The sequence below is a fragment of the Levilactobacillus paucivorans genome (assembly GCF_001437125.1).
GTDB classification, from domain to species: Bacteria; Bacillota; Bacilli; order Lactobacillales; family Lactobacillaceae; genus Levilactobacillus; species Levilactobacillus paucivorans.
The window spans coordinates 1-56,313 of record NZ_JQCA01000098.1 but is presented as its reverse complement, the minus strand read 5'-3'; the positions used below and the strand labels follow the sequence as shown (position 1 = coordinate 56,313).

Annotated in this window: 44 protein-coding genes; 37 read left to right on the top strand and 7 right to left on the bottom strand. The window is 49.5% G+C overall.

Annotated elements, in window-relative coordinates; translation table 11 throughout:
* Positions 1–563: 563 nt before the first annotated feature.
* Positions 564–1,001, bottom strand: coding sequence for a MarR family winged helix-turn-helix transcriptional regulator (locus IV54_RS08060; protein ID WP_057878858.1), 438 nt, complete (start codon positions 999–1,001; stop codon positions 564–566).
* A gap of 123 nt (positions 1,002–1,124) precedes the next feature.
* Here IV54_RS08060 and alsS point away from each other — a divergent pair, with 123 nt between their 5' ends.
* Positions 1,125–2,807 carry an acetolactate synthase AlsS gene (alsS, locus tag IV54_RS08055; RefSeq protein WP_083488558.1) on the top strand — a complete coding sequence of 561 codons (1,683 nt, stop codon included), beginning with the start codon at positions 1,125–1,127 and terminating at the stop codon, positions 2,805–2,807.
* Between the two features lie 15 nt (positions 2,808–2,822).
* Positions 2,823–3,533 carry an acetolactate decarboxylase gene (gene budA / locus IV54_RS08050; RefSeq protein WP_420806176.1) on the top strand — a complete coding sequence of 237 codons (711 nt, stop codon included), beginning with the start codon at positions 2,823–2,825 and terminating at the stop codon, positions 3,531–3,533.
* Positions 3,534–4,256: 723 nt separating this feature from the next.
* Here budA and IV54_RS08045 read toward each other — a convergent pair.
* Positions 4,257–6,587 (bottom strand): ABC transporter ATP-binding protein/permease, encoded by a 2,331-nt coding sequence (locus tag IV54_RS08045; protein ID WP_057878855.1) that lies wholly within the window; start codon positions 6,585–6,587, stop codon positions 4,257–4,259.
* A 715-nt stretch (positions 6,588–7,302) separates the two neighbouring features.
* On the opposite strand from IV54_RS08045, the gene IV54_RS08035 reads away from it, so the two are divergent.
* The 11 genes from IV54_RS08035 (at position 7,303) to IV54_RS07985 (ending at position 21,477) form a co-directional block, all read left to right on the top strand.
* On the top strand, positions 7,303–7,839 hold the full coding sequence (locus IV54_RS08035) for a TetR/AcrR family transcriptional regulator (protein ID WP_057878853.1): 537 nt from the start codon (positions 7,303–7,305) through the stop codon (positions 7,837–7,839).
* Between the two features lie 128 nt (positions 7,840–7,967).
* Positions 7,968–9,257 (top strand): UDP-N-acetylglucosamine 1-carboxyvinyltransferase, encoded by a 1,290-nt coding sequence (locus IV54_RS08030; protein ID WP_057878852.1) that lies wholly within the window; start codon positions 7,968–7,970, stop codon positions 9,255–9,257.
* A 100-nt stretch (positions 9,258–9,357) separates the two neighbouring features.
* Positions 9,358–9,609 carry a type B 50S ribosomal protein L31 gene (locus tag IV54_RS08025; RefSeq protein WP_057878851.1) on the top strand — a complete coding sequence of 84 codons (252 nt, stop codon included), beginning with the start codon at positions 9,358–9,360 and terminating at the stop codon, positions 9,607–9,609.
* A 440-nt stretch (positions 9,610–10,049) separates the two neighbouring features.
* Positions 10,050–13,184: a mucin-binding protein gene (locus IV54_RS11970; RefSeq protein WP_057878850.1), complete on the top strand. Its 3,135-nt coding sequence runs from the start codon at positions 10,050–10,052 to the stop codon at positions 13,182–13,184.
* Between the two features lie 363 nt (positions 13,185–13,547).
* The gene (locus IV54_RS08015) at positions 13,548–14,177 is read left to right on the top strand and encodes a zinc-ribbon domain-containing protein (RefSeq protein ID WP_057878849.1); all 630 of its coding nucleotides are present in this window, start codon (positions 13,548–13,550) and stop codon (positions 14,175–14,177) included.
* Between the two features lie 125 nt (positions 14,178–14,302).
* Positions 14,303–15,019 carry a class A sortase gene (locus IV54_RS08010; RefSeq protein WP_057878848.1) on the top strand — a complete coding sequence of 239 codons (717 nt, stop codon included), beginning with the start codon at positions 14,303–14,305 and terminating at the stop codon, positions 15,017–15,019.
* Between the two features lie 674 nt (positions 15,020–15,693).
* A complete protein-coding gene (locus IV54_RS11870; RefSeq protein WP_162259323.1) occupies positions 15,694–15,924 on the top strand; it encodes an LPXTG cell wall anchor domain-containing protein in 231 nt (76 codons plus the stop codon).
* 20 nt (positions 15,925–15,944) lie between these two features.
* Positions 15,945–16,592, top strand: coding sequence for a WxL domain-containing protein (locus IV54_RS08000; RefSeq protein ID WP_057878846.1), 648 nt, complete (start codon positions 15,945–15,947; stop codon positions 16,590–16,592).
* A 43-nt stretch (positions 16,593–16,635) separates the two neighbouring features.
* On the top strand, positions 16,636–17,343 hold the full coding sequence (locus IV54_RS07995; protein WP_057878845.1) for a WxL domain-containing protein: 708 nt from the start codon (positions 16,636–16,638) through the stop codon (positions 17,341–17,343).
* 90 nt (positions 17,344–17,433) lie between these two features.
* A complete protein-coding gene (locus IV54_RS07990) occupies positions 17,434–18,468 on the top strand; it encodes a WxLIP family cell surface protein (RefSeq protein WP_237756695.1) in 1,035 nt (344 codons plus the stop codon).
* Between the two features lie 654 nt (positions 18,469–19,122).
* Complete coding sequence (locus tag IV54_RS07985) at positions 19,123–21,477, top strand: L-type lectin family protein (protein WP_057878844.1); 2,355 nt, start codon at positions 19,123–19,125, stop codon at positions 21,475–21,477.
* Between the two features lie 87 nt (positions 21,478–21,564).
* Here IV54_RS07985 and IV54_RS07980 read toward each other — a convergent pair whose 3' ends face one another.
* A complete protein-coding gene (locus tag IV54_RS07980) occupies positions 21,565–21,993 on the bottom strand; it encodes a helix-turn-helix domain-containing protein (protein WP_057878843.1) in 429 nt (142 codons plus the stop codon).
* Positions 21,994–22,597: 604 nt separating this feature from the next.
* Here IV54_RS07980 and IV54_RS07975 point away from each other — a divergent pair.
* Together IV54_RS07975 and IV54_RS07970 are read left to right on the top strand one after the other, a co-directional pair.
* On the top strand, positions 22,598–23,161 hold the full coding sequence (locus tag IV54_RS07975; protein ID WP_157054387.1) for a hypothetical protein: 564 nt from the start codon (positions 22,598–22,600) through the stop codon (positions 23,159–23,161).
* Between the two features lie 306 nt (positions 23,162–23,467).
* Positions 23,468–25,654, top strand: coding sequence for a WxL domain-containing protein (locus IV54_RS07970; RefSeq protein ID WP_057878841.1), 2,187 nt, complete (start codon positions 23,468–23,470; stop codon positions 25,652–25,654).
* Positions 25,655–25,700: 46 nt separating this feature from the next.
* On the opposite strand, the gene IV54_RS07965 is transcribed toward IV54_RS07970, so the two are convergent.
* Complete coding sequence (locus IV54_RS07965; RefSeq protein ID WP_057878840.1) at positions 25,701–26,159, bottom strand: low molecular weight protein-tyrosine-phosphatase; 459 nt, start codon at positions 26,157–26,159, stop codon at positions 25,701–25,703.
* Between the two features lie 103 nt (positions 26,160–26,262).
* Here IV54_RS07965 and IV54_RS07960 point away from each other — a divergent pair, with 103 nt between their 5' ends.
* The 11 genes from IV54_RS07960 (at position 26,263) to IV54_RS07910 (ending at position 38,242) form a co-directional block, all read left to right on the top strand.
* Entirely contained in the window at positions 26,263–26,829 is a 567-nt protein-coding gene (locus IV54_RS07960) for a LemA family protein (protein WP_057878839.1), read from the top strand.
* Positions 26,830–26,848: 19 nt separating this feature from the next.
* Positions 26,849–27,742, top strand: coding sequence for a zinc metalloprotease HtpX (htpX, locus tag IV54_RS07955; protein ID WP_057878838.1), 894 nt, complete (start codon positions 26,849–26,851; stop codon positions 27,740–27,742).
* A 115-nt stretch (positions 27,743–27,857) separates the two neighbouring features.
* Entirely contained in the window at positions 27,858–28,598 is a 741-nt protein-coding gene (locus tag IV54_RS07950; RefSeq protein WP_237756694.1) for a hypothetical protein, read from the top strand.
* A 188-nt stretch (positions 28,599–28,786) separates the two neighbouring features.
* Complete coding sequence (locus IV54_RS07945) at positions 28,787–30,172, top strand: UDP-N-acetylmuramoyl-tripeptide--D-alanyl-D-alanine ligase (protein WP_057878836.1); 1,386 nt, start codon at positions 28,787–28,789, stop codon at positions 30,170–30,172.
* Positions 30,173–30,366: 194 nt separating this feature from the next.
* The gene (gene cshA, locus IV54_RS07940; RefSeq protein ID WP_057878835.1) at positions 30,367–31,932 is read left to right on the top strand and encodes a degradosome RNA helicase CshA; all 1,566 of its coding nucleotides are present in this window, start codon (positions 30,367–30,369) and stop codon (positions 31,930–31,932) included.
* Between the two features lie 285 nt (positions 31,933–32,217).
* Positions 32,218–33,360 (top strand): baeRF6 domain-containing protein, encoded by a 1,143-nt coding sequence (locus IV54_RS07935; RefSeq protein ID WP_057878834.1) that lies wholly within the window; start codon positions 32,218–32,220, stop codon positions 33,358–33,360.
* Positions 33,361–33,634: 274 nt separating this feature from the next.
* The gene (locus IV54_RS07930) at positions 33,635–35,776 is read left to right on the top strand and encodes a BspA family leucine-rich repeat surface protein (RefSeq protein ID WP_057878833.1); all 2,142 of its coding nucleotides are present in this window, start codon (positions 33,635–33,637) and stop codon (positions 35,774–35,776) included.
* A gap of 229 nt (positions 35,777–36,005) precedes the next feature.
* Positions 36,006–36,362 (top strand): holo-ACP synthase, encoded by a 357-nt coding sequence (gene acpS, locus IV54_RS07925; protein WP_057878832.1) that lies wholly within the window; start codon positions 36,006–36,008, stop codon positions 36,360–36,362.
* Between the two features lie 5 nt (positions 36,363–36,367).
* Entirely contained in the window at positions 36,368–37,492 is a 1,125-nt protein-coding gene (gene alr / locus IV54_RS07920; protein WP_057878831.1) for an alanine racemase, read from the top strand.
* Between the two features lie 84 nt (positions 37,493–37,576).
* A complete protein-coding gene (locus IV54_RS07915; protein ID WP_057878830.1) occupies positions 37,577–37,813 on the top strand; it encodes a hypothetical protein in 237 nt (78 codons plus the stop codon).
* A gap of 30 nt (positions 37,814–37,843) precedes the next feature.
* Positions 37,844–38,242 carry a type II toxin-antitoxin system PemK/MazF family toxin gene (locus tag IV54_RS07910; RefSeq protein WP_057878829.1) on the top strand — a complete coding sequence of 133 codons (399 nt, stop codon included), beginning with the start codon at positions 37,844–37,846 and terminating at the stop codon, positions 38,240–38,242.
* Positions 38,243–38,505: 263 nt separating this feature from the next.
* Here the strand turns inward: IV54_RS07910 and cbpA are convergent, their stop codons facing one another.
* The 3 genes from cbpA to IV54_RS07895 all read right to left on the bottom strand — a co-directional run bounded on the left by cbpA (position 38,506) and on the right by IV54_RS07895 (position 42,108).
* Positions 38,506–39,147, bottom strand: a complete 642-nt coding sequence (cbpA, locus tag IV54_RS07905) for a cyclic di-AMP binding protein CbpA (RefSeq protein WP_057878828.1) — start codon at positions 39,145–39,147, stop codon at positions 38,506–38,508.
* Between the two features lie 209 nt (positions 39,148–39,356).
* The gene (locus IV54_RS07900) at positions 39,357–40,745 is read right to left on the bottom strand and encodes a L,D-transpeptidase family protein (RefSeq protein ID WP_057878827.1); all 1,389 of its coding nucleotides are present in this window, start codon (positions 40,743–40,745) and stop codon (positions 39,357–39,359) included.
* A gap of 400 nt (positions 40,746–41,145) precedes the next feature.
* Positions 41,146–42,108 (bottom strand): L-lactate dehydrogenase, encoded by a 963-nt coding sequence (locus tag IV54_RS07895; RefSeq protein ID WP_057878826.1) that lies wholly within the window; start codon positions 42,106–42,108, stop codon positions 41,146–41,148.
* 350 nt (positions 42,109–42,458) lie between these two features.
* Here IV54_RS07895 and pth point away from each other — a divergent pair, with 350 nt between their 5' ends.
* From pth to dusB, 11 genes are all read left to right on the top strand, one after another.
* The gene (gene pth / locus IV54_RS07890; protein ID WP_057878825.1) at positions 42,459–43,016 is read left to right on the top strand and encodes an aminoacyl-tRNA hydrolase; all 558 of its coding nucleotides are present in this window, start codon (positions 42,459–42,461) and stop codon (positions 43,014–43,016) included.
* Between the two features lie 16 nt (positions 43,017–43,032).
* On the top strand, positions 43,033–46,581 hold the full coding sequence (mfd, locus tag IV54_RS07885; protein WP_057878824.1) for a transcription-repair coupling factor: 3,549 nt from the start codon (positions 43,033–43,035) through the stop codon (positions 46,579–46,581).
* Between the two features lie 11 nt (positions 46,582–46,592).
* Positions 46,593–48,173 (top strand): putative polysaccharide biosynthesis protein, encoded by a 1,581-nt coding sequence (locus tag IV54_RS07880; RefSeq protein WP_057878823.1) that lies wholly within the window; start codon positions 46,593–46,595, stop codon positions 48,171–48,173.
* A gap of 2 nt (positions 48,174–48,175) precedes the next feature.
* A complete protein-coding gene (locus IV54_RS07875) occupies positions 48,176–48,445 on the top strand; it encodes an RNA-binding S4 domain-containing protein (protein WP_057878822.1) in 270 nt (89 codons plus the stop codon).
* A gap of 112 nt (positions 48,446–48,557) precedes the next feature.
* Positions 48,558–48,968 carry an FtsB family cell division protein gene (locus IV54_RS07870; protein WP_057878821.1) on the top strand — a complete coding sequence of 137 codons (411 nt, stop codon included), beginning with the start codon at positions 48,558–48,560 and terminating at the stop codon, positions 48,966–48,968.
* A 208-nt stretch (positions 48,969–49,176) separates the two neighbouring features.
* Positions 49,177–49,719 (top strand): S1 domain-containing RNA-binding protein, encoded by a 543-nt coding sequence (locus IV54_RS07865; RefSeq protein ID WP_057878820.1) that lies wholly within the window; start codon positions 49,177–49,179, stop codon positions 49,717–49,719.
* 68 nt (positions 49,720–49,787) lie between these two features.
* The gene (gene tilS / locus IV54_RS07860; RefSeq protein ID WP_057878892.1) at positions 49,788–51,155 is read left to right on the top strand and encodes a tRNA lysidine(34) synthetase TilS; all 1,368 of its coding nucleotides are present in this window, start codon (positions 49,788–49,790) and stop codon (positions 51,153–51,155) included.
* Between the two features lie 16 nt (positions 51,156–51,171).
* Positions 51,172–51,714: a hypoxanthine phosphoribosyltransferase gene (gene hpt / locus IV54_RS07855; RefSeq protein ID WP_057878819.1), complete on the top strand. Its 543-nt coding sequence runs from the start codon at positions 51,172–51,174 to the stop codon at positions 51,712–51,714.
* Between the two features lie 108 nt (positions 51,715–51,822).
* A complete protein-coding gene (gene ftsH, locus IV54_RS07850; protein WP_057878818.1) occupies positions 51,823–53,925 on the top strand; it encodes an ATP-dependent zinc metalloprotease FtsH in 2,103 nt (700 codons plus the stop codon).
* Positions 53,926–54,075: 150 nt separating this feature from the next.
* Positions 54,076–54,963, top strand: coding sequence for an Hsp33 family molecular chaperone HslO (gene hslO / locus IV54_RS07845; RefSeq protein ID WP_057878817.1), 888 nt, complete (start codon positions 54,076–54,078; stop codon positions 54,961–54,963).
* A gap of 13 nt (positions 54,964–54,976) precedes the next feature.
* Positions 54,977–55,993 (top strand): tRNA dihydrouridine synthase DusB, encoded by a 1,017-nt coding sequence (dusB, locus tag IV54_RS07840; RefSeq protein ID WP_057878816.1) that lies wholly within the window; start codon positions 54,977–54,979, stop codon positions 55,991–55,993.
* Positions 55,994–56,313: the final 320 nt, after the last annotated feature.

Below are 56,313 nucleotides of genomic sequence, written 5' to 3'. Positions count from 1 at the left end.
ACTCGGTCTAACATCACCACCACGGCCGGCTCCATCCCTGGCCTCCTCCGGCTAGGACTGTGTTTTACCATAACTAAAGATAACTGAATTGAAATACTGAACGGGTAAGTATCACCTGGTTGAGGCCAAGTGGTGCTTACCCGTTTTATATTGCTGTGTGACCAGCCAGATCAGTTAATTAGTGTTGAGTTGTGGGTTGATGTCGTTAGCATTTGAATATGCTGAGGGGAGATTCAATCTGATTTAACTGTCTTGGTATCGACCATTGTTGCCATCATGTTACTATCAAAGCCGTGAGGCCGGCAGTTCGGGGCTCAGGCGCGTCGTTCTCCTTAGTCAGTGAGCGTTCTTCTCACTGGCTTAGGAGAAAACCAAGCTTGAAGACTCGTGTCCTTCGAGGCTTCAAGTTGTGTTCGCACCGTTCCAGCCCCGAACTGCCGGCCGGTAAGGCGAACAGTCCTACTAAAGTTGCCTAGTAGCGAATTGTTTAGCCTACTAATGTCCCGACAAATTAAAACGCCTGTCAGCACTCCCAAACAGGAATGGCGACAGGCGTTAATCTTCTATTTTGCTGGAACGTTGGGATCATCGATGATGTTGGTTACCGCGGCTTGGATCGCGGGAATCAACGGGCTATTGGCATCGATGCCCGTTTGGTCGAAGCGGGCTTGCCACCAGCTACGACGAATATCTTGAACCTGGGCCACAATGTCTTGGCCGGCCGGGGTGAGACTGAGGAGCTGCGTCTTGCCACTCCCGGCAGTCTTGGTTAGGTAGCCGAGGGCTTGAATCTTGTTGACCTCACGGGTGGTGAGGCCTTTGTCAATGACTAGGGTCTTGGCGACTTGACTTTGATTGATGGCCGGGTGCTCGTGAACTGTCAGTAGGACGCAGGCGGCCGTTGGATTCAGCCCCAAGTCCTTAAATATCGGGCTGGTGTCCTTGTAGTATTTACGGTGTAGGATAGAAATATCTTGAGCCAGATAACCTAAATCGATCATGGCGCACTCCTTTCTGTTGTGAAAAAGGTTCTATGTTGACAAAACAACTTAAGGCTATTATGATGATTCTAAGTTGACTTGTCAACACAATTAAACTAAAAAATGAAAACGGGGGACCCACCGATGACAAAAACCAAGACTGGCGCACAAGCGTTAATTCAAAGCATGATTAATCAGGGGATCAAGTACGTGTTCGGTATTCCGGGCGCGAAGGTTGACCAACTTTTCGAAGGCCTGGAGTACAGCAAGGACCCACGAGCACCAAAGGTCATTGTGACCCGGCATGAACAGAATGCCGCGTTGATTGCGTCCGGGATTGGTCGGATTACCGGAGAACCTGGCGTGGTGGCGACCACCTCGGGTCCTGGGGTTTCCAACTTGACCACCAGTTTGATTACGGCAACCGCGGAAGGCGATCCCGTCGTTGCCTTGGGGGGACAGGTTCCCCAAGATGACATTGGCCGCCTGACTCACCAGAGTATTCCTAGTAAGGAACTCCTGAGTTCGGCCACTAAGTCCAGCATCGAAGTTCAGAACGCGAATAGCCTCTCCGAAGCCTTTGCCAACGCCTATCAAACGGCACGGGCGCCTAAGGCGGGGGCAACGTTCATCTCCTTACCACAAAATGTGTTAAACGGTGAGGTTGACCGGCCGGAAATCAAGGCCGTGCCAACGATTGACCAAGGGGTGGCCGATTCCGCAACGATCAGTGCGCTGGTCGACAAGATGACGCACGCCAAGTTACCGGTGATTTTAGCCGGTATGCGGGCCTCAGCCAGTGACGTGACGACCGCGATTCGCGAGTTGTTAGGTCACGCGGAGATTCCAGTTGTTGAAACGTTCCAAGGGGCCGGTGTCGTTTCTCGTGACCTGGTTCGCAACTACTTTGGCCGTGTGGGTCTCTTCAGAAACCAAATCGGGGACAACCTCCTAAAGGAAAGTGACCTGGTGATCACGGTGGGCTATGATCCCGTGGAATATGAAGCGCGGATCTGGAATGCCGATCGGACGGGCGAAGTGGTCAGTCTCGACAGCGTGGCCCCTGAAATTACTACCGATTATCAACCAGAGTTAGTCATTCACGCCGACATTGCCAAGACCCTGCATGCGTTGGGCCAAGCTTTGCCAAGCGACTGGGCCTTATCCAGTGAGGTTCAGGCAGAATTGACGGATTTAGGGGACAAACTAGCTGCCCAGGCGGAAGCCCCAACGCCAGATGATGACCATGGAATTCATCCATTAGCCATCATCCAAGCCTTACAGGCGCAAGTGAATGACGAGACAACCGTGACGGTAGACGTCGGGAGTTTCTACATTTGGATGGCGCGTTACTTCCGGAGTTACCAACCTCGGCACCTGCTATTCAGTAACGGGATGCAAACGTTGGGCGTCGCCTTTCCATGGGCGATTGCGGCCGCGCTCGAACGACCTGGCCAACCGATCGTTTCGGTTGCCGGTGATGGTGGCTTCCTGTTCTCCAGTCAAGAACTCGAAACGGCCGTGCGGTTGAACTTACCGATCGTCCAGATCATTTGGACCGACGGCTACTATGACATGGTCCGGTTCCAGGAAATTGCGAAATACGGGCACGACGCCGCGGTTACCTTTGGCCCTGTGGATTACGTCAAGTATGCCGAAAGCTTCGGCGCCACCGGTCTGCGGGTGGATCACGCCGCCGATCTGGCAAGTACCCTGAGTGAAGCCTTTACGACGGCCGCCAACGGCCCAGTCGTGGTGGAAATCCCAGTGGACTACCGTGACAATTTACAATTAAAGTCCTTGTTACTTGAAGATGTTTTAAGCTAAAAGGAAGTCATGACGATGAATACAACAACCTTATATCAACACGGAACGCTGGCCTTATTAGTGCCAGGATTACTGACGGGAACTTTGCCCATGCGGACCTTATTGGCCCACGGCGATACCGGAATTGGGACGGGGGAGGGCCTGGACGGTGAGCTGATTATCTTAGACGGCAAGCCTTACCAGGTTAACAGCGACGGGAAAGTGACTGTCGTTGGTGACGACTTTACGTTGCCATTTGCCAACAGCCACTTCGCCGACTATCGGCCATTACTCACGGTGGAAAATGCTACCCGTGAAGAGGTTCATGACCAAGTCCTGGCCTTGACTCACGGTGCGAATACGTTCTTCTCAATCATGGTGACCGGGACCTTTACGGATGTGAAGACCCGTGCGGTAGCCAAGTCCAGTCGGCCATTCAAGTCCTTGGCGGAGACGGCTGAGAACCAGAGTATTTTTACGCGTGACACTGTGAAGGGAACCTTGTTGGGCTACTACTCTCCGCAGATTTTTGACGGTGTTGCGGTCGGAGGTTATCACGACCACTTCTTAGATGACGACCATACCTTTGGGGGCCACCTCCTGGGTTGCGGTCGCGTGACCGGAGAGGTTCAGGTTCAGATCTTCGATACGCTGGAACAACACTTACCCGTCGATGATACCGATTACCAGCAACATGATTTCTCACAAGATGACATCATGGGCGATCTGCATCAGGCCGAGGGTTAAACATTTTAGAATTCAAAACTCGCAATCCGTTTTGGACTGCGAGTTTTTATTTACAGTGGACTAAATTTGGCCGCCTGCGGCTGCCAGGGATTCCGCCTGCTGTGGGGACGCTTCAGCCTGAAACCCGGGCTTCTCGCTCGATTTGAAGCCCCGCCAGAGGCGCGGGTCTTCAAAGTCGCCCGTGGTGTAAGGCCGAGAAGGGCACTCGGTCTAACGCCACCGCCACGGCCGGCTCCATCCCTGGCCTCCTCCGGCTAGGTTAGTACTTGACCATAACGAAGTTGGCCTTTCTATATTCACCTTGTAGTGACGTTCAAAATACAGTTGTCCGGTTGATTCGAACATCTCAGCATCTGTTTTTTTGGATGCATCGTCAGTCGAAAAAGGAAAAGTGTTTTGATTGGACAAGTTAACGACACTGTTTCTTACTAATTTCAATGGTGTCGACAAGAGTTGCCTTGGCGCCTCCACCTAAGCCGTGAGGCCGACAGATAGGGGCTCAGGCGCGTCGTTCTCCTTAGTCAGTGAGTGAACTTCTCACTGGCTTAGGAGAAAACCAAGCTTGGAGACTCGTGGGTTTCGAGGCTTCAAGTTGTGTTCGCACCGTTCCAGCCCCTATCTGTCGGCCGGTAAGGCGTCCAGTACCACCACAGTTGCCGATCCCCAAAATAAAAGGCCCGCCAACTCGAAAGTTAGTGGACCAATGTGGTTATTTAAAAATGCTTATTCAGAACGTAAAGCCGTAGCGGCGTCCTTCTTCGCAGCCATCCGTGCTGGGATGTGACCACCCAACATGGTCAGAACCGTACTGATGATAATCAGGACGATCCCATGGACTGGATTGAGGTGGGCGACATTGCTCAGGTCGGTAATATTCTTCAGCACGACGTTGATTGGGAACGTCAGGAGCCAGGCAATGACGACCCCTAAGACCCCGGAACCAACCCCGAGAATGAACGTTTCGGCATCAAAGACGCGGGTGATATCTTTCTTTCGAGCCCCCAAGGCCTTGAGAATCCCGATTTCCTTGGTCCGTTCGAGAACGGACGTGTAGGTGATGATGGCAATCATAATCATACTGGTTACCAATGAGATACCGGCAAAGGCAACGAGGACGTAGGTGATCGCGTCCATCAGGCCACCGGTCAGGTCAGACACGGTACCGGCCATATCGGTGTAGATGACCTTATCTGCCTTAGACTTACCCTTGTTGTACTTGTCGAGGTAAGAGAGGACCTTGTCCTTGTTCTTGAAGGTATTCGGGTAGATTAAGATGCTAGCGGGGGTGGTGGACCCACCGAGGTAGCTGACCAGGGACTTCTTCGTGGTGCTGTCGACACTTTGGCCGGTCATCACGTTGTCACTGGCCTTCTTCTGAGCCTTCACAATCTTGGAATCCTTGTTCTTCTGGATAATGTCTTGGGTGAGCTTGTCGCTGTAAGCAATCCCTGAAGCCAGCACATTTTCAGAAGACTTGGATTTAACCTTTACGATCCCGGCAACCTTCAGCGTGGTGTTATGGCTGTTGTTGTACAGGGAGTTCGTGGCCTTGTTTGGCACGTAATTCCCAGTAGGGAGGCTCTGGTAATAATCATTGTTGTTGACGATCTTAATCGATGTGCCAACAATTTTGTTGTAGCTAAACTTTTGGTTGGCCTTCACTGAATACCCTAAGTTCTTCAGGGCATTGATGTTAGTCGAGCCATCGCGATCGACGATCAGGATGACATCGGTGGCTTTCTTAGGATAGCTCCCGGAAACGAGCTTGTAGTGCTTCTTCAGGAAGTTTAGACCGCCGTCATTAGCACTTGGGTAAACGGAACCGCCGACCCCAGTCGAGGCAGACATCGCGGCCTGCATGGCACCGGAGTTATTGCTACTGTCGGCGTTAGAGAAGGAGACCGTCTTGGTCTTGCCATCGACTTGCCGCAGGAGGTTCATCCCGGTGGAGTAGGTGTAGGTGACGTTCTTACTTAATTTGGGATCGAGTTTTTTAACATAGTTTAAGTAATCCTTGTTAAGCTTGTTCGTATGAGTGGCCTTGTCTTGGTCACTGACCTTGGCCGTGACTTGCTTAGCGTTAGATGACTTGACCTTGTCATTGCTGTTCTGAGCCCCCGTGGTACTTGTGGCCGTCTGTGAAATGGTCACGGGAAACTGAGCCAGCGTGTTAGCCTGAGTCTTGTTGATTTGCGTTTGGAAACCATTGGATAACGCTAGGACCACGGCGATACCGATGATCCCAATACTGGAGGCAAAGGCCGTTAACGCGGTCCGGCCCTTCTTGGTTCGGATGTTGTTAAAGGATAGCTTCAAGGCCGTCCAGAAGGTAATCTTGGTCTTCTTTAATTTGAATTGTTCGGCATCGGCATGATCGTCGTAAGGGTTCGAGTCGTGTTGAATCTTCCCGTCGGCAAACTTGATGATCCGGTCCGCGTACTGGTGGGCCAGGTCAGGGTTATGGGTGACCATGATGACCAGGCGTTCTGCGGAAAGTTCCTTGATCAGCTGCATGATTTCTTCACTGGTCTCGGTATCGAGCGCCCCGGTGGGTTCGTCACACAGAAGAATTTCGGGTTCGTTGGCAATGGCTCGTGCGATAGCGACCCGTTGCAGTTGGCCCCCGGAAAGTTGGTTGGGCTTCTTGTTAATGTGCGGCGTCAGGCCGACTCGGTCGAGAGCCTTGCGGGCCTTTTCCTTCTTCTCGGCGCTGGGCACACCACTCAGCGTCATCCCCATTTCCACGTTATCGAGGATACTGAGGTGACCGATGATGTTGTAGCTTTGGAAGATGAACCCGACGGAGTTGTTGCGGTAGGCGTCCCAGTCGGAAGCGGAGAAGTCCTTGGTGGATTTCCCTTCGATGGCAAGATCACCGGAGTCGTAGATGTCCAAGCCACCGATGCCGTTCAGCATGGTGGTTTTCCCGGAACCACTAGGTCCGAGAATGGCGACGAACTCTTGGGAACGGAAGGCGACGGAGACGTCATCAAGAGCCTTGGTGACGGAATCCCCCACGTAGTAATATTTTTTAATATGTTTGAGTTCCAGCATTCGAAATAATCCTTTCATTATTTGACTAGTGTTGGTGTTGCAGGGCTTTTTCTGGTAAAATTGTCATTACTGCAACACTGTGTCTTATATCATAAAAATTGTACTACCGATTGGCAACCGCCAATATCAACAGAACTGTTGTGAATGCAACACATGTCAACAGAGTGTTGCAAACATGGCGGGTGTCCGGCTAACTGTCGGCTATTACTTTACCAGACCAGCCGCCCAACGGCACGTAATCTCACCTGAAAACTTAGATCCGCAGTTTCCGCCACAGACAAACAGGGGATTCCACCCTGTGGGGCCCGTTCGAAGCCAAAGAGCGGTCTTCGAACCCGCTTTGAAGCCCGGAGACCGTGGTCTTCAGAGCGTCCCGTGCTGTAAGGTTGGAAAATTCGCCAACCTAACACCACCGACACGGGGTTCCACCCCTATTTGTCTGTGGCTGGGGTGGTTATGCATGTTTTAAAATAGACGTGTTGTCGGGGAAGACGTTCCGATAAGTTAGCCGTGGATGGTTAGGGCAGAATCCTGTGTCGGTGGTGTTAGCCCGGTGTTTTTCCGGGGTTACAGCACAGGACTCCGTCCCGAACCATCACCAACTATTGAAAATTAGCAGGTGATGAGGCGTCATGATTTAGGTATCCGAAGTTGTAAGGCTATGAAGTACTAGCCGGAGACGGCTAATTAGTTCAATAGGTTAGGAGTGTGAAGGATGGTTGGCGTTAAGAATAATCGACGTGCGCAGTATACCCAGCGCGTCATTCAGGAGACAGTCCTGTCGTTGTTGGAGAATCAGCCGATTACGGCCATTTCCGTCACGGCAGTCTGTGAACTGGCGGATGTGAATCGCACGACCTTTTATCGCTACTACACGGATGTTTACGACTGCGTGGCTAGCATCGAGAAGGCCTTTGTGGCGTCGCTACAGCCATTTCATGAGTCGACTCCTAGCGAGGCTCTAGAGCACCTATTGACGGCCTTCTACCGGGACAGGAAGCTCAGCAACCTAGTCTTTGTGGAAGGGAAGACCAAAATTTTGGATCGGATGCGAGAGCTGATGGACCAGAGTGGCCCCCGACCACCAGAAATTACGGCTTATCAGGGTGCCTATATTGGTGCCGGTATTCAGAGTGTGTTGAAGGCTTGGGTGAAGGGCGGCATGGCTGAATCTCCCCATGAAATGACGCAGATTATTATCGACACTATTTTGGCGCGTAACCTGGATAATCTGCGTACGACCCCCTTATAAGGGGGTCAAATATTACATTTTGCCCGAAATACCGTGAAACAGTTGTCTTTTACCGCTGATTTATTTATCATGGTATCTGACTGTATGGAATTATAATGGAAGTTAGAATAAGTGAGGATCGCTTCAAAATGAAAAAAATGATAATTCATGGCGGCCGACGTCTCTCCGGAGAAGTAACGATCGGCGGCGCTAAAAATAGTACCGTAGCTTTAATTCCGGCAGCAATTCTCGCTGATACACCGGTTCGTTTTGATATGGTGCCGGATATTCTGGATGTTCACAACTTAATGTTAATTTTGAAATCAATGAACGTGCACTCCACCTTCGAGGATGGCGTGCTGACTATCGACCCAACCGAAATTGTCGAAGCACCACTACCAAGCAAGGCTATCAAGAGCTTGCGCGCATCTTATTATTTTATGGGGTCCTTGTTGGGGCGGTTCCAACGGGCCACGCTGAGTTTTCCTGGTGGTGACAACATTGGCCCACGGCCGATTGACCAGCACATCAAGGCCTTCGAAGCCTTAGGTGCCAATGTGGAAGAAGAGGACGGCACTGTGCGGATTACCACCGGACCAACCGGGTTGCACGGGGCTACGATCTTCCTCGACATGGTTTCCGTTGGGGCTACGATCAACTCCATCTTGGCAGCTGTGAAGGCTGTTGGGACCACGGTGATTGAAAATGCTGCTAAGGAACCAGAAATCATCGACATTGCCACCTTCCTGAACAACATGGGGGCACATGTCCGGGGCGCTGGTACCGACGTCATCCGGATCGAAGGGGTGCCAACGTTGCGGGCCATGAATACCCACACGATTATCCCTGATCGAATTGAAGCCGGCACTTATCTGTCAATGGCTGCGGCCGTTGGGGATGGGATTACGATTAAGAACGTGATTCCAGAACACTTGGAGGCCTTTACCGCCAAGATGATCGAGATGGGTGTGCCGTTAGAGATTAATGAAGATAGCATCTACGTGCCACATACCGATAATTTAAAACCAATTAAAATTAAAACCATGCCGTTCCCAGGCTTCGCTACGGATCTGCAGCAGCCCTTAACGCCGCTGTTGTTCCGGGCTTCTGGGAGTAGCGTGGTGATCGATACGATCTATCCCAAACGCATCAAGCACATCTCCGAATTGCGGAAGATGGGCGCCAGCATTCGTTCAGAGGATGACACCATTGTGGTTGATCCTTCGACGGAACTGGTGGGTAGCGAGGTTCAGGCTGGCGAAATTCGGGCCGGCGCCGCGTTAGTCATCGCCGGTTTGATGGCCGACGGGGACACCGTGATTACCCATGCCGATAACATCTTACGGGGCTATGACCGGATTGCCGGGAAGCTCACCGCATTAAATGCGGATGTCGAAATTGTTGGCGACGCCAGTTTGGTGGAAAACGGCCAAGATTAGTCATTGATGAGTATCGAAATTCATGGTATAATTCAACGGTTGACGATTAAATCAATCTCTGGTTCAGTCAATGGACCAGGGCAAAGGAGCGAAATACATTATGAAGCAAGGAATTCATCCAGATTACCATGAAGTTGTCTTCCAAGACTCAAGTACTGGTTTCAAGTTCTTGTCTGGTTCGACTGCAACTTCTGACGAAACGGTTGAATGGGAAGATGGTAACACTTACCCATTAATCCGTGTCGAAATTTCTTCAGATTCACACCCATTCTACACTGGTAAGCAAAAGTTTACCCAGGCCGATGGTGCCGTGGACCGTTTCAACAAGAAGTATGGTTTATCAAACGACTAATTATAAAAAATATGATTTGTCGCCGGTGGCTTTACAGTCACCGGTTTTTTTGTGCCGTTTTTTAGGTGATTGGTGCACTTGCGATAATGGCACCACGTTCCGTGAGACGACGTCAAGTGGCCTAGCTCCGCATTCTTAGAGCGTTTAGGTCGTCTCAAAAGATGATAAAAGTCGTTTAGATTGTACACAATTAGGTACTTATGAAGGGCTTTCACGACGATAAATATCAAAATACAATAGTAAAATAAATGGAGTAGATTGGTGATATGACAGCCTTTGTACTCGCCTATTGAAATCTTTATTCCCCACAAAGATTTAGGTCGTTGATTGTTTCTCACAATTTGGCTATACTGGACAGTAAGAGGACATTTTTAAAGAGAATGACAGGTATCTGTCCGCTGTTAGGTTGTTATTTGGTCATTGTTTGAGGAGAGGGATCAATGATGAAAAACTTTGAGCGTAAAACACACTATAAGATGTACAAGTCACATAAAGGCTGGCTAGTTGCGGGTGTTACTGTGGCAAGTCTGGCAGTTGGGGTGATTGCTGGACCGCAGGCAATTCAGACTGCCAAGGCGGCCGATGACGTACCGGTAGCCGGAGCTGTTGACAAAAATCAGCCAGCGGATGAACAATCAGAGGTTCCTTTGAAGTCTCCCGCGGCCAAGTCAACCACGAAGCAACCGTCAGCACCGGTAGATACTTCAGTATCCGAGAATGAGGGGGCCGATCCGTTGAAGCCAGCCCCTACTGATCAAGATAAGGTTGAAAAAAGTGCTAGGGATGTTCAGCCAAAACCTGAAGATGAGAGCTTGGGTGCGACAACTGAGCAGGTCCAGGAAACCCCTAAAACTAACGTGCAGACAGGGATAGTTGTGCAAGATCCGACGACACTGACTGATCCAGTCAAGGGGCAGCCAGCTTTTAATGTCAGCAAGACTGATCACCTACAATATACATATGACCACTCCGAAGCCAATGGGCTTAACTCGGATCTCCGGGTCAAGGATGGTTACAGTGCAACCTATCAGGCACCAACTGGTTACGGTTATTGGTTGGGAGAAACCTATGCGAATAACATTGCCCAGGATGCTAAAGGGATGGACGTCAATTCACCACTTAAGTTTACTGATGGGACTCACCCTCTGTATATTGACGAGTGGATGCCAGATAATGCCTTACAAAACTTTGTGTGGCTGAGTAATTTCTCGAAGACCTACGCGACAATTGCTGATTTTCGGGCTAACTTTACCAAGGCAGAGTTAGCTACCGTCACGAACATTACGGCGAACGAAAGTTTAATGTCACAAAACTATGATCATAAAACACCGACTGTTTACTATCAGGCGATGATGGCCATGTATACGTTGGAAGGCATGCAGAATGCAACGAATCTTCAAGTGTTGGACTTATCTCCGGATGTCTTGCTGAACCAAGCCTATTTTGGAACGGCGGTTAAAAACGGAAACCTCTGGGATATTCGTGCGCTGAGTGGGCTTACAAAATTACAAAAAGTGACTTTGATGGCATTCTCAATTAATGATATCTCAGCTCTCGGGAATAAGGATACACTGACCTCTGTTGACCTGCCTTATAATCAAATCACAGATATTTCACCGTTAGCCACGGATAAGAATGTCAATATTAAGAACGTGGGACTTGCTTATCAACATGTGTTGTTAGCCCCAATTACGATTAGCTCGCAGCTAGGTACAGGTGAAACTGCCACGGCGGAGGGGCTGCCGACGTACACGACACCATCATTTATCATTAAGGACTTGACGTCGAACAACTTGCCAATTAAAGGATTCGATAATCCTGACAAGGCGGTGTATCCATCCTTGTATCCATCAAGTGCGGATACTGGCAATGTCAACGACAATACGTTGTCCTGGTATAACCTTCAGAAAGATAGCACTAACACCAATTATGGGAGCTTATCGACGATTTGGTCCGATCCTAACAGTTCCTTCGCGGGATATATTATTCAACCCTATGATCTTGCAGAGAATGTTAGTAGCTTGAATGTGAATATTCAACTTCTCCAGGCTGATGGGCAGCAGCTCACGTTGGCACCAGCCACATTGCTTTCTGGTGAGGTTGGTTCTGAACTTAATGTTGGCGCCAACCCGACTGTGATTAGCTTCTTTAATCAGCAGATTGCCAAAGGGTATACTTTCTCTAATTTGATTTTAGATGGTACTGGACTTTATTCTGACTATCTAGCTGGGAACGGCAAGGCAAACCGACAACCAAGTTTTACGACAACTTTGACGAAAGATGCAAAGAACTGGACGATTCTGTTCTACAAGGATGTTATGCCTTGGAATCTCTCAGTCATTTATGGGGTTCAGAATGCCGATGGAACCTTGACGCAGTTAACTAATGCCGATGGGACGCCAATGACTGAAAGTTATAATGGAACGTCAGATAAACAATTGACGTTGAGCAGTTACCAGAGGGACTTACCCGATTATGTTTACACTGGCGCCAAGACTAGTTTAGACGGTAAAACCTGGACAGATATTAGTCAGGACACGGATGTGCCATTCGGCGGACCTAAGCAAACCTTACTGATGGTCTATAAGAAAGCCGCACACGCCACTGTCACGGTGAAGGATGCCACGACTGGTAAGACCATTCAGGTCTTAGACGATCAGTCTAATCCAGAGTTAAAGGGTGCTTTGGGCACCACGAGTACCTTCAATTCGGCTTCAGTGATTGATCCCGCGCTTGCCAAGGGCTATACCTTGGTTAGTGACACCACGAAGAATGCTGATGGCACTAGTGCCATTACATTTACCGATGATCCTACAGCCAGTCTTAACTATACAATTACCTTAGCCCACGCCTTCAAGACGGATACTAAGGTGGTTCACGAGCAGATTAGCTATCAGAATGTGCAACAACAGTCTGTGGCGGCTCCCGTTTCTAAGACGATTTCCTTTGCAACGGTGACCGATCAAGTTACCAATACGGCGGTGGTCTACTGGAAAGCGGACACAACAGCTGATCCAGAGCTGAGCACTACGGGACAACCAACTGATGCCAGTTGGGTTAGTTATCAAGATGGTGATCCAGTTGCCTTTGACGCTGTCGCCGACCCAGTTGTTTCGGGGATGCACGTTACGGCAACGACGGATGCGGCCAATGATCTGACGCAGACGACGGCACAGTCAGTAACACCTGAAAGCACGGACTTGGCAGTTGTTGTGACCTATGCTCCTAATGCGACAACTGGCGGCAACGGTGATAATGGTGGCGGCACAGTGACACCACCAACCACCCCAGATAAGCCAACAACTGGCGGCAATGGTGCTCAGGTGAACCCTGTTAAGAAGCCTAGCAAACCGGTAACGCCAGGTACCAATAACCAAGAACCTACCAAGACACCAGACGTGGTTGCTGGTGGTCAGGGTGCTCAAGTTCAGAACTTGGCGACGGCGCCAAAGCAAGCACAGCGTACCAAATTACCGCAGACCAATGAACAGTCTGCACACGGATTCATGGTACTAGGGGTAGTGCTGTTAAGCTTGCTTGCTGGCCTGTTTGGTTGGCGGAAACGCGACTTTTAACCTTGAAAGTGTCGATTAAGAAATGAATTTTTATGGGAGTCACTGCTAGTTAGTTGGATAAATCCTACTGGCTAGTGGCGGCTCCTTTTCTATTGAAAACCTGGTGTAGCGTGACCGTCGTCTGGCAACTACTGTTCCTAGGTGCAGGTTGTCAAAGGTGAAATAATCAGCTATCATAATTAATGAGCCGTTAAAGTATTCACAAAGTCAGTGCTTAATCGTCTAAGGACGCTCTAAAACTAGTGATCAGCTCCTTTTTAGTAACGTTAGCGGTTGAGAGCTTGTGATGATAACCTCGTTAAATATGAGAAAGCCGAGATGTTCGCACGTTGCGACATCCCGTACATAAGGTGGTAAAGAAAGATGGCAGAAAAATTTTGTCCTAATTGTGGGACGCCGGCCCCAGCAAATGCTAGTTTTTGTCGAAACTGTGGGTATCATTTCGAGAAACAAGCAGATAAAGCAGTAACCCCATCTGTAGATGCTGAGACCTCTCGTCCGGCACCAACTCAAGCGCCAGCTCCTCAGGCGCCACAGTCGAACCAACATAAGTGGCTGGTGATTATTGGTGCTGTCGTGGGATTGGCAGTCGTGATTGTCATTACGATGTCAGTGGTGTTTCAGAAGCAACAGGAAGCTAAGCAGCGTGCAGAGGCGGCCTCCGTATCACGGGTCAGCAGTAGCAAGGCCGCGAAGGAATCAAGCATTCAAGAAACGGAACGGACATTGTCAAAGGATGCCGTGGATACGGTCACGGATGTCATTCAAGACCAGTTTAACTTAGATGCAAAATGTACAAGTGTCACCATTGAAAGCAAGAGCGGTAATCAGTACTTTGGTTACGCCAAAGTTTCAGATGATTACGATGACGAAACCAGTGTGGATGTCACCATTACCGATGTTAAGTATGATGATTCGCTTAGCGTGGAGATTGACGGAGACGGGCACGCCACGCTGTCAGACACCTTCTATAGTAATGATGATGACGAATAAGCAGTGATTGAGGATGGCGAAAGGCACCATCCCTTTTTGTGAAGTCTGTTTTACTTTGTTTTTGTCAGCATTTGGGGTAGAATTCGATAACGAAGACTACGATTTTGGGGAATGGAGTAATCACTATGGCAGAGAAAAAGCAACAGCAACCGAAGAAGCATCGCTGGCGCTGGTTCTGGACGACGCTCTTTATCATCTTAATTATCATTTCACTCGGCTTAATCTTTAACGAACAGATTAAAAACTGGTTGATTTCTTCCTATCAACCGCAGATTACTAAGAAGTCGGTAAAGAAGAATGAGGGTAAGAAGGCCTCTTACGATTTCAGTAAGGTGAAGTCTTTGGACTTCTCGACAGTCGCTAATGCCCGTTGGAACACCGCCAACATTCATGTGGTTGGGGAGATTCTGATGCCCCAGTCTAAGATTCACTTGCCAATCGCTAAGGGGGTCAGCAATGAGGTCTTGGCGCTGACTGCCGGGACGATGCGGGCCGATCAGAAGATGGGTGAGGGAAATTATCCGTTAGCGGGACACCACATGACCTCACAGACGATCCTCTTTAGTCCACTTTACTGGAAAACGCGGGTTGGTCAGACCATCTACCTGACAAATGCCAAGAAGGTCTTCGTCTATAAGGTTAGTGTTCGGAAGTTCATTCCAGCTACCGATGTTCAGGTGGTCGATCAGACGCAGCAGAAGTTGGTCACGTTGATCACCTGCGATGCTACGGGCGCAAACCGGTTAATGATTCGTGGTAAATACGTGAAGCAGATGGCGTACAAGGATGCACCAGTTTCGGTTCAAAAGGGCTTCCATAGTGGGTTCAATAATAAAAATTAAGTCGTTCCAAGCACTTTTTACAAAAAAATTGTAAAAAGTGCTTTTTTTTTTCGAAAAGTGAGATTGTGAAAGTTCAGTAAAACTGTTTATCTCTGTTCTGATGGGAAACGTAGGTTTCACAAGGGTTTGAGTGCCGGATCTGTTTCACCGCATGATGGGTTTGTGTAAGAAATCACGGTGTAAACGATTGTCGTGATAGCGGATTCATGAGAACTTACTCATGATTGGTTCCTAAATATAGAAAGTGTTATGTTCACAATGACAACCTACAAATGCTGACATGACGGGATTTTTATGTCTTATCCGTCTACACTATAAACAGAAGTACAGATTATGTAACGGTTTCCAAGTGAACATTCTTCACCACACATTGTTAATTGTGGACAGAACAGAAAAATCATGCTAAGATACTACCTGTAATCAGCTGATATGAACTTTTTATTTGAACAAGCTTCAGGTAGGTGTTCTGTTGTGATTGGCTTTAGGTTTGCGAGAACAGGATGTGTGGATGGACAGTGACGCAATTCCGAAAAATGAGATTGCTGGTACTGAGCCTACTCATCATCGGTTGGGTTTTCCCAACAGCTGCTCGGGCATCAACCCAGACCGGTGACGTTCAACAGTCGAATTATTCAGTAACGTTAACCCCGCCGAGTTCTGGTGGGGAGGGGGACTTGATTACAACACCAGGTCTTTCCCATAACAACTCCGGCGGTGCCGGGGCGACCGTTACTCAGACTGCAGACGGCTCAAGTCAACCAGTTTCAACCAACCATGGCCTTACCGGGCTTTTGCCTCAGACTTCTGAGACAACCCTTGGTTTAGGCGTGATGGCGGGAATTATCTTAATGTTGTTGGTTTGGATAGGCTTTATCAAAACTAGGATGAAAAAACAAAATAACTAAAGTTGAGGGAGAAATTTATTATGACTAAGAAGACTTTACAATTACTTGCTACTGCTGCTATCGTTGCTGGATTTGGTTTCACAGCTGTTACGGCTAACGCCGATACAACGCCGGCTACTGATTCACACGATACTGTCGCTCAGGTTAACTTGACTCCTGGTGACCCATCGACCGGTGCCGGTGGTATCCAATTACTTTCCGCTCCTGATGTTTCTTTCAGTGGTAAGCTCGATGGGAATACGCAAACATTTACTGATGGTATTTTTACCACGAACGCTAACTCAGTAAACAAGGACGCTGCGGCAGGTACTGTTACGGTTAATGACCCAGGGACTGCTTCTGGTTGGAACGTTCAAGTTGCTTCTAGTGCTTTCGTGGGTAGTGATGAAAAAACGCCGTTAAACGCCAGTGAAATGACTTTCGGTGCACCAGCCGTTACGCCTCTGGACAGTACTAACAAGGGTACCGTTGATGCCGGTAGCGCTTTGACTTTCGCTTCTGCAGGTCAAACGAACCAATTGGTCTTCAAGGCTGCAACTGGTCAAGGTGTCGGAACTTGGATGGCTAACTATGCTGCTAAGGACGCCTCCTTCAAGGTTGCTGCTGGTAACAAGGCTGACACGTACACTTCAAAGTTAACTTGGACGTTGACTAACACGCCAGCCTAAGTCGTCGATGACCCGTTGCTTTTAAGCAAAGGAGGGCTGTGTGGTGGCTAAGACGTTTGCTTCAGTCGTGGCTGCCTTAGTGCTTGGTCCAAGCCTCGCATTGGCGTCGCCACAGGAAGTTGCATTAGCAGCTGATCCGTCCAAGACAACGGCGTCAACCAGTCTGACACCTGGGGATACTGACACCAGTGTTAAACCTGTTGATCCGGATAACCCCGGTGGTAACTTCACCGGTGATCCAGAGGATCCTGACAATCCGGGGACTGGGTCCACTGGTCCGCTAACCTTGGATTATGTCTCGAACATCAAGTTCAGGCAGGACGCTGGTTTAAACGGACAGCTCATTACCGCAACAGCAGTTAATACCAAGGCATTCGTTCAGATTAGTGATCGACGGTACAATGGACATGGGTGGAAGCTTTACGTCACACCAAGTACTTTGACTGGTCAAAAGGACCAATCGGTCATTTCTGCGGCTTCGGTTACTCTCGGGCAATCGAAGTTCACCCCGCGCTACGCCGACACAGTGAGTGGTAAACCAAGTGTGACGGTCGGTGGTGACCAAGAGTTGCCATTAGGTATTCCGGCACTGGTTGCGCGGGCGAAGAAGGATACGGGTCTTGGCACCTGGATCATGCGACTGAACTATCACCCAAAATTATTAACGCGTTTGTTTGTTAACGCGGCCCAAGTGACGAAACAGCAACCGTACGCTGGTGAGCTCACTTGGCAGTTAACCGATACGCCATAAAACGAATCTTAAAGAAAGCGGTGGCGACAGCCACCGCTTTCTTTGTTACAATGAACCTATTAACAATTGAATATGGAGGCCGAAATAATCATGAAAAAGTGGTTACGGTTATTAGTAGCAGTTGGGACCTTGTTCCTCACAGCTGGTGGCTTATCACAAGTTGCTCATGCTGAAAGTGTGGGATATACGGTGAGTGCGATCTTGCCTAAGAATCAAGACGACAAGAAGGTCACTTACTTTGCCTTACGGGTAAAGCCCAACCAGAAGCAAAAATTAGGGGTTGTCATCAGTAACACGGGGAAGAAAACCAAAGAATACCAGATTGGTGTCAATCAGGCGATTACCAATCCTAACGGGGTTGTGGATTACAGCCAACAGAATCCTAAAAGGGATAGTACGTTAAAGGTTGGGATCAAGGATATCTTCGGGGACAAGACCCAGAAGGTTTCTGTACCTGCTAAGGGTAAGAAGACTGTTTACGTTACCTACAAGATGCCTGCTAAAAAGATTAACGGGATGATTCTAGGTGGGATCAACGTTAAGCAGTTGACCGCGAACGATAATTCTAATTCGAAGAAGGGTGTTAGCATTAAGAATGCCTTTGCTTATGTGATTGGCGTTCGTTTGCGTGAGGACAGTGTCGACGTGGCACCGGACATGTTAATGAACACGGTCAAGGTCGGGCAATTCAACAAGTACAATCAAGTGGAAGCTAACCTCCAAAACCCACGTCCAGGTCTGATGAACCAGCTTCGGGTGCGGACTAAGGTTACCAAGGAAGGGAGCACCAAGGCCGTCCTGAGTAATGAAAAGTCCAACCTGGCCATGGCGCCAAACAGTAACTTCGACTATGCGATTCCATTTGGTGACACGCAGATGAAGGCTGGGACTTATACCTTAACGCTGGATGCGTATGCCAAGGGTGGCTATCACTGGCACTTCGTGAAGAACTTTAAGCTGACGCAGAAACGAATCGGTCAACTTCAAAATAAGTACAATGCGCCCCAAAAGAAGAGTTACTTCTGGTGGTTCGTTGCTGGTGGTCTACTCATTCTGATTCTGGTTGCGATTATTATCTACTTGCTGTGGAAAAACCGTCGTAAAGATGATGAAGACAAGAAGTAAGCTAGTTTAGATAAAAGAGACGTCGATCGTGATGATCGACGTCTTTTTTATCAGCAAGCGTTATAAAACGGGGATTACCTAAAGGACACTTCAACTGATGACTTACTTACAAATGAAACTAATTGTCAGTATTTCTGTCAGTTTGGCGGGTTGTAAAACAATTGGAAATAAGTTTCAAAGTTAATAAAAATGCATAAAATATAAAATTATACATTTTGAAATTAGGTTCCAATTGGATGGGATCGATTTCATTGTGAGATTAATTGAGTTACTAGTGTTTGGACAGAATCGCCAAAGTGGATAGTCGTCAAATTATGCATTTTTGACTCAAGTAAAACGTTCAACTTTCCCGGCGGATCAAACATAAAGGTTGAGTTTTGGGGCTGAACAGCCTATAATTACATTAATTAATAGCAAAAGTAGTCAACGGGTGTTCACGTTCTATCAATTGATGCCCAATGTTGTCAGTAATGCAGTTTCAACCGGTTGCACTATCTGAATATTTTGTTTTACGGAGATTATTCAGTTAATTAACAGTACAACTTAGCTTGACTGTATGCATAAAAGTTACAAATGAAGCGAACTAACATTAAAAAACAACTCAACGATGACTAGTAGTTGACCATTTTTTTGATGGTTGAGGGAGAGATAAACGTGAAGATTAAAGCAATTTTACTAGGGATTTTGACTTTAACTGCTGGGGCAGTGATCGGTGGCCAGACATTGACGGCACAAGCCGCAATGACGACCGACCAGATTTTACAAACTGCGCCTAAGGGAATCACGATTGATAACTATTTCAGTACTGGGAACATCCCAGGCAATATTGCGAAGGTTGGAGATACCGATTTTGGTAAGAACCAAGCCGTTGTGCTGACCACTAAACAAAACCAGGTTGGGGCAATTTGGACGAGTGATGACGCTCGGATGAATTTGAATGAAGATGAAACAGCCTCAATGTGGATGTACTTCGGTGACGGCCGGGGGACTTCTGGTGGTGATGGAATGGCTTTTGTTATGCAGAATGATCCTGCCGGTGTCAATGCCATCGCTAAAAAAGCTGACGGAACGCCGAATGCTGGCCAGACGTTAGGAGTTTGGGGATCTGATTCTCGAACCAATCTCAAGAACAATACAGCTACTAATGACAATGATTTGGATACTAATGCAGTAGCCAAGCTGGCTATTCAAGATAGTTGGGCTTTGGAATTTGATACCTACCTTAACAAGAATAACAAATTGAACAATAATACCGACGCACTAGCAGTATTGAAGGCTGGAAACGTTTCGGCATTTGATCAGACAGAAACCGGGAATCATATTGCGTCAAGTTTCCCAGGAAAATCTGGAAGTTACAATAAAGTTGTTGGTGCGACTGATTCAGAACGGGTTCAGACAGGCACAACCGGTGGCTTTTTCCCAATACCGACCTATACGACGTATAATTACAATTATTCGTATCTGACCTTGAGTCATGAAGGCGTTTTGCGGGATTCAAGTTTTACGTTCTTAAACGGTGGGACTTGGCGCCACATGACACTAAAGTGGGATAGTTCAAAGGATGAGATGACCTATGTTTATAACGATCGACCACCAGTTAGCGGTGAGGAAACGGCCTCAACTGGGAGTTATAAGACGTATACGAGTGATCCAATCCATATCAATCTAGCTGACTTAAAGGTGGGCTCGGACGGAAAGGTTCGTTGGGGGTTCACGGGGTCAACTGGGAGTAACTGGGAACCGAACATGGTCGTCTTTGACCAGGTTCCTGGACTGGTTAATGCCAAGGCAGCGGCAACTCTGACCGATACCTCACAGTCGGACAAAATTATTGATGAGGCTACGGATACCGTAAATAGCGGTGACCGGATGTCGCTGAATTACAACTTGAAGTATACGAGTGGTCGTGAATCTTGGAAGGACATCGTCGCCAAGCTGAACTTGCCTTCTAATATCGCTTTCAAGAGTGCCAAGGTTAAGTACGCTAATGGAGATACTGACACCATTAGTGGCTTAGATACGAGTAATACGACCGGACAAACTTTAAGCAAGTCACTTGAAAATCTGAATACTGAGAAAGATGGTGACACGGATCCTAATGCTTCCGTGGATATCACTTTGGCAGGGGTAGCAGTAGCTGGGGACAACGATCAGACGACGGTTAAGCAAACGGATAGTTCGTTTGATGGCTCCAATGCCTTGACGAGTGCTTCTCTGAGTGGTTTCGTTATTAACAAAGTCGATGGTGCCATGACGATGGCGCTCACGGGAGATAACATTGCGGCTGATGGCCTGACTGGAAGCCAGACGTTGACCGAAGCCAAGGACGTCAAGATCACCGGTAAGATTAGTTATCTGACGGGAACGCCAGCAACCAACAATAACATCACGTTACACCCGCAAATGAATGGCATTAGCTTACCAACAACCACGCTGAGCAACGACGATCCAGCGGGTGAATTCACTTACACGATTCCTGCTAACAGTATCATCTCTGGGTTGGCTAATGGAAATCAATTTGTGATGTATGCCACTGATAATAATGGAGTTAACTCAGCGAATGATGTTGGCTATACGATTACGCTCAAGGATGGGTCTTTGGACTTGTTAGCTAACCCTAAAGCCACATTTAACGTGGACCATCCAAAGGACCTGACAGGTTCTGCGATGACCTACGCTGCCGACAGTAGTTGGGGCGTGCAGGTTAGTGATACTCGGGGTACTGGGAGCAAATGGGCATTAACCGCAACAGCTGATCCGATTATTAGTCGGCTTCGTGGAAACTTAGATGGTGATTTAATCTATGAAGGCGCCAATGGCGAACAAAGTCTGACACAAGGCTCCGCTATAATCGATACGCATACGACGGATTCTGACAATGACCAGGTCAACGTGACTGGTGATTGGAACAGTGATAATGGGATCTTGCTAAAAGCAAATGCGGGTGCCGTTCAGGGCTCCTACATGACCACGGTTCATTGGTCCTTGAATAATGCTCCAGGTAATTAAAGTGAATAGAAGTATGTTAAAGGCCAGCCTGTAAGGGCTGGCTTTTTTATACTGTTATGCATTTTTAATTGAAATCTGGCGACGTGATTATTTACGAGCGTTGTCTTTCTTGCCTTTGTCATGTCCCAAGGGTCTACCCGCACGGCTCCCGCGATTGTTTTTGGAAGGCGTCTGGAGGTCGAGTAGCTGAAGAATGGCATCAATTGCCTTGTCACGAGACTCGCGATCCATTTGTCGAAGCCGAGTTAATAGCTTACGTTCCTGAACGGTTTCGATATCCGCATTGGATGGGGTAATTGGTGGTTTCCCAATGAATTCCGCAATGGTGATGTTTAGTGAGTGAGCAATCTTAGCTAGAACGTCAAAGCTGATATTTTGGTCCTGCGTTCGTTCGATCTTTGAAATGTAGTTCACGGACAGATTACTTTGTTCGGCGAGTTCTTCTTGTGTCATGCCAAGCTGTTTCCGCCGTGATCGAATCCGCTCGCCTAATGGGCCGTATTCTGATGTGTTCATTTGTGTTCCTCTTCCTTCTTAGTGCTTCTAATGGTGACTTTATCGGATATTAAGTCTAAAAATAAGTTATTATTGAAACACTTTCAAACCTGTAATATAGTGGTGGTTAGAACTCCAGGAGGTTTACAAAATATGGAGCGATAAGTTTGTTGGTCTGCTATTATTAGCTCTTGGACATTTACAGGAATTGAGACTTCATAGATGATGACTAAGCCAGGTATGAAGACTTACCTAATCTGGAGAACGAACGCTATCCACGACAAACTTGGCAGGCTTTTGTTTAGCGAACGTTTGAAAATGATATTGAAATTTTGGAGGAGTAGTCGTCATGATTTTGAAATTTCTGTTAGCGTTTGTTGTCTTTGTATTTTCAGGCTTGGTTGGAGATGACAATAAGACCCTCATGTGGAGCCTAAAAATTATTGGTTTCCTCATTAATTGCTTCAATTTACTTCTAGAACAAGCCTGAAGTAGAGAAAATTCCAAGTGGCTTTTAAAAGACACTTGGAAATCTAGGAGGAATAAGATGAGGGATTTCATTGCAGCAGTAATTATCGCAATAGGGGCGTATGTGACTTGGCGCGGGATTGCCAGGCCTCGTCAAGTGACACTAATTGGCATTGGTGTCTTTATCATCTTGGGTGGCGTTGGAACGGCCAGTGGGACCTCTGTCTTGTCATCGGCTATCTCTAGCTCAGACACGCTTGCCGCGCCACGAAAAGTCTCACACCCATTACCCAAGGGACTGTCAGATAATTCTGATGTGCTGGTAAAGGGGATGGAACAGTCCGAGCTATCGTACGAGCCCAGTGTGGCCTCCAGATTGGGAGAAGATATGAACGATGATGACGCCATTCAAGTGATGGAGAATCCGAAAACCAAGCGGTATGTCTTTAATTATAAATTTCATGGCAAAGTACTTCCGGTCTATGTCATTGATGCCCGGATTAGCGGAGACAAATACAATACGTACTTAATTCCTGTTAAGGATAACAAGATTTATTCTCTTATGACGGCAGAGTCTGTTGCAGACAAGCAGATTCATGCCACTGAGTACTATGGCTTCTCCTATATGGACATGGTTCAGTTACATGTTGCCGATCCCTATGATGGTTCGGTACACCCAGACCAAAGGAGCATTGGCAATTATCTTGTGAGTTATCGGTAAGTTTAGACAGTGACTGTCAAGTTGAGACAGAGCCCAGTGTAAGAGAAGAATAGCCCAGTGTAAGAGAAGAATAGCACATAAATAAAGAAAATTAGTCGCAGCATAACCCCTTATAAATATTGTTATATCAGCATTTTTACTGGTAATCGGTGACGATCGTGTTATACTGTCCTAAAACAATATATGCTGTTATTATTAAATGAGTGAAACTATAATTTCAATAGTAACAACGCTTTCATGATCTTGGCTAGAAGGCCATGAAAGTAATTTCTCGAATGACTAGGGAGAGAAAGGAGTTAGGGATAGATGAAGACGATTGGGCTCGTCGTGATTAGCTTTTTATTGGGGTGTGTGCTTTGGGGGCGAAGCATACAGGCACTGGCTGGGGACCCAGAAGATTTACAACACGCTTTGGCAACAACGCCACAGGGAATTCAACTTCAGGATTACTTTGTACCGGGAACGTCTTTGAATAATCATGCGAAGATCGTGGATAGCCAAAATCCACTGGTACATAACACTCAGGCAGTCCGGCTGACGAACAGTGAGAGCCAAGTCGGTAGCATCTGGTCGACACCGAAAAATACTTTTAAATTAAATGACCCACAGACGGTCTCCATGTGGTTGTATTTCGGTGGTGCAGCGAGCTGGATGTCTGATGTAGACCCGATGAAGGCACCAACCGGGGATGGCATGGCCTTCGTGCTGCAAAACGATCTGAGGGGAATTAGTGCGACAACCCAGATGCCAGGAGAAAAGCCGTTAGGCGAGACGTTGGGGGTTTGGGGGGCAGATACGGACCCCAAGGACTCAAATACGGATCAGGTTGCCAGCTCGGCTATTCAGAAGAGTTGGGCGGTTGAGTTTGATTCGTACATCAATGGTGACAGTTCTTTTGATGGGGCTGGCAAGTGGAATTCATTTGATGTTTCCCAAGATCCGACTCATCCGATTAAGTTCCCGCATATTGCGTCGAATTATCCCGGAGATAGTAATAGTTATCGGAAAAATCGAGTGGACGACGGAGGAATAATTTGGGGACTTGGCGCACATGTCTCTTATTTTACGTCCTTAAACCATAACGGCCTAATCCAAGGAAACAACTTCCAATTCCTATCTGACCACCAGTGGCATCACTTCACGTTACGTTATGAGCCACGGATTGGCACGGATACAAGTAAGGGGCAAATTAGCTATACGTTTAACGATAAAGATCCCAAGACTGGAGTTCCCCTTCCCGGTCTGAAGCAAACGGTTGAGTTGGACAAGTCCAAGGTCGATAACGGGACTCACGAGACTCAGTGGGGATTCACTGGTGCGACAGGTTCGCTTTCAGAGAATAACTTAGTCGTTTTCGACCAAGTTCCCGATTTGGTTGAGGTGTCGGCAGATACCCATATGGCAGATCTCACTCAGGGAACCAATGTTGCGAAAACCAAGATGGTTCGTGAACGTGATCGGGTTCAATTGAATTACCAAGTGAAATACCTCAATGGGACAGAGAAGTGGAATGATGTGATCGCGGATCTGAAGGTGCCTAAAAACATTGCGCTGTCGTCGGGGTCCATGACCTTAGCGAGTGATCCCGATCATCCGACAACCTTTGATGCAACCGATCTGGAGAAAAATGAAGTGACGCGTCCTATCACGACCGGATTATCAGCAACCTCGGCTGGGGCAACTTTTTCCTTTACCGGGAAAGTTAAGGACGGAACTGGAATGGTAGCGCCTCTGACGAGTCAGTTTCGGGGGAAGGAAGCCGTTGCCGAGACGTCAACACCTGAGTTTACGGTTGATCCGACGCTGGACTTGAAGTTAACTTTGCCGAGCAGTTTGTACGTCGATCCGGGCAAAGGGGCGCATGTTACTGGTAACGTCCAAATCGGAGATCCAGCCTGGCATAACTCGGATGTCCATCTTCAGATGAGCATCAACGGCCAGTCCTTTGAGGAGCCACTCAAAGACAGCGATCCACGTGGTGTGGTTAACGTGGATCTCCCCGCTTCCTTGATTACTAAGAAAACCAACACCCTGACGGTGACTGCCGTGGGACCTGATCCCAGTCACAACTCACAGACGGAAACGATGACTATTTACATTGGGGAGTTAGCCTTCACTTCGGCGACGCCTCAAGTCACCTTCAAAGGCAAGTTAACGGGAACCATGCAGCGACTGGCCTGTGCCCAGCCATTGGACCTGACGATCACCGACACGCGCGAGAAAGGCAACGGCTGGCACTTGGAGGCGGTGGCTAGTCAACTCAAACGGGCTGATGGCAAGACACTGGATGGTGACTTGCAATACTTTAAGAACGGTCAACTCCTGGCCTTAGATGCTGCACAAACGGTGGCCAGTCACACGAATGATGGGGTGAACACCCTGACGCACCTTTCCTCTGAAACCAATCAGGGCCTGGTGTTAGAGGTCGGCGGTGGCGCCATTTCCGGTGATTATTCCGGTCAGGTGTCGTGGCTATTGATGAATACACCCTAGAACGAACCAAGCGGACCGCAGCCTGGGTGGCTGGGTCCGCTTCACTCTAGGCCAGGGCATCCAGCCATGCTGGAAGGGCCGTGGCTAATTCCTGGTAGGTTAATTCAAATTTGTGGGTGTACCAAGGATCGTCGATGGCTTCGCCTTGCCGGTCAGGGAAGATGTCCAGACAGAGCTTAACCTTAGCTTGGTCGGCCGTAGTTGGGGCCATGCGCTGCAGGTTGGCGACGTTGGCGTGGTCCATGGTAATGATGGTATCGGCCCACGCAAAGTCCTCGGCTGTAATGGGCCGGGAACGATGCTCACTGGCATCCAGGCCGTGAGCACGCATGACGGCTAATGCTCCTGGATGAGGGGGATTACCTTCTTCTTCGGTGCTCGTTGCCACGGAAGCGACACTGAATTCTTGGGTCAGGTGACGCTGTTTCAGCAAGTCATTGAAGATGGCTTCAGCCATAGGGGAACGGCAAATATTACCAAGGCAAACAAATAGAATGTGTTGCATGGGAAACCTCCTAATTATTGGTTAAGGCAGGCGGACATACTGGCCTCGACCAAAACCATTTGTTATGATGAGTTTACCAGAAACTAGACAAGGAGTGACTAGAATGGGTTGGATAATTTTAATTGTGGTTATCGCAATTTTAGCAATTTGGTATGTGAGTTCTTACAACGGACTGGTTAAGACGCGGACTTATGTACAAGAGTCATGGAGTCAGATTGATGTGCAATTGAAACGGCGGAATGACTTGATTCCGAACCTGGTCTCAACGACCAAGGGCTACGCCAACTATGAACAAGGGACGTTGAAGAAGGTTGTCGAATTACGGAACCAGTTAACAGCGGTTCCAGCCGACGATCACCAGAAGACGATGGAAGTTTCTAACGAGTTGTCGACCACGTTGCGGTCGTTGTTCGCGCTCTCCGAAAATTATCCGGACCTGAAGGCCAACACGCAATTCACCAACTTAATGGAAGAATTGACGAACACTGAAAACAAGATTGCCTACTCCCGGCAACTGTACAACAGTTCCGTCGCTAGCATGACGGTTAAGATTCAATCATTTCCAAGTAATATCGTTGCCAAGATTCACAATTTCCAAGGCAGCGAGTACCTTCAGGTCCCTGAAGAAGAAAAGACAACACCTAAGGTTAACTTTGACGATTTCAAATAACAGGTAAGTAGGCGATAACATGCTGTATGAACAAATTGCCAGTAACAAACGACGAACGTGGGTCGTCATGTTTGGTTTCGGCCTGCTCGTCTTGGCACTGGGAGCGGCATTAGGCGACGTGTTCTGGGCAAACTGGGTTTCTGGCACGGTCATTGCCGCTGTGGTCGCTGTGGTTTACATGGCGATCATGATTAGCCAGTCGACCAATGTGGTCATGAGCATGAACCATGCCAAGGAGATTACCAGTGTCGATCAGGCGCCACAACTGTGGCACATGATTGAAGACATGGCAATGGTGGGCAAGGTGCCCATGCCACGAGTCTTCATTATTAATGATCCCAGTCCCAATGCTTTTGCGACGGGGAATGATCCAGAGCATGCCGCGGTGGCTGTAACCACGGGTATCATGGATCGACTCGACCGTGAGGAACTTGAAGGGGTCATCGGGCATGAGATCTCTCACGTGCGGAACTACGACATCCGGTTACAAACGATTGCCCTGGCCCTTTCTGCGGCGATCGGCCTGCTGGTCAGCTTTGCCAACAATTGGTTCTGGTGGGGCGGTAGTCGGCGGCGGAGTGACGATCGTGATTCCGGTGGCAACGTCATTGGGATTGTCATCTCGATCCTCTTGATTATCTTGGCGCCATTGGCCGCTAGTATCGCGCAGATGGCGTTGTCGCGTAATCGGGAGTATCTGGCTGATGCGTCGAGTGTCGAGCTCACACGGAACCCTCAGGGCCTAATTAATGCCCTGAGGAAGATTGACGATAGCCAACCAATGCAAGCCGCTGATCCGAATAGTTCGGCCCTGTACATCGGTGACCCGTTTAAAAATAAAAAGAAAATGGGCGATTTATTTGCCACCCATCCCCCGATTGCCGATCGGATTGCCCGCCTCGAAAAAATGTAAAAAATAGTCGCGGCTAATTGGCCGTTTCGTAGTACAATTAGCATGAGACCAGGGGAAAGAGTGTAAGCGTATGCGCGGAAATTTTGTTTACTTAAGTTTAGAACCCGTAACGAATATGATTTATTCGTTAGGGATATCACCAGCTGACTTTTTGAATGGCGTTCCAGCCATTCCCAATCAGCTCCTTTTGCTTAATGCAGAATCCGCTAGTGATGCTGAGATTAATCCGCATACGCGGCTCCAGACACTGACTGGGCAAACGCAGATTCGGCGGTATTTACTGGGCAAACATGAGCACCCCGTCAAGTGGCTCGACTATACGCATGGCGATGACTTGGATTTTCTGTTGCCTAATGAGATTGCCGAGTTGCTCTACCTGGCGCACATGGATACGCACATCCGAACACCGTTCTACGCGAAGTTGCAGAACGACTATGCGTATCTGACGCTACGTGATGGGTTCTACAAGACCTACTACCGACACCTCAACAGTTTTGACCACGTGTTGGAGGTCAGCATCAAACGTCACCTGCGCGCGATGCACAATAATCGGTGGGTCTTTGCCCGTCCGTTAGCCATCAGTGATGTACCGCAGGAAATTCTGTTGCAGCTGATTCAGGGTTTGGCGGATGGCATGATCATTGCTTTTGACCAATTGGTGGAACGCCATCGGATCTACGTGATTCCGGTGCGTGCCATCACCCATCCCGAACGGCAAGCAACCTGGTATTCTCAGGAAGAGGTTTACGCTGACTCCCGAGAAGTGGCCAGCCTGCGTTATGATCTGACTACCCGTGAATGGGCGCTCAGTATCCATGATAACCAAGTCTTTAGCGACGTGATGGATTTAATTTAACCGTAAGTAAACCACTGGGACGTTAGGCTTCCGGTGGTTTTTATTTGGCGGTTTAAGCGAGGACTTAGCGATCCATGGTATAATGAATCTCAGAATTTCAAAAACAGGATTAACGAGGCGGCTGACGACCCCTCGAAACTAAAGCGGGGATGGCGCAATTGTCCCCGGAATATAGGAGCCTTAATAACATGAAGATGCAACTTGCTGAAATTGCTCATGCAGTGGGAGCAATCAATGATTATAAAGAATGGGAAAATGTGAGCGTCACGAGTGTGGCGTTCGATAGTCGCCACCTCCAACCAGGAGGACTCTTTATTCCCTTGACAGGTGAAAACGATGGTCACCAGTTTATTCAATCGGCGATTGACCATGGTGCGGTTGCGACCCTTTGGGCGCGCGACTTGGCGACAGCCCCCGCTGATTTTCCAATCATTCAGGTTGCAGATTCGTTGAAGGCCTTACAGGCATTGGCACAATACTATCTGATGAAGATTAATCCGCGGGTCGTGGCCATCACTGGGAGTAATGGGAAGACGACGACCAAGGACATGGTTGCCAGCATTTTAGCAACGCAGTTCAATGTCACCAAGACGCATGCCAATTTCAACAACGAGATTGGGGTTCCGATGACGGTGCTTTCCATGGAACCTAACACGGAGATGTTAGTCGTTGAGATGGGGATGGATCGTCCCGGCCAACTCGACTTTCTCAGTAAGCTGGTTTCTCCGGACCTGGCCGTCATCACCATGATTGGTGAGGCCCATATCGAATTCTTCGGGACCCGTGATAAGATTGCGGACGCTAAGATGGAGATTACCCATGGGCTGAGCGAGGATGGCTCCCTAGTTTACAACGGGGATGAACCCCTGTTACGTGAACGGGTTACTGACTTGAGCCAGAGTCAGGTCACCTTTGGTCAGGGCGAAGACAACGATCTCTTTGCCACCAACGTTGCCGGAACGTCAACCGCAACGACCTTTACCACTAATGAGTGGCCAGACACAACCTTTACGATTCCCATGATTGGGACTTACAACGTCAACAACGCCTTGGCTGCGTTGGCAGTGGCCACGGTCTACCGGATTCGCCCCGAGAACGCGCAGAAGGCCTTGGCTAACGTCACGTTGACGGAGAACCGGGCAGAATGGCTCAAGGGGAGCAATGGTGAGGATATCCTGAGCGATGTCTACAACTCCAATCCGACGGCGGTTAAACAGGTGCTGGCGGCCTTCTCGAAGACGCCGGTTACCGGTCAACGGGTTGTTGTCTTGGGTGATATGCTCGAGCTGGGTGACCAATCCGATGCCATGCACGCCGGATTGGCAGATGCTGTTGATCCGCAGGCAATCAGCCACGTCTACCTAGTCGGCCCCCACATGGTGGCCCTACAGGAGAGCTTGGCACAACGTTATCCAGACCTTGCCGTAACTCATTTTGCTGCGGATGACCTGGCATCGCTTTCAGCAACCTTACAGGGTTCATTGACTGCCGCCGATCAGATTTTATTAAAGGGATCTCACGGGATTCATTTGGAGCAAGTGTTAGCGGCCTTACAGGATCCAGTACAAGAATAAACGAACAACAAGGCAACTTCCACGAGTCGTGGGAGTTGCTTATTTTGTAGGCACGATGTATGATGGTTTAGTTGCTTATTTGAAGAAACGAACTTACTCCGCTCTAGCCAATCGTTAATCGCACCACGGAAAACGGATTTTTTCCAAGATTTGCGAGGCACTAGGGCGATGTACCCATTAGGAGGAAATTATTTTTGAAGTTTAAAGAACTGGGTCTTTCTGAAGACCTACTGAAGGCTGTTACGACAGCAGGTTATGAAGAAGCGACCCCAATTCAAGCCGAGACAATCCCCATGGTTTTGGCTGGTCAAGACGTTATTGGACAAGCCCAAACCGGGACAGGGAAGACTGCGGCATTTGCCTTACCAATCTTAGAGAAGATCGATAAGAGCAATCCAAATGTTCAAGCATTGGTTGTATCCCCAACACGGGAATTAGCCATTCAAACCCAAGAAGAAATTTATAAATTAGGCCGTAACGAACGGGCAAACGTCCAAGTCGTATATGGTGGGGCGGACATTCGTCGCCAAATTAAATCCCTGAAGAACCACCCACAAGTTATTGTGGGGACGCCAGGTCGTTTACTCGACCACATCCGGCGTCGGACCTTGAAGTTGGACCATGTCCAAATGTTAGTCCTCGATGAAGCCGATGAAATGTTAAACATGGGTTTCTTGGACGATATTGAAGACATCATCAAACAATTGCCAGAAGCGCGTCAAACGATGCTCTTCTCCGCAACGATGCCACCCGAAATCAAACGGGTTGGGGTTCAATTCATGAAAGACCCTAAGCACGTGAAGATTAAGGCCAAGGAATTAACGACCGACTTGATCGATCAATTCTACGTTCGCGCTCGTGACTTTGAAAAATTCGATGTTATGACGCGTTTCTTCGATGTTCAGTCACCTGACTTGACCATCGTGTTCACGCGGACTAAGCGTCGGGTGGATGAAATCTCTAGCGGGTTACAAGCCCGGGGTTACAATGCCGCCGGAATTCATGGTGATTTGACGCAAAAACGTCGGACACAAATCATGAATCAATTCCGTCACGGTAAGTTAGACATCTTGGTAGCGACTGACGTGGCTGCTCGTGGTATCGATATTAACGATGTGACCCACGTGTACAACTACGATATTCCACAAGATCCAGATAGTTACGTTCACCGTGTCGGCCGTACCGGTCGTGCCGGGAAGCATGGGGTTTCCATGACTTTCGTAACGCCTAACGAAATGGACTACTTACGTGAAATCGAAAAGCTGACGAAGGTGCGTATGCTTCCATTGAAGCCACCTTCGGATGAAGAAGCATTGGTTAGCCAATTAGGTGCCGCTAAGGACAAGGTTACTGACCTTGTTAACAAGACGGATACTGAAAAGTTTGCCAAGACGGCTGAAGGCCTCTTAAATGAATTTGATGCTGAAGACTTGGTTGCAGCGTTGTTAAACGATTTGACCAAGGATGACAGTAGCCAGGTTCCAGTTAAGATTACGCCAGAACGCCCATTACCTAAGCGCGGCGGCAAACGTCACGACGGTGGGGGTTACCACCGTGGTGGCGGTAACCATCGTCGTAACGGTAATGGTGGTGGCGGCTACCGTCAACGTCAAGACCGTCGTGGTGGCGATCATGACCGTCACGGTTCTCGTAGCCATGATTCACGTAACCATGGTGGCGGCGACCGTAACCGACACAGCAACAATGGTGGTCGGCGTTCCGAGGGTGGCCGTGGGTTTACCATTCGGAAAAAAGACTAAATTAAAAAGTTAATTGATTAGAAGGAAGCGTTAGTCGACTAGGCAGGTCGGCTAACGCTTTTTTTGCGTGATTTGAGATTTAGATTTTCTTAATAGATTGAGATAAACGCCGATAGAATGGGGTTTAACCGCATAGTATATTTATATAACCCCATTATTTAGTTATTAATTTTACAATTAATGTTGCGTTAGTTTATTCTGTGTGCTATTATTACCTTATCGAAACAATATGAAATAACTTATTGCAAGGAACTCAACTCACAAAACCACGGAGGTTTTCATACTATGGCAAATCACTTCGACTTACACGCTGCACTGACGCTCGCCGCTAAGCCAGGTCCTTTTGTCACCATGACCTTACCCATCACAGGGGTCCCCGCGATTGACCGGACGCAGTTCAATAGCTTACTCTCAGCTGGAAAAAAACAGTTGTTGGCAGTCGCACCTAACCGTGCGTGGTCGACCTATGAGGACGCCTTTGAACCTTACGAACACGGCCCGCTGACTAATGGGGGTGCCCAAGGACTCGTGATTATGGCGGGCGCCACGGATAGTTATCACTACTGGTTACACACGGCGGTTGGCCCAACCGTCACTGTGACCACCCGGCCCAACGTCTTGCCAATCCTGGAATCACGGGACCTGACTGGGGATTATGACCTTCTGTTGCTTAATGGGGAAGGGTTCGAGTTTGCCCAAGTTCGGGGCGGCCACGCAGAGTTAGTGAACTTACCGGTGGACGCACCGGTAACCTTGAAACAAGCGTTGGGTAGCGAGTTGCGTGACAGTGGTCGTTGGCAACGGTCCGCTGGGGTGGGGACACATTATAGTGGTACCGGGTCTGTCGATGCGGGGAAGGCCGCGGATCAGCGGAACTATTTCATGACCGTTGATAACTATGTGAGTCAGCATTTCTCAAATGTGAACCAAGTGCCATTGATTCTGGTGGCGGGGGCTGCCGACCAAGGGAACTTCCGGAAGCTCTCCCAGAATGCCTACCTGGACCCGATGATTCGTCTAGTTCAGGGAACCAATCTGGCGGCAGCCAATCAATCCCTGGCAGAGCTGGCGGTGAAAGTGAATGCCCTGCGTCATGAGCAGGCTACTCAGATCCGCCAGGATGCCTACGCCAAGGCCCGGTCACGTGACCGGGTGGTTCAGGACATTGGGGCATTGGCGACGGCTGCGGTTCAGGGCCAACTAGGGACCTTGTGGCTACAGGCGGGTGCTAATCATCCCGGTCACCTGCTAGAGACGGGTGAGGTGACGACTGCCACGGCGTTGAGTCGGGAGAACAACTTGTACAATGACTTGGCACTATTAGTGGCTAAGCAAGGTGGCAAGATTCAAGTCCTACCGGCGGCTGAAATGCCAACCCGGAGCATCATCGCCGCCCAGTTACGGTTCCGTGAGGCCGTTGTGAGCTAATTGATGTTTGGAGGAATTAGTTCACAGAGTACGAAGAAAGGGGCTGGGGTGACCAGTCCTCTTTGCGTAGCGGCCTTGACTATTGCGCGGTGATTGGCGGGTGCAAAAATAAAGAAAAAAGCCAGTTGACCGGTGTAAATAGGCTAGAAGCCGACACATAATGGCCGGAATAATTGCGCATGAAAATAATCGTGCTAAGCCGTGGACTTTGAGATTAGCCGCGATTATACTTTACTCAGAAGACTAGGGATGTCACATTGAGAGGACTATTCACATGACAAAAAAGTTGAGGATCACGTCTAAGCAAAAGTTAACATCGTTGGCAATTCTTGGTGTTATTGCTGGCATGGGATTACAGGTTGACGCTGTCCATGCAGATACGACAGACCAGGGCAATGATACTGACAGTAGCACGAAAGCTCAGACGACGGCGGATGACCCGACGGCCAAGCAAGCCGTTCTGACAAAGGGGACACCAGCACCTGAAACGCCCCCCAAAACTGATGCGACGGATACCAAGCCAAGTGCGCCAGATGAAACGCTCACTTCTGGGAAAACAACTAAGGATACAGAAGACCAGACTGAACCGGTAAAAGTAACACCACCGGTAACGAAGAAAACAGATGAATCAGTGACAGCGAACGTTGTTCCGGTTGACGTGTCGTCATTGACTGATAAGTCGGCAACAGATACTAATAAACTGACAGATTTGACAGAGAAAGCCACGGCTATTTTGCCACGTAAGATGAAGTCTCGCATGAATCTGTTGCGGGATGCTGCTCCAACGATTATTAATTCAGGTACTAATGGCTCAGCTAAATGGACCGAAGATAGCAATGGCGTAATGACCATTACTGGTGGTGTCATGACTGATAGCATGATGTTTAAAACAAGTGTCACTAAGTTAGTCTTTGATGGGAGCTTAGGCAAAATTGTTCTTCCAACCAATAGCAGTCGCTTATTTGAGTATTGGTCAAACCTTACGGAAATTGACGGTTGGGAAAACGTGGACGCTTCGAATGTGACCAATATGTCTAATATGTTTAGCGAGGATATTTCACTAAAAAGTCTTGATTTGAGTTCTCTAGACTTGAGTAATGTAATCAATATGTCACAGTTGTTGTATGGGGGGATAGCCGATCAGAACGGGAATCATCCAATTAGTATCACGAGCTTTAAGCTGGGGTCAAGTACCAGTAAAGTCACGGATATGACGGAGATGTTGTCCGGAGATTCCTCCTTGACCGATGTCGATGCGGCGGATTGGAATGTCTCAAGCCTAAAGTCCGCTGACAGTCTCTTTCATGGTACGGCGATTAGCAACCTAGATCTCAGTAAGTGGCAGACGCCTGAACTGCAGAAATTGACAGCTACTTTTGGGGATATGCCTAACTTAAGTTCAATTAATGTTGCAGGGCTTCAAACGGGGAAAGTGACACTCTTCGTTCAGACCTTTGAGAATGATCCACTATTGAAGACCGTTGATGTCAGTCGGTGGGACGTCTCTGGTTCACAAAATTTCACCAGAATGTTTTATAACGACCCGCTCCTGTCAACACTTGATTTAAGTAGTTGGCACCCTAAGACAGATCTTCAAATACTCCAAATGTTTTTTGACGATTCATCCTTAAGTTCACTGGATCTGTCGGGATTTGATACGATCGGTAGTGGTCAAGGCAATTCGGCCTTACAGAACACGACGGGATTGCATGAACTGGTTCTCGGACCCAACACGTTTCAGGGAACTGATGTCGGGAATGTTGCATTACCTGACATTCCCGTTACGGATACGTATACCGGCTTATGGCAAGCTGTCGGGACTGGCACTTTGGACCAGCCGAATGGGGCGACGTACACCAGCGCGCAGTTAAATACCAGCGCCATGAAGGCTGACACCTACGTTTGGCAGAAAGTCCCAGGCTCGACGCCAACGGATCCCGGCACGACCCCGGAAAATCCCGGGTCGTCGACTGATAACCCCGGGACCTCGACTAAACCAACTGATCCTGATACTAATCCGAACACGGACGGTGGTAATGGTGCTACTGTTGATGGCGGTGAGAATGGTGGTGGAACCGTGACAACTGATAAGAATCCGCAGAAGAAACCAAAGAATCCGGTTAAGAAACCGCAAGTGCCTGATGAATCTAATAAAAAGCCAGCCACTACTACTGACAAGTTACTGAAGTTTGGTAGCGGTCAGGGGGCAGCGGGGGTTCTGAACAAGTCACATGACCAGACTCATAACCAAGCTAATAAGCAGACGACTCCGACGACCGCGACGGGTCACTTGGACCGCCAGTCCGAGCAGACAACGTTACCGCAGACGACCGAAAAGAAGTCGAGTCTGTGGGCGGCGATTGGTGTTGTTACACTGGGAATCTTGAGCTTCCACTGGTACAAGCGTCAGGACTAAATGACCGTATTAAAGCTAAGATGATAATCAGGAGGGATGACGCAGATAACGCCACCTCTCTTTTGAGATCTGACTAGCAGTGAGTTCTCTGAATTAGTTTACGTTTTCCCTTAACCGATCAAGTTGTGGGGGTCAATCGGTCTGCCCTGTGCTAGAATATAACCTAGACATTCCAGCAGTGGTGTGACAATTGACAGATTTAAGACGAGTAGACAGGAGCGAAAACGTCATGATTTATGGGATCGGCATTGATATTACAGACTTGGATCGCGTTGCCCAGGTCGTGGCGAAGCAACCCCAGTTCTTAGAAAAGGTGCTGACGCCCGACGAAATAGTGGACTATCGCCAACTCAGTCAACGGCGGGCCGTGGAGTTTATCGGTGGCCGGTGGTCGGCTAAGGAATCTTACAGCAAGGCCATGGGCACCGGGATCGGATCTGTCGTGGGTTTTCAAGATATTGAAATTCGCGACAACGCTCAGGGCCAGCCAATTGTCACACGCCAACCGTTTGAGGGGATTGCCCACGTATCGATTTCACATACCGATACTGTGGTAATGACGGAAGTCATCTTAGAAAGAGGGTAAGTGTCATGGCAATTGGGGAACATCGACCAACACAGCTGGTCATCGATCGACAAGCTTTACGGCAAAACATTCACGCAGAGGTTGAACGTCTGACACCCGGGTGTGATTTATTCATGGTGGTTAAGGCTAATGGTTACGGTCACGGTGCGGTTCAGGTGGCGCAGGCCGCCAAGGACGCGGGGGCCCGTGGCTTTTGTGTCGCCATTTTAGATGAAGCTTTGGAATTACGGGCCGCTGGCTTTAATGAACCGATTCTGATTCTGGGTGTCACGAGTCCAGCCGATGCGCCACTGATGGCTAAGGAACACATCTCAGCCACGGTAGCCGCGATGGACTGGCTGACCGAAGCTGAGTCTTACCTGAACTTAGCGGGTACACCAGCACCGCTCCGGGTTCATCTGGGACTCGATACGGGGATGGGACGGATTGGTTTCCGGAACGCACCAGACTTGGTCGCTGCGGTTGATTATCTGACATCGCACGCCACGGAATTTGAATTTGAAGGGGTCTTTACCCACTTCTCCACTGCCGACGATCCCGATGACACCTACTTCAAACAACAATTTGCCAAATGGCAGACGCTCACTAAGGCCCTGCCTCGGCGGCCGCGCTACGTTCACGTTTCAAATTCGGCAACGAGCCTTTGGCACGCAGCCTGCAACGACAATCTCGTGCGATATGGGGTCGCAGGCTACGGCTTAAATCCTTCGGGGACGGCCATTCAAGAGCCCTTCCACCTGCAACCAGCCCTGAGTTTGACCAGCGAGTTGGTTTATACCAAGCGCTTGGCCGCCGGGGAGTCGGTGAGCTACGGGGCCACTTACACCGCTAAGGAAGCGGAATGGGTCGGTACGGTTCCGATTGGCTATGCCGATGGCTATGAGCGTCGGCTCCAAGGGTTTCACGTGTTAGTTGATGGGCAACCTTGTGAAATCATTGGGCGAGTTTGCATGGACCAGTTAATGGTTCGGTTACCACACAATTGTCCCCGAGGAACAAAGGTCACCTTGATCGGTAAAGATGGCGATCAGGAGATTACGTTGCAAGACGTGGCGACCTATTGTGGGACGATTCATTACGAGATTGCTTGCGGCTTTACCAGCCGGTTGCCACGACGGTACATTCACTAATTTGGACGGGTTAATAGTGTCCAGGTTAAGGGATTCGTGGTAAACTGTATGAGGTAAGAACGTTAACAACCTAGGAGGGTGAACATGATCCGTTCGCAACAAATCAAACGTCCACAGATCCGATTGCATATTTCCAAGACGGTTCGGCGACAGGCATTGATTCCGATGCACGCCGCGGCAGCCCGGAAGCTGGCACTCATTGTTGGCTACCAGGCAATGGCTTTGATTAACCGGGATCTCGTCCGAGCATTTACACCATGTGAAGAGGAAGCAGAACGGCGGTTAACAACCTTTCGTAATGCACAACAAGTTAAACAGTAATTAATTTATGAGGATAGGGGATGGCGGCCCATGGCCCGTGTTGAAGTTAAACGCGGTGACGTTTTCTTTGCCGACCTATCACCAGTCGTTGGTTCGGAGCAGGGTGGCATGCGCCCCGTGTTAATTATCCAAAACAACGTGGGGAACCATTACAGTCCGACCGTAATCGTGGCGGCAATCACCGCACGGATCGAGAAACCGAAGATGCCGACGCACGTTGGCATCTCGGCGGAACGAACCGGTATTGAGCGGGATTCCGTCATTTTGCTTGAACAAATTAGAACGATTGATAAGCAACGGTTAAGGGAGCAAGTGACCCACCTGGATGTTAAAACAATGGCAGCAGTCGATACCGCTTTAGCGACGAGTATCGGCCTGGTGGATAAGTCACGCAAGAAAAAGAATAAACCCAGAAGATCCACTACATAGTACAATAGCGAGACTTTTAAAAAAGGTCACGACAATTTTGTCGTGGCCTTTTTTGATTGTCAGCTTTTATCAGGATTTGGGGATCAGAAAAGGCCGTGACTGGGTCACGACCTTTTGGGTGGCGCTTTGGGTTTATGGTGTCGAAACGTTCGCCAGAAGGCAGTCGACTCCGCTTAAACCTGCTAAGCACATAATCCCAAAACCAGGATTATCTACATAGCAGCCTTAATGCTCGACGACTAACCGCCTTCTGCCACACTCTTCTAACCTTCGTGACGCAAATCTTCAATTTCAGGCACGTGGAATTCTTTACGTTCCAATGCCTTGACGATCCGGTCGAGTTTTTCTTCATTGACTTCTGCGGGGAGGGTGAACATGGTTCGGTGAACCAGTTCGCCTTCTTGGGCGTCCAGGCTAATAACACTGGCAATGGACGTGTACTTGGTGATGACCTTGGCCATTCCGGCTAAGTCACCACGTTCACCGGCGGAAACGACCGTCAGCACGTAACTACCAATGTTAACGTTCCACGACTGGGACAGCATGTCCATCAGACGGGTATGTGTCAAGATACCGTAGAAGGCATTCTTGTTATCGAGAACGGCGATGTATGGCAAGTCCTTGATGGAGAAGAAGACGTTGAAGAAAGCGGCATTTACCGAGATAAACTTGGTGGCATTCTTAAGTAATGATGTCACCGGCAACTGCATGTCACCGCCACGAGATTTGTGACGGTAAATGTGCATCTTATAAATATTTCCGCGGAAGATTTGCCCGGTCTCATCCAGGATTGGAACACATCGGTAGCCCGAGTCTTCCAAAATCTTGAGGGCTTGTTCCAGGGTGACATCCTCGCGAACCGTAACTAAGCGTTCTTTCGGTTTCACTAGGGATTTTAACAGCATGGCTGATGACCTCCTAAAATTAGAAACTTCTAATAATCTCTTCCCATAATAACATAGTTTCTCAATTAAGTGGGGGCAAATTTGGTTAATTTTCCGAAAATTACCGAAAAGACGGAACTTACTGAAAACAAGTTGGGGGCTGATTTGTCGCCATAAAAAAGTGGTTATGGGGTCGTGACCGATCCCATAACCACTTATTAAAAATCTCATTAGAAGACGATGACGGGGGTCCCGACACTCACGTTGTCGAAGACCGACTTAATCTTGGAAGGTGGGGTATTCACACAGCCGTGTGACCCATGGGCCTTGTACCAAGTTCCGCCGTAGGTTGGTTGCCAAGGGGAGTCGTGAATCCCAACACCAGTATCATCGATTGGCATCCAGTACTTCACTTTAGAAGAGTACTTGGAGCCATTATCGTTCTTACCACGAAGGGTGGTGTTGCGCTGTTTACTCCAGATGACCCAGACCCCGTTTGGCGTATGGTGTGCCGTGGTTGGCAGACCCGTGACGACATCGGTCGAAACGACAAGCTTACCGTGCTTGTAGACCCACATGTGCTGGTTGACCTTGTCAACTTCAACGTAGGAATCGCCAATATCGGCTCCATTGTGGTGGTAGCCGCTCCCCTGAATGACAGGAGTTCGCGACATGCCCTTGCCAGCCAGAACTGAGGCGCTGAGCTTTGGTAACTCACTCTTGACCTTAATGCTCCAGCCATACAGTCCCGGCGCTACCGAAACTGTGCCACGTTTCGTGGACTTGAAGTGCCGCGTCTTGTAAATCGTCCCATACTTCTTACTGAGCTTTGTCAGGTAAACCTTCATAGCAGAGTTGTCGGCACTTAGCTTACCATTCTTGAATGTCAGCCAGGATGCTAACGTCTGATTAGGAATGGCAATGGTGTGACCACTGAGCTTGTAGATGTAGTCCTGCTTGGCAATCGACTCAGCCTTGGCCTTGGCTTGTTTGAAACTGGCATCGGTGGTGCTGACGGCAGGCTTCAGATAATCACCGGAGACATCGACCGTGCTGTCGCCAATTTCAATTGCATTCGTAATGGACTTCGCGACTTTAGCCGCGTCCAGTTGGTTACCGGTCTTTTGCTTGGTCACCACGTAGGCACCATTTTGGTAGATGAATGACGCGTCTGTTGACGACGTCCGCGTCTTGTTGGCCTTTGCCGAAATCGTATCGGCTAGGGTCCGAACACTCTGTTCATTGGCGTTGCTGGCGTTCAACTTGATGGTATCAGCGGTGGCCGTGGTGATGTGAACCGGCCAGGCCCAGGCATTTTGTTTCGTGATCAGTTTGCGCAGAGCCTGTTGTGAGGTGACCTTGAGATCGACCGACTGGGTTCTAAAGGAAGCCACGGTCTTGTGACCATCCTTTAACGTCAGTTGTTGATCTTTGAGGGTCGACTTCAGTTTTGCAGCGGCTTGGGCAGCAGTGTTGCCACCCACGTTAACGCCGGCAATTTGGGTATCTTTGAAGAAGACTTGTGCGTTGGCATAGTGATAAACTCGCCCAACATATAAGGCTCCGACCGCGACGATTGCGGTCACGAGCCCGATGCCGAAGGCTTTCTTCTTTTTCATTGGTGTGACCTCCTAAAGTAAGTCAGTAACAGGAAAGTCGTCGTCCTTTCGCTCACAGAATAGCATAACTCCAGCTTACTTCAAACAACATTAAATAACAATGCTGTTGCTCAGTTGTTAACGCTTTCTACAAAATTAATTGACTGCAAATATAGTTAACCGTCACTGGGGATAACGAGTTTAACTGTTAGATAGGTGACTTACAAAAGAGTGTGACAAAAGACGGTTAGTCAACGAGCATTAACGTCGCTAGACGAATAATCCTGGTCTTGGATTGTTTGGCTAGCGGGGTTAAGCGGCGTTGACTGCCTTTTGTCACACGTTTCGACTTTTGATGTTCGGCGCACAAAAAGGACCCGAGACTTTTGTCTCAGGCCCTTCATTTTAAAAAGTTAGCTGACTACTTCAGGGCAGCTAAGCCGTCCTTGGTAACCTGCTTCAAGGTTGCAGCAGATTTAGCCATTAAGTCTTTTTCACGGTCGGAAAGGGGAACTTCAATCACACCGGCTAACCCACTACCATTGATGATAGCTGGGGTACCGATAAAGATGTCGTTCAAGCCATATTCGCCGTCTAAGGCAGCGCCAATTGGTAAGATGGCGTTTTCGTCACGCAAGATAGCCTTCGTAATCCGCATCAAGCAGGTAGCAACACCGTAGAAAGTGGCACCCTTCTTGTTGATGATTTCGTAAGCCTTGTTCCGCGTGTCGTCTTCGATCTTAGCCAAGTCATCATCAGTGATGCCTTGTTCTTTAGCAAGAGCCTTCAAAGGTTTCGTGCCGATCGTCGCTTCGTCGTATGCGGCGAATTCGGAGTCACCGTGTTCACCCATGATGTAGGCGTCCACGTTCCGTGGGTCGACGTTGAACTTCTTAGCCAAAGCCACGCGTAAACGAGACGTGTCCAAAGAAGTCCCGGAACCGATAACCTTTTCCTTAGGGAAACCAGAGAACTTCCAAGTAGCGTAAGTTAAGATGTCAACTGGGTTAGCAGCAACCACGAAGATACCATCGAAGCCAGAATCAACAACTGGCTTAACAATTGAAGACAAGATCTTCAAGTTCTTGTTGACCAGGTCCAAACGGGTTTCGCCAGGCTTTTGTGGGGCACCGGCAGTGATCACAACGACATCAGCATCGCCACAGTCGGAGTAGTCACCGGAGTAGACTTTCTTAGGTGCCGTGAAGACTTGAGCATCTTCAAGGTCTAAGGCGTCTCCTTCAGTACGGTCCTTAATAACATCCACAATTACAAATTCTTCAGCTAAACCTTGGTTTATCATTGAGTAAGCATATGATGATCCAACGGCACCGTCACCAACGAGAACGACTTTTTGATGGTTTTTAGTAGTCAAATCCTTCATCTCCTAATAAAATTTAGACATCAAGGTACGCAGTAATACCCAGTGCTTAGTATACCATGTTCACCAGGTAGCGACTACGTGACGACCCTAAATTTGTGAACTTTTTAGCTTGAAAACGCCACCATTGCAATGCTTGTAGGCCGGATCAGTGCAGGGGTGGTGGGACTATGCTATACTCTAGAGCGTTGATTAGATTTGTGAAATTGACTGAGCCAGCTGAACGGGGATCCGGATCCCGTCCAGCCATTTTGTTTCACCTGGGAAGCCCCAGGACGCCCACCAGAGAAGTCGGCGCGGGCGATGTCACTAACCAGTAAATTAGGGTTCATATAAGGGAGTAATTGTTAAAAATGAAAATGATCGTTGGATTAGGCAACATTGGCCCACAGTACACGGGAACACGGCATAACACCGGTTTTATGGTGGCGGATGCCTTTGCCAAGGAACACCAGATCACGCTCACCACGCGGAAGTTCGATGCCCGTTTCGGTAGCGGCATGGTTAACGGTGAAAAGGTATTGGTCGTTAAACCCACAACCTTTATGAATGAATCTGGCCGGGCAGTTCACCCTCTGATGGACTACTTCAAGATTGACCTGGAAGATATCTTCGTCATTCAAGATGACATGGACCTGCCAGTTGGTCGTATCCGCCTCAGAGATCATGGGTCAGCCGGGGGGCACAATGGGATCAAGAGTATCATTGCCCACGTGTCTAGCGAGAAATTCAAGCGTTTGCGGGTAGGTATCGCCCATCCCCAGCAACATTCTGTGGTGGATTATGTTTTAGGCAAATTTACCACGGAACAGGCCCCACTCTTTAACCAGGCAACCGATCAGGCTGTGGCCGCATTGGATGACTGGATGGGGGGTACCGAGTTTACCCAGTTAATGAATCAATACAATTAGGAAGAGGACATTAGCCGTGAATTTAGAAGCATTTATGACGCAGACAACTCAATATGCAACGGTGCGGCAGACCCTCGGGCGCGGTCAGCGTCAACTCGTGACCGGGCTGAATGGTTCGGCAGAGACCTTGTTTATTGCCAGCCTCCTACACGAGCAGCAACGGTCCATTGTCTACGTGACGGATACCCTGTATCACGCGGGGCAGTTGGTGGAAGATCTCGCCAATTTATTGCGAGACGATGAGCTTTATGAATTTCCAGTCGAAGAACTTTTGGCGGCCGAGGTTGCCACGAGTTCACCAGAATACCGGTCCGATCGGATCGATGCCTTGCGTGCTTTGCAGAGCGACCGACCAGTTGTGATTGTGACGTCACTGTCAGGGTTACGCCGATTCTTGCCAGCCCCCAGCAACTTTGCTGCGGCCCGGTTTAGCGTCAAAATCGGTGGCGAGTTCGACCTCGAGGACTTGCAACAACGGCTGTTTGCCATGGGCTATGCCCACCAAAAATTAGTGGCTGGTCCCGGTGACTTCGCCGTGCGGGGGTCGATTGTCGATATCTATCCATTAGCCGCCGACTATCCCGTGCGGCTGGATTTCTTCGACACCGAGATTGACTCCTTACGGTATTTTGACCCCGCCACCCAGCGGAGTATTGAAAACGTGGACGCTGTCGAAATTTTGCCAGCCACCGACTTCATTCTCACCGCAGATGAGCGAACGGCTGGTGCCGATCGCTTAACTGCGGAGCTGGCCAGTCAAGTGGCTAAGCTGGATGAGGACGCCACTGAAACGTTAACCAATCAGGTGAAACCGCTGATCGATGGGTTACGTAAGGGATCGGTTGATCCCCAACTTATGGAATTCGCGGACTATTTATTCCCGGAACATCACCAACTGCTGGATTACTTGCCAGATAATGGGTTGGCGTTGTTTGGGGACTATTCGCGTCTTCAGGATGCCGAACGGCAATTGCTGGAAGACGAGGCCAACTGGGCTACGGATAAACTCACCCATCACCAAATCTTCGCGCAACAGGTCTTCGGTGGGGAGTTACGGCCAATCGTTAAGGACGATGAGCATGCACAAGTCATGCTGGCCCTATTCCAGAAGGGGATGGGGAGTCTGCGGTTCCAGGCGGTCACGAACATCACCACCCGCGCCATGCAACAGTTCTTTGGGCAACTCCCGGTCATGAAGACGGAGATTGACCGCTGGCGTAAACAGAAACAGACGATTGTGCTGTTGGTTCAGGATGAGGAACGGCTCGCTAAGATTGAACAGACCTTGGATGACTTTGAAATTCAATCGGTGTTAACCAAGGCCGACAATTTACAAGGCGGCCTGACTCAGCTAGTGCCAGAACGCTTGCGGACTGGATTTGAATTACCTGAAGCCTCCTTGGTCGTCATCACGGAAGCCGAAATGTTCCAGAAGGTCACGAAGAAGCGGGCTCGTCGGCAAACGATGGCCAATGCCGAACGGCTGAAGAGTTATACCGATCTGAAGCCTGGGGATTACGTTGTCCACGTGAACCACGGGATTGGGAAGTTTATCGGGATGCAGACGTTGACGGTCGATGGGGTCCATCAGGACTACATGACCATCGATTATCAAGACAACGCGCAGCTGTTTATCCCGGTCACCCAGTTAAATCTGATTCAGAAGTATGTGTCATCTGAGGATAAGAAACCCCGGATTAACAAGCTTGGCGGGTCCGAATGGGCCAAGACCAAGAGTAAAGTGGCCGCCAAGATCGAAGACATTGCCGACGAATTGGTGGACCTTTACGCGAAACGCGCGGCCGAGAAGGGCTTTGCCTTTCCCAAGGATGACAGCCTACAGCACGACTTTGAAAATGACTTCCCGTATGCCGAGACGCCCGATCAATTGCGGACGATCGAGGAAGTGAAACATGACATGGAGAAGCCCCGGCCAATGGACCGGCTCTTAGTCGGGGATGTTGGTTATGGGAAGACCGAAGTGGCCTTGCGCGCCGCCTTTAAGGCAGTTGAAGCGGGGAAACAGGTGGCTTTCCTGGTGCCAACGACCATTCTGGCCCAACAACACTATGACACCATGATGAACCGTTTCGAAGGCTACCCGATTAACGTCGAGATGTTCTCGCGGTTCAGAACGGCTAAGCAGATTCGTCAGTCGATTGACGATTTGGAAGCCGGACAACTCGATATCGTCGTGGGGACGCACCGGTTACTTTCCAAGGATGTGAAGTTTAAGAACCTGGGTCTGGTACTGGTCGATGAGGAACAACGATTTGGGGTTAAGCATAAGGAACGCCTCAAGCAATTGAAGGCCAACGTCGATGTGCTGACGCTAACGGCGACTCCAATTCCCCGGACACTGCACATGTCAATGCTGGGGGTACGGGATCTGTCGGTGATCGAAACGCCACCGGCTAACCGTTTTCCCATCCAGACCTACGTGATGGAACAGAACGCGGGGGCCATTCAAGATGGGATTCGGCGGGAAATGCAACGGGGCGGCCAGGTCTTCTACCTGCACAATCGGGTGGAGGATATCGAGAAGACCGTCAGCCAGATTCAGGCGTTGGTTCCCGAGGCTCAGGTGGGCTTTATTCACGGGAAGATGACGGAAGCCCAACTCGAAGGGGTGCTCTTTGACTTCCTACGCGGGGACTACGATGTCTTGGTCACGACGACCATCATTGAAACCGGGATCGATATTCCGAATGCCAACACGCTGTTCGTCGAAAATGCGGACCGCATGGGGCTTTCCCAGCTGTATCAACTGCGGGGACGGATCGGCCGGAGTAATCGGGTCGCATACGCCTACTTTACCTACCAGCCCAACAAGGTGCTGACCGAGGTCAGTGAAAAACGGTTGGAGGCCATCAAGGACTTTACCGAATTAGGTTCCGGGTTCAAGATCGCCATGCGCGATCTCTCCATTCGTGGAGCAGGAAACCTCTTGGGTAAGCAACAACACGGATTCATTAATTCCGTTGGGTATGACCTTTATACTCAGATGCTGAGTGATGCCGTGGCGAAGAAGCGGGGTAAGAAGACGCAACCGAAGACGGATACCACGGTCGAGCTGGGTGTCGAGGCTTACCTGCCAAGTGACTACATCGCGGACGAACAACAGAAGATTGAAATGTACAAACGGATTCGCCAACTAGAGAGTGACGACGAGGTCAGTGAGATTCAAGCCGACCTGATCGACCGGTTTGGGGATTACCCAACGGCGGTTAGTCAGCTGCTTACGATTGGCCAATTAAAATTAGCCGCTGACCTGGCGCTGGTCGACAAGATCCGGCGGGTCAATGGGGATGTCTTCGTGACGATCTCTAAGCGCGGTACCAATATTTTAGGTGGCGATGACGTGTTCAAGGCGCTTTCGGCCACCAAGCTCAAGGCAACTGTGGCCGTCAATGATGACCGGCTCCATATTAAGCTGGTTATTCAACCAAAGATGACGGTGACGGACTGGTTGCCACAGGTGCAACAATTCCTGGCGGCCTTACGAGACATTGTTCTCAAGACCACGAAGCCAGCCGCCGATAAGGCGAAGGCAACGGACGACTGAGGAGGTCAGTGATGGGCAACCGCAATGTGAATACAGCCATGCAGGGGGCCCTCATTCTCTCAATTTCGGCGTTCATCGCGAAGCTTTTGAGTGCGGTGTATCGGGTGCCCTTTCAGAACATGGTGGGCAATACCGGGTTCTATGTTTATCAGCAGGTTTATCCAATCTATGGGATTGGGATGACCTTTGCGTTGAGTGGCTTGCCGGTTTTTATTTCTAAATTGGTGGCTGAAGCGCCGGATTTGGCGAGTCAACAACAGGTGGCACGTCAGGTTGAACGTTGGCTCTGGGCTGTCGCGCTGGGCATCTTTGGTTTCTTGATGCTGGCGGCCACGGCGTTAGCACGGGGGATGGGCGATCCCCAGCTGGCCCCGTTGATTCGAGTTGTGGCGGCGATGTTTCTCTTCATGCCCGCACTCTCAGTCAACCGTGGTTACCATCAGGGACGTTTTCAAATGCTGCCGACCGCGCGTTCGCAAGTGGTCGAGCAACTGGTCCGGGTCGTCGTGATTCTGACTGCAGCCGCTTGGGCCACCCATCAGCAGTGGTCGGTGTATACCATGGGTGCGTGGGCGCTTAGTGGGGGCACCGTCGCCGCATTAGCGGCCCTACTCGTTCTGCCTCAATGGCGGAAACGTGAGGTGGACCCACGGCGTCCGATTCCCCATGTTGGTCGGCGTCTGCTGGTCGAGGGGGGCACCCTGTGCCTCTTGACGGCCATGTTGGTGCTGTTACAACTGGTGGATTCCTTCACGGTGATGAAGGGCCTCGTCGCCGGTGGGATGAGTGCCGACGCAGCCAAATCACTGAAGGGAGTCTACGATCGGGCACAGCCGTTGGTTCAGCTGGGGTTGGTCGTAGCGGTGGCTTTTGCTACCTCCCTGTTACCAGCACTGACCGCCACGCGCCGGCGGGAACATCCCCAGACCTTTAAACGGTTGACGACGACCATGATGCGAATTGCCATGATGATTGCTGTGGCCGCTACGGCCGGTCTTATGGGACTGATGCCTTGGATTAATCGCCTGTTGTTTGGCGACACACAGGGGTCAACCATGCTGGCCGTGTACATGCTCAGCATCGTCTTGGCAACGCTGATTCAGACCTATAACAGTGTGCTCCAAAGTCAAGACCAGTATCGGCTGACGGTGGTGGCCTTGTTAGCCGGTTTAGCCGTTAAGATTGTCGGTAATGGGTGGCTAGTCCGTGAGTCGGGGGCCATTGGGGCCAGCTGGCTCACCGTCGTCAGTCTGCTAGTGATGCTGGGCATCGTCTGGTGGGGCTCGGAGCGTGACCTGCGGGCTGGAATTTGGCGCGGGGCGTTTCTTCCCAAATTAGCCGGGATCACGGCGATCATGGTGTTGGGCGTGCGACTCGCGATGACCATTTTGGAACGTTGGTGGCCCGCGATTGGCACGGGACGCTTGGCGGCGGGTGGCGGCCTGCTGATCGGGATTTCGGTCGGGGTGGCGCTCTTCTTAGGACTGGCCATTTGGTGGCATCTCCTGAGTATTCGGGAGTGGTTAGCCATCCCCCACGCCAAGAGTATGTTAAGATTATGGCAACAACTGAAGCGACACGGAGGAAATTAATTATGCGATTAGATAAATATTTGAAAGTTTCACGGATTATCAAACGGCGCTCTGTAGCCAAGGAAATTGCGGACAAGGGTCGGATTGAAATTAACGGTAAGGTCGCCAAGTCATCGTCTGACGTGGCCACAAATGATGAGCTGGTTATTAAGTTCGGTAACAAAACATTAACGGTCAAAGTTAATGAGTTGTTGGAAACGACGAAGAAGGATGACGCCGAACGGATGTACACCATCGTCAGTGAAGACTACGCACAGGATTTTCGGAAGTAATTTCGGTTAAATATGACGAATGTTTTACATTATGCCAAACGCTCTAGACGGGCAATTCGAAACTTGCTATACTCAAGTTAACCTATCTGGTAAAACTGAGGAGTGAGCAGAAATGGCTGATGTAAAACCGAAGCCGGCAAAAATTGAACGGTTAGAGAACGACTATACACGTCGGTTAGATCACCAGCAGGCCTCTGCCAAACACACCCAGTGGTTGGGGAAGCGGCGGATGCGTCGCGCGACACGAATTCTCGCCTTTTTTGCCGTATTTGCCATTTTCCTCGGGGTGCAGTTGGTGCGAACCAATGCCAGTCTGCATCATGTTCGCCAAGAGGTGAGCACTAGCGAAACGAAGCTGAAGGCCACAAAGGCTGAAAATCGCGACCTTCAAGGCCAAATTAAGCAGTTGAACAACCAGGATTATCTGGGACGGCTGATTCGCTCGAAGTATTACTATTCGAAGTCCGGGGAGACGATTTACAGTCTTCCAGGGGATCACGCCAGTGACGTGACTGCCAAATAAATGATGATGACCAACCGTCAGTTCGTTGAGAGCTGGCGGTTTTTATATGAGAAAGGGTCACATCCGTTGCCCGGCTAGTTAAGTTAGCCCCTTTTCTAAACGCTAAAAAAGATCGCCACTCCGGGGTTCTTTTTAGCGTTTGGCGTGTGGGAGCGGGTGGAATTGTGTTATACTGAAAACACTTATTTTAAGGAGGAACTTCTTGTTTATGGCAATCGAGGTTGGAGCTAAAGTTTCCGGAAAGGTCTCTGGAATTACGAACTTTGGTGCATTTGTTGATTTAGGCGACCACAAGACCGGGTTGGTCCACATTAGTGAAATTTCAGATGGGTACGTCAAGGATATCCATGACGTCTTATCAGTCGGTGATGAAGTGACGGTGAAGGTTTTGACCGTTGGTGACGACGGGAAGATTGGGCTTTCGATTCGAAAGGCCGTTGACCGTCCAGCTGGCGAGCAGGAACATCGTGGCCACAACACGCATCGTGATCACAACGAGCACGGTGATCATGCCCGTCGCGGTGGCAGTGCGCCTCACGGTGGTGAAAATCACAGTCATGGTCGACGTTTCGAGAATAATGGTTCCCGGCCCCACAGAGGGTCAGCAAATGGCCGTTTCTCAGGACATCACTCGGAAAACCATGAAGAAAGTTTTGACGACTTGATGTCAGGCTTCCTCAAGCAAAGCGAGGATCGTCTGGCAACTATCAAACGTAACACAGAAGGCAAACGTGGTGGCCGGCGTAGCTAATCTGTAAACACTAGGGACCGCACTTGTTGCGGCCTTTTTTGTTAACCTGGAACGAAGGGGCGACGGACGTGACGTTAGAAACGAGATTTCGACAGAACTGTCAGCGGTGGGGCTGGGCCGATCCCAAGCAACACGGCCTGATTGCGGTGTCGACTGGGGTGGACTCGATGGTGTTACTGACTCTATTTACGCGGTTACCGGCTAATGAACGGCCGCAACTGTCCGTGGTTCATGTCAACCATCACCTCCGCGAGCAGAGCCACACGGAAGAAATTTTCTTGAAAAAGTGGTGTGCGGACCGCCACATTCCAGTAACGGTGGCAGACTGGACGAGTGACCAGCATCCGGATCACGGTACGGAAGCGGCGGCCCGGGAATTTCGCTATGCGTTCTTCGGGGCCCAGCTGACGGCCCAGTCTGCGGATTGGGTGGCAACGGCCCACCAGGCCGATGAACAAGCTGAGACAATCCTATTGAAGCTTATTCGTGGGGGACAGTTGGATCAACTGACGGGGATGGCGCCCCAGCGGCCATTTCGTGGCGGGTCAGTGATTCATCCCCTGTTGCCATTTCGCAAGTCGGAACTCAAGGCCTACGCCCGCGAACAGCACATCCCCTGGTACGAGGACGTCACGAATCAGGAGTTGGAGGCGAGTCGTAACCGCGTCCGTCATGAGATTATGCCCCTGCTCCGGCGGGAGAACCCTCAGGTTGATCGCCATCTGATCACGTATGCCGACCAGCTTGCGGCGACGCTCCAGGTGACGGATCATGTTTTTGATCGGCAGTTGGCCACGATTCTGACGCAGAGCGACCCACTGGTGGGGGATGGCGCTCGTTTGTTAAGCTTTTCAATCGCCGACCAGCGGCTTTTGCTGGCCCGACTGTTGAAGCGGGCCTCACCCACGGTAGCGACGAATGCTGGCATGCTGGACCAATGCTTACAGTTGCTGGCGAATCCACAACATCCCACGGGTAGCGTGGAATTTGGGGCCGGTTGGCGATTTAGCAAACGCTATCAACAATTTCAGTTTACTCAGGTTAAAAAAATGCGTGAAAATTCGCTGGAAGCCCAGCGATTTATGGTAGTATTGAACCAATGGCAACCGTTGGGTGACGGCTGGCAGATCGGTTGCTTTACCGTGACTGCTGAACAAGACTTATCGCCGGCTGACCAGGTGGCGTTACGGGTGGATCAATTACCGTTAAGGGTGCGCCCGTGGCGGTCATCTGACCAGCTACGACTGGCTGATGGTCATCATCAATCAGTACGGCGGGTCCTCATCAACGCCAAGGTTCCCCGCGATCAGCGTGATCGTCAGCGGGTCTTGGTCACTGCAGGAGACGAAGTTCTGACAGTCATTGGGGTGAAGTGGGCGGTTCTTGCCGCACAACCACGGGCCAATCACTACCACGTAGTCATCAAACATGAATAGGCGAAAGGGGAACAGCATGAATAACGATATCGAAAGAGTCCTTTATAGTGAGGAAGACATTGCCGCAGCCTGCAGACGTTTAGGGACGCAGCTTGAGGAGGATTACCGGGATAAGACGCCTTTGATTATCTGTGTTTTAAAGGGGGCCATTTTGTTTATGACCGATGTGATTCGGGACATGGACATCTACGCCACGATTGATTTCATTGACGTCTCTAGTTATAACGGTGGTACCGCTTCTTCTGGGACCATTCGTTTATTGAAGGACTTGGACACGGATGTTGCCGGTCGCGATATCATCTTAGTCGAAGATATCATTGATACTGGACGGACATTGAAGTACCTCGAAGACCTGCTGAAGGACCGCAAAGCGAACTCAATTCGCGTTTGTACCTTAATGGACAAACCAAGCGGCCGGGTCGTTGAAGCCAAGGCGGATTACGTTGGTTTTAATGTGCCAAGTGAATTCGTCGTGGGTTATGGTTTGGACTACGAAGAAAAGTATCGTAACCTTCCGTATGTCGGTGTTTTAAAGCCATCCGTCTATTCAGATAAATAATTAGTCAACGATAGTCAATTGTGATAACATCTTATTTAGTTAAAGGGGCATAAGCTCTAAAATTTGTTCCTATCGTTATGCTGGGAACTGTGGGTAAGGAGGCACGACATGAATAATCGACGAAATGGACTGTTTAGAAATAGTCTGTTTTACATTGTGATCTTCTTGTTGATCATCGGTGTTGTTTACCTGTTTAATGGTAATAACAGCAGCTCACAATCCCAAGAAATCCAATCGAGTCAATTCGTTAAGGATTTGAACGCGAATAAGATCAAGAAATTCTCCATTCAACCTTCAGGGGGAGTTTACAAGATCACCGGGGAATATCGTAACGCGCAAAAGCGGACGACCAATACCGGTTTCAGTCTCGGCGGCTCACAGAGCACAGCTGTGACTGGCTTTAGCACTCAAGTTTTGACGAATAATTCGACGGTTTCCGAGATTGATAAGGTTGCCAAGAACCACAATGTAAAAGTCAATACCAAAGCAGAAGAGTCGAGTGGCTTCTGGATTAACTTGCTGGTGTACGCTGCACCACTAGTCATCTTTTTCTTCTTCTTCTACATGATGATGGGTCAAGCCGGCCAAGGCGGCGGCAATGGCCGTGTCATGAACTTTGGGAAGAGCAAGGCCAAACCAGCCGACAGCAAAGAGAACAAGGTTCGCTTTGCCGACGTTGCTGGTGAGGAAGAGGAGAAACAAGAACTGGTCGAAGTTGTCGAGTTCTTGAAGAATCCGCGTAAATTCGTGGCGTTAGGTGCCCGGATTCCATCCGGTGTGTTACTGGAGGGTCCTCCTGGTACTGGTAAGACGTTGCTAGCTAAGGCCGTTGCTGGTGAAGCGGCGGTACCATTCTTCTCGATTTCCGGTTCGGATTTCGTGGAAATGTTCGTTGGTGTCGGGGCCAGTCGTGTCCGGGATCTGTTTGAACAGGCCAAGAAGGCCGCACCTTCAATCATCTTCATTGATGAAATTGATGCGGTTGGTCGTCAACGTGGTGCCGGCATGGGTGGTGGCCACGATGAACGGGAACAAACGTTGAACCAATTACTGGTTGAAATGGACGGGTTTACTGGAAGCGAAGGCGTCATCGTGATGGCCGCTACCAACCGTTCCGACGTCTTGGACCCTGCCTTGCTACGTCCAGGCCGGTTTGACCGGAAGATTCTGGTTGGCCGTCCAGACGTCAAGGGTCGTGAAGCTATCTTGAAGGTTCACGCCAAGAACAAGCCTTTAGCTAACGATGTTGATTTGAAGGAAATTTCCAAGCAAACCCCTGGATTCGTCGGGGCCGACTTGGAAAACCTCTTGAACGAAGCGGCCTTGTTGGCGGCACGACGGAATAAGACACGGATCGACGCTTCTGACTTAGATGAAGCCGAAGACCGAGTTATCGCCGGGCCAGCTAAGAAGGATCGGGTCATCAGTCCGGAAGAACGGAAGACCGTGGCTTACCATGAAGCCGGCCATACCATCGTTGGGTTAGTCCTAAACGATGCGCGGGTCGTGCACAAGGTTACCATCGTTCCACGAGGCCGTGCGGGCGGTTACGCCATCATGTTGCCACGTGAGGACCAGATGCTGATGTCCAAGAAGGATGCTATGGAACAGATCGCTGGGTTGATGGGTGGTCGGACTGCTGAAGAGTTAATCTTCCATTCCAAATCATCTGGGGCTTCCAACGACTTTGAGCAGGCAACGCAAATTGCCCGTTCCATGGTTACCCAGTATGGGATGAGTGATGCCGTGGGGACCGTTGCACTGGAAAGTGCTGGCGGCCAACCATTCGCAGGTGCTGGTTACTACAACCAACCAAGTTACTCAGAACATACCGCTAACTTAATTGATAGTGAAGTTCGCCGGATCATCGGGGAAGCCCACGAGACTGCCCGGAAGATCTTGGAAGAACACAAGGTTGAACACAAGATTATTGCGGATGCCTTACTGAAATACGAAACGCTGGACGAAAAGCAAATTCTCAGCTTGTTTAACACTGGGAAGATGCCGGATAAGGACGGCGACGCCGAATTTCCAAGTGAAAAGGCGGCAACTTTTGAAGAATCCAAGCGCGAATTAGAACGGCGCGAGGCCGAACGTCAAGCTTCTACGGAAGCTAAGTTGGCTTCGAGTGCGTCGAGTGATGCCCCTGAGGCAGCACCGGCAAGTTCTGCCGCACCGGATGATCCAGATGATACCGACCATTCTGAATAGTCGTTGTGAGGAAAGGGTCTGAGACGTTGGTCTCGGCCCTTTTTCTGTCGGTTATGTTTGCAAACGGCTCAGTTTCTGGTAAGGTAGGGCATGGAAAAAGGTCCCGCGGAGCGTGCGTGAAGCACTGGCGGAGATGAAAGGACGTTAAGAATGGCAGATTACTTAATTAAAAGTTTGATTGATAATGGGATGTTTCGGGCCTACGTGGTCGATGCAACTGAGACGGTAGCCGAAGCCCAGCAACGACACGACACGTGGTCATCAGCAACCGCTGCTTTAGGTCGGACCCTGATTGGGACCATGTTACTGTCGACATCGCTCTTGAAGGGTGACGAGAAGTTAACGGTTAAGGTCAATGGCCACGGACCAGTTGGCGCCATTGTGGCTGACGGGAATGCCGATGGCACGGTGAAGGGCTACCTCCAGTACCCTCATATCAGTTTGCCGTTAAATGAAAAGCACAAGATTGACGTGCGCAAGGCCGTGGGGGTCCAAGGCATGTTAACGGTGACGAAGGACCAGGGCCTTGGCCAGCCCTATACGGGACAAGTGCCCTTGGTCTCCGGCGAGTTAGGTGAGGACTTTACCTACTATTTGGCTAAATCAGAGCAGATTCCGAGTGCCGTGGGCGTTTCCGTCTTCGTTCAACCGAATAACACGGTTAAGGTAGCCGGTGGGTTCATGATTCAGGTGATGCCCGGTGCATCCGACGAGGCGATTGCTCGGCTGGAGAAGCGTATCAAGGAAATGCCAATGGTCTCTGAGCTTCTATTAGATGGTCAGACACCGGAGGATATCTTGAATCTGCTATTTAAAGATGAAACGGTCAAAATTTTACAGAAGATGCCTGTCGGCTTTAAGTGTGATTGCTCAAAGGACTGGTTCGCCGCTTCGCTGGCTTCGATTCAACCAGAAGCCTTACAGGAAATGATTGATGAGGACCATGGTGCCGAGGCTGTTTGTCACTTCTGCGGGACCAAGTATGAATATTCGGAAGATGATCTCAGAGAGATTCTCGCCAAAGCCCAAGAGAAGTAAGGGGGCTGACGAGATGACTTGGAAGATAGGAGACGTCGAGATTGCCAATCAGGTCGTCGTTGCGCCCATGGCTGGCGTGACTAACGTGGCCTTCCGCCAGATCTGTAAGTCATTTGGAGCTGGACTGGTGGAGTGTGAGATGATCTCGGGCCAAGGAATCCACTACCAGAATCAGCGGACCTTGAAAATGATGGCCGTGGCTGCTAATGAACACCCGATGAGTATTCAGATATTTGGGGGAACAGAAGAAACCTTGGTTCAGGCGGCCCAGTATGTCGATCAACAGACAGCCGCAGATATTATCGACGTCAATATGGGATGTCCGGTGAATAAGGTCGTCAATACGGAGGCCGGGGCCAAATGGTTGCTGGATCCCGATAAGGTGCATCATATGGTGGCGGCAGTCGTCGCGGCGGTTGATAAGCCGGTGACGGTGAAAATGCGGACGGGCTGGGATGATCGCCACCTCTATGCGGTGGAGAATGCGTTGGCCGCAGAGTCCGCGGGAGCCTCAGCGATTGCCATGCATGGCCGGACCCGTAAACAGATGTATCAAGGGCACGCAGACTGGGAGATTCTCCATCGTGTTGCCGAGCAGCTGACGGTGCCCTTTATGGGAAATGGAGATGTCCGGACCCCGGAGGATGCCTGGAAGATGATTCATGAGGTTGGGGCCGATGCCGCGATGATTGGTCGAGCAGTGATGGGAAATCCCTGGTTACTGCAGCGCGTCAATCATTACCTGGAGACACGGGAATTACTACCGGAACCAACACCAGCGGATAAGATCAGCCTGGCTAAGACACACCTGCATGAGTTATGTGTGGCCCGTGGCCCGCAAGAGGGTCCCCGGGATTTCTGTAATCAGGTGGCTTATTACCTGAAGGGTATTCCCCATGCGGCCCGGACGAAGGTTGCGGTGACGAATGCTAAGGATGAAGCCACGATGATGACGCTATTGGATGACTTCTTAAGCCAGTTAACGGCGAGAACACAGCAGTCGTCGATAGTAAGATATAATGATCGTTAATTTAAGGAGCGGGCACTGGGTCGAGTTGACCGGTGCCCGTTTTGCTATTTGTAGGGATGGCCTTTTTATAAAAGTGGTTATTTATCGATTTTTTCAAATTTTATGCAGAAAACGCTTGACCCATTGGTCAATTGTTGGTATATTTATAAACGTTGTCACGACAGCACAGAGCGTTGTGCGTTGAAAGAAAAGATAAATTAGTTCTTGACGACTAAACGTTAGATATGTTATTCTAATATAGTTGTCACGAGGTAGTTATCTCTTGACAAGGTAGACCTTTGAAAACTGAACATTGTTTCGACAAACCAAATATGTGTAGG

Bases quoted from the DNA above. Each gene is read 5' to 3' on its own strand.
- IV54_RS08060 (WP_057878858.1), bottom strand. From the start codon at position 1,001: ATGATCGATTTAGGTTATCTGGCTCAAGATATTTCTATCCTACACCGT.
- alsS (WP_083488558.1), top strand. From the start codon at position 1,125: ATGACAAAAACCAAGACTGGCGCACAAGCGTTAATTCAAAGCATGATT.
- budA (WP_420806176.1), top strand. From the start codon at position 2,823: ATGAATACAACAACCTTATATCAACACGGAACGCTGGCCTTATTAGTG.
- IV54_RS08045 (WP_057878855.1), bottom strand. From the start codon at position 6,587: ATGCTGGAACTCAAACATATTAAAAAATATTACTACGTGGGGGATTCC.
- IV54_RS08035 (WP_057878853.1), top strand. From the start codon at position 7,303: ATGGTTGGCGTTAAGAATAATCGACGTGCGCAGTATACCCAGCGCGTC.
- IV54_RS08030 (WP_057878852.1), top strand. From the start codon at position 7,968: ATGAAAAAAATGATAATTCATGGCGGCCGACGTCTCTCCGGAGAAGTA.
- IV54_RS08025 (WP_057878851.1), top strand. From the start codon at position 9,358: ATGAAGCAAGGAATTCATCCAGATTACCATGAAGTTGTCTTCCAAGAC.
- IV54_RS11970 (WP_057878850.1), top strand. From the start codon at position 10,050: ATGATGAAAAACTTTGAGCGTAAAACACACTATAAGATGTACAAGTCA.
- IV54_RS08015 (WP_057878849.1), top strand. From the start codon at position 13,548: ATGGCAGAAAAATTTTGTCCTAATTGTGGGACGCCGGCCCCAGCAAAT.
- IV54_RS08010 (WP_057878848.1), top strand. From the start codon at position 14,303: ATGGCAGAGAAAAAGCAACAGCAACCGAAGAAGCATCGCTGGCGCTGG.
- IV54_RS08000 (WP_057878846.1), top strand. From the start codon at position 15,945: ATGACTAAGAAGACTTTACAATTACTTGCTACTGCTGCTATCGTTGCT.
- IV54_RS07990 (WP_237756695.1), top strand. From the start codon at position 17,434: ATGAAAAAGTGGTTACGGTTATTAGTAGCAGTTGGGACCTTGTTCCTC.
- IV54_RS07980 (WP_057878843.1), bottom strand. From the start codon at position 21,993: ATGAACACATCAGAATACGGCCCATTAGGCGAGCGGATTCGATCACGG.
- IV54_RS07970 (WP_057878841.1), top strand. From the start codon at position 23,468: ATGAAGACGATTGGGCTCGTCGTGATTAGCTTTTTATTGGGGTGTGTG.
- IV54_RS07965 (WP_057878840.1), bottom strand. From the start codon at position 26,159: ATGCAACACATTCTATTTGTTTGCCTTGGTAATATTTGCCGTTCCCCT.
- IV54_RS07960 (WP_057878839.1), top strand. From the start codon at position 26,263: ATGGGTTGGATAATTTTAATTGTGGTTATCGCAATTTTAGCAATTTGG.
- htpX (WP_057878838.1), top strand. From the start codon at position 26,849: ATGCTGTATGAACAAATTGCCAGTAACAAACGACGAACGTGGGTCGTC.
- IV54_RS07950 (WP_237756694.1), top strand. From the start codon at position 27,858: ATGATTTATTCGTTAGGGATATCACCAGCTGACTTTTTGAATGGCGTT.
- IV54_RS07945 (WP_057878836.1), top strand. From the start codon at position 28,787: ATGAAGATGCAACTTGCTGAAATTGCTCATGCAGTGGGAGCAATCAAT.
- IV54_RS07935 (WP_057878834.1), top strand. From the start codon at position 32,218: ATGGCAAATCACTTCGACTTACACGCTGCACTGACGCTCGCCGCTAAG.
- IV54_RS07930 (WP_057878833.1), top strand. From the start codon at position 33,635: ATGACAAAAAAGTTGAGGATCACGTCTAAGCAAAAGTTAACATCGTTG.
- acpS (WP_057878832.1), top strand. From the start codon at position 36,006: ATGATTTATGGGATCGGCATTGATATTACAGACTTGGATCGCGTTGCC.
- alr (WP_057878831.1), top strand. From the start codon at position 36,368: ATGGCAATTGGGGAACATCGACCAACACAGCTGGTCATCGATCGACAA.
- IV54_RS07915 (WP_057878830.1), top strand. From the start codon at position 37,577: ATGATCCGTTCGCAACAAATCAAACGTCCACAGATCCGATTGCATATT.
- IV54_RS07910 (WP_057878829.1), top strand. From the start codon at position 37,844: ATGGCCCGTGTTGAAGTTAAACGCGGTGACGTTTTCTTTGCCGACCTA.
- cbpA (WP_057878828.1), bottom strand. From the start codon at position 39,147: ATGCTGTTAAAATCCCTAGTGAAACCGAAAGAACGCTTAGTTACGGTT.
- IV54_RS07900 (WP_057878827.1), bottom strand. From the start codon at position 40,745: ATGAAAAAGAAGAAAGCCTTCGGCATCGGGCTCGTGACCGCAATCGTC.
- IV54_RS07895 (WP_057878826.1), bottom strand. From the start codon at position 42,108: ATGAAGGATTTGACTACTAAAAACCATCAAAAAGTCGTTCTCGTTGGT.
- pth (WP_057878825.1), top strand. From the start codon at position 42,459: ATGAAAATGATCGTTGGATTAGGCAACATTGGCCCACAGTACACGGGA.
- IV54_RS07880 (WP_057878823.1), top strand. From the start codon at position 46,593: ATGGGCAACCGCAATGTGAATACAGCCATGCAGGGGGCCCTCATTCTC.
- IV54_RS07875 (WP_057878822.1), top strand. From the start codon at position 48,176: ATGCGATTAGATAAATATTTGAAAGTTTCACGGATTATCAAACGGCGC.
- IV54_RS07870 (WP_057878821.1), top strand. From the start codon at position 48,558: ATGGCTGATGTAAAACCGAAGCCGGCAAAAATTGAACGGTTAGAGAAC.
- IV54_RS07865 (WP_057878820.1), top strand. From the start codon at position 49,177: ATGGCAATCGAGGTTGGAGCTAAAGTTTCCGGAAAGGTCTCTGGAATT.
- hpt (WP_057878819.1), top strand. From the start codon at position 51,172: ATGAATAACGATATCGAAAGAGTCCTTTATAGTGAGGAAGACATTGCC.
- ftsH (WP_057878818.1), top strand. From the start codon at position 51,823: ATGAATAATCGACGAAATGGACTGTTTAGAAATAGTCTGTTTTACATT.
- hslO (WP_057878817.1), top strand. From the start codon at position 54,076: ATGGCAGATTACTTAATTAAAAGTTTGATTGATAATGGGATGTTTCGG.
- dusB (WP_057878816.1), top strand. From the start codon at position 54,977: ATGACTTGGAAGATAGGAGACGTCGAGATTGCCAATCAGGTCGTCGTT.